Raw genomic sequence first — 44128 nt, 5'->3', positions numbered from 1 at the left:
CACCAGCAGCAGAAGTCACACAACAACTAACGATCAACTACTGGCGCAGGACACTAGCACGGCCACGCGGCGCGGCCCAGGGCACCGGAAGGCGCGTGGGCACCGCCCCCGGCCGGCGCGCTGGTGCCCGAAGTCCCGGTGAATCGTTGGTCGAATGGGTTGGCCAGAGCCGGGCCACTGCCTACCATCGATCATCGCAAGACTTTGTGCACCGTCGCACAATCTCCTCGGGAGGTCTCCTTGCACCGCCGCCACCGCCGCCGTCGCACCGCGCTCCTCCTCTCCGCCGCCATCGCCGCGGCGCCCCTCCTCACCGCCTGCGGAAACGATGCGCATCCCGGCGCGGCGGCCGTCGTCGGCGATCAGCGGATCACCGTCTCCCAGCTGGAGAACAGGGTGGACGAGGTGCGCGCGGCACAGCGCGCGGTCGTGCAGGACGAGGCGCAGTACGCCCAGGCCGTCGCCCGGACCGGCAGCCTCACCCGTGACACCCTGCACGGCATGGTCCTGGACCGGGTGCTGCACCAGGCCGCCCAGGACGCGGGCGTCACCGTCAGCCGCAAGGAGATCCAGCAGATGCGCGGCGGCCTGGAACAGCAGGCGGGCGGTGCCAAGGCGCTGGAGACGGCCTGGCTCCAGGAGTACGGCGTGGCCCCGCAGCGACTGGAGGAGAACCTCCGCCTCCAGCTGGAGGCCCAGAAGCTCGCCGCCAAGCTCGGCACCGACACCACCCGGCCGGAGTTCTGGCAGGCCCTTTCCGAGGCCTCCGAGAAGCTCGGCGTCGACCTCAACCCGCGCTACGGCAGCTGGGACGTCGAGAAGAGCAGCCGGGTGGACGCCAAGACGCCGTGGGTGCGTGAGGTGACGGCGGCGGGGTCGCAGCAGCAGACGACATAGCGGTTACCGGTCACGACCTGCAGTCATACGATCACACCCCGCGCCCCGCCTGTGGATAACTTGATCGGGTCCGTCCCCGCCGTGCGTTAGCTTCGAACCGTGAACACCACCAGCCCCGAAGCCACCCCCGCCGCCCCCGGCCGCATCGTCCTGCTCACCACCAGCCACCGCGTCGCCCCCGGCCTGCTGTCCTGGCCGGCCTGGCAGGCGCTGCACTCCGCCGACAGTGTGCTGTGCGCGGACGGTGCCCACCCGCAGCTGCCCTATCTGCGCGAGGCAGGGATACGGGTGACCGAGGCGGCACCCACCGCCGAGGAGCTGGTCGACGCCTGCGCCGGCGGCCGCACCGTCGTGGTCGTGGCGACCGGCGAGGGCGAACCGGCGCTCACCGACGGCCTCGCCCGCCTCGCCGGCTCCGGCCGGGTGAGCATGCCGGAGCTGGAACTGCTGCCCGCCTCCTACGACCTGCCGGGCGCCCGCCTGCTCGACCTCGTCCAGGTGATGGACCGCATTCGCGCCGAGTGCCCCTGGTCGTCCCAGCAGACCCACAAGGGGCTCGCCAAGTACGGCATCGAGGAGGCCTATGAACTCGTCGAGGCCATCGAGGAGGGGGACCGGGACGAACTGCGGGAGGAACTGGGCGACGTCCTCCTCCAGGTCGTCTTCCACGCCCGCATCGCCGAGGAGGACCCCGAGGCGCCGTTCTCCATCGATGACGTCGCCGGCACCATCGTCGCCAAGCTGATCCACCGGCACCCGCATGTCTTCGGGGACGAGACGGCCACCACCCCCGAGGAGGTCAAGGAGCACTGGCTGCGGACCAAGGCGATAGAGAAGCGCAGGGAGTCCGTCACCGACGGCGTCCCCCTCGGCCAGCCCGGCCTCGCCCTCGCGGCGAAGCTGGCGTCCCGCGTCAGAACGGCCGGGCTGGAGGTCCCCCTGCCGAAGACCGACGGCATCGGCTACGAGCTCCTCGCCCTCGCGGTGCGCGCCGAGGCGGAGGGCGTGGATCCGGAGGCGGCGCTGCGAGCGGCGGGGCGGGCGTACCGGGACGCGGTGCGGGCTGCCGAAGGGCTTGAAGGTTAGTACGGTTACCACCAGGGCTGGCTCTGGGGCACGGGGGCTTGTATGTCAGGCGTGTTGGACGAACTGGCGGCTGCGGCGGCCGGGGTTCTGGTGTCGTCGATGAGTTCCGACGACTGGGAGGAGCGGGCCAAGCCGACGTTCGTCCATATCTACGGCATGGCCATGAAGGAGGACGTGGGCCCGACCCTGGACAGCTTCCGGCGCGATCTGCGCAGCGGGACATTGTCCGCCCGGGAAGCTTCACAGATTTGGAAGAGCAAGATCCGTGAGGCGTTCAAGAAGGGGGTCATCGCCAACGAAGTCCACCAGTTCATAGAGGACTTCAGGCCTGTTGCCTTTGCCTGCCCGTTTTGCGAGGCCCGTATGGAAGGCGGCGACACCTTCTGCGGGGCGTGCGGCCACGACCTCGGCGCTCCGGCCCCCGCGCCGGTGAGCGTCCGCCTCTCCGTCCCTCAGGACCACGTCGTCCCCGAAGATCAGTTCACCTCCCCCCGCTTCCTCCCGCAGGACCACGTCGACTTCCGAGAGGCCAACTTCAACGCCCCCGTCATCGGCGTACAGAACAACCACTACGCCGCCGCGGCCCCCGCCTCCGCCGACGGCTGGCCCCGGTTCACCGAGTTACGGCGGCCCACCCTGGGCGTACGGCCCGTCAGTTCCTTCGGGGACGAACCCGCCCTGCCGCCGTACATCCCCCGCGACCGGGACGCGGACCTCGACCGGCTGGTCGACCAGGGTCTGCGCGAGGGCGCTCTGGTCGTGGTCACCGGGGAGCCGCTGGCCGGCAAGACGGCGACCGCCTGGGCCGCGCTGAACCGCAACGCCGACCACCACACCCGTCTCTTCAGCGCCCACCCCGGGACCGATCTGCGTGAGCTGCCCGCCGCCCTGCGTGGCCGCGATCCCTCCGGTACGTATGTCGTGTGGCTCGACGACCTGGAGGGCCATCTCGACGAACGGGGCCTGGTGGCGGGGCCGTTGACCCAGCTCACGCATGAGGGTGTGCTGGTGCTCGCCACGATGCGGGACGCGGCGTACGAGGCGCACCGCTTCGGCGACCATCCGACGGCCCGTGTCCTGCGCGGCGCCCGCACCGTCGACCTGACCTGCGACTGGAGCGAGGCGGAGCTCGCGCGGCTGGCGCAGGCGGGCGATCCACGGCTCGGGGGCGCCGCGCAGTGGCGGGGAGAGCTGGGTGTCACGCAGTTCCTGTCGGTCGGCCCGGAGTTGTGGGAGGAGTGGCGCAGGGCGAGCCGCCCGGGCGGCCGGTCGAACGGGCATCTGCTGGTGAGCGCCGCAATCGACGCGGCCCGCTGCGGAGTCACCAGCGCCCTGTCGCCCGAGACCTGGGAGTACTTGATCAACGTACGCACGCTGTACGGAACGGAGCGGGTCCTGGACGGGCCCGTCTCGAAGGAGGATCTGCAGTGGGCGACCCGGCCCCGGCTGGGAGTCTGCGGGCTGCTCGTCCCCGGTGCGCAGGAGGGCACGTGGCGGGCGAGCGGGACGCTGGTCGCGGACGCGAGCCGCTCGCCCGACCTGCCACCCCTCAGCGCCCATCTGTGGGGGTCCGTGGCGCAGTTGGCGGCGGAGCGCGACCTGCCCGAGCGCAACGAGGTGATGGGGGCGGCCCGTGCGGCCGTGCGGACCAGAGCCGAGGCCGACCATCCCGGTGCCAAGCTGATCCTCGCCATCCTGTCGACCTGGGCCCTGGACGACCCCGAGGCACGGCGTTGGTGGCGCAAGGTCGAGGAGGAGGACCCGAGCCTCGCCTTCTTCTTCGGGCGGTATCTCTTCCTCGAACAGGACGAGCTGGCGGAGGCCGTCCCTCATATGGAGACGGCGATCGGGGCGGGATACGCCGATCTGGAGGAGGAGCTCGGATTCCTTCTCCTCACGCGCGCCATGCTCTGGCTGGGCAAGGCGGCGGCCGTGAACGGCAGCCCTGCCGCGGCCGAGGTCGTCCCCGCGATCCAGGCGGCCCTGCGGGACGATCGTTTCGAAGCCGTCCTGACGCAGCACTACCCTCCGCCCCAGGAGCAGCCCCCGCTTCCCGGCCCCCCGCTCTCGCCCCAGCGCACGATCCGCCTCGCGGTCGACATCATGCTCGGCCGGCGCCCCGCCCGGGCACTCGAAGAGAACCCCGAGACGCCGCCGGATACCGTCAAGGAGTGACCGACCACCCTGCCCCCGCACCCACCCCCGCCCCCGACCTCTTCACCTGGGAGTTCGCCGCCGACCCCTACCCCGCCTACGCCTGGCTGCGCGAGCACGCCCCCGTGCACCGCACGACGCTGCCGAGCGGTGTGGAGGCCTGGCTGGTCACCCGTTACGCCGACGCCAAGCAGGCCCTGGCCGACCAGCGGCTCAGCAAGAACCCCGCGCATCATGACGAGCCCGCCCATGCCAAGGGGAAGACCGGTATCCCCGGTGAGCGCAAGGCGGAGCTGATGACGCATCTGCTCAATATCGACCCGCCGGACCACACCCGGCTGCGACGGCTCGTCAGCAAGGCCTTCACGCCCCGCCGGGTCGCCGAGTCCGCGCCGCGCGTGCGGGAGCTCACCGGCCAGCTCATCGACCAGTTCGCCGCGAAGGGCAGCGCCGACCTCATCCACGAGTTCGCCTTCCCGCTGCCCATCTACGCCATCTGCGAGCTGCTCGGCGTCCCCCGCGAGGACCAGGACGACTTCCGGGACTGGGCGGGCATGATGATCCGCCATCAGGGCGGCCCGAGAGGCGGAGTCGCGCGGTCCGTGAAGAAGATGCGCGGCTATCTCGCCGACCTCATCCACCGCAAGCGCGAGGCGCTGCCCGCCGAGCCCGCGCCCGGTGAGGACCTGATCTCCGGTCTGATCCGCGCCTCCGACCACGGCGAGCACCTCACCGAGAACGAGGCCGCCGCCATGGCCTTCATCCTTCTTTTCGCGGGCTTCGAGACCACGGTCAATTTGATCGGTAACGGCACATATGCTCTGCTGACCCACCCCGACCAGCGGACCCGCCTCCAGGACTCCCTCGCCGCGGGAGAAACGGGCCTCCTCGAAACCGGCGTGGAGGAACTCCTCCGCTACGACGGCCCTGTGGAGCTCGCCACCTGGCGCTTCGCCACGCAGCGCCTCGCCATCGGCGGCCAGGACATCGCCCCCGGCGACCCCGTCCTCGTCGTCCTCGCCGCCGCCGACCGGGACCCGGAGCGGTTCGCCGACCCCGACGCGCTCGACCTCTCCCGCCGCGACAACCAGCACCTCGGCTACGGCCACGGCATCCACTACTGTCTGGGCGCCCCACTCGCCCGACTGGAGGGCCAGACCGCGCTGGCCACCCTCCTCACCCGCCTCCCGGATCTCCGACTCGCGGTGGAACCGGATGATTTGCGCTGGCGTGGGGGTCTCATCATGCGCGGACTGCGCACTCTTCCGGTCGAGTTCACCCCGAGCGGCTGAGCCCCATCGCTCGACGGACCGTCAGGTCATACGTGACAGACCCTCAAGTCTGTGATCTTCACGTGATCTACGCGGCATTAACTTGTGACAAGTGATCGACTGCCGATACGTTCACTCGTCAGCGCGGCGCCTCGTGTCACCGGCACCGCGCGGTCCCTGCTGTCTTCGAAAGGCCCCCGCATGCTCTCCGGGAACGGTCGTCACCGTCGCCCCCGCCAGGCCCCGGCCCTCATCGTCGCGGCCGGAGTGACCGGCTCCGCCATCGCCATCCCGCTGCTGGGCGCCTCGGGCGCGAGCGCCGCCGAGGGCAACACCTGGGACCGGGTCGCGGAGTGCGAGAGCGGTGGCTCCTGGAGTGAGGACAGCGGCAACGGCTATTACGGCGGTCTTCAGGTCACCCAGGAGAACTGGGAGCGGTACGGCGGTACGACGTACGCCGCCACCGCGGACCAGGCCAGCCGCTCCCAGCAGATAGCCGTCGCCGAGCGCATCCTCGCCGACCAGGGTCTCGCCGCCTGGCCGACCTGTGGCCCGCTCTCCGGCCTTGACGCCGAGTCGGGTTCGGTCGACATCGACACGGGTGTCGCGGGCGAAGGGTCCGCTTCGTCCGACTCATCTGATTCGTCCGGCCTGCTGGACTCCATCGACGGCAACTCCTCCGACGGCGACTCCTCGGGCTCTCCCTCATCGCCCGAGGTGGCGGACAACTCGAACAAGTCGGACAACTCCTCCAATTCGCCAGAGGCCACGAAGTCGGCCGAACCCTCGAATTCCCCCGAGAGTGCCCCCTCTCAGGAAGTCGACAGCGAAGCCACGGCCGCCCCTCGACAGGACAACTCGGACAACTCGGGTCAGACCGAAGGTGATTCCGCCCTCACCGACACCGGCTCCAGTGGCGCCGGCCGCCACCGCGGCGAGCCCGCCGACGAGGGTGCCGCCGACGGCTCGTACGTCGTCCGTTCCGGCGACAGCCTCGTCGGCATCGCCGACTCCCTTGACCTGAGCGGCGGATGGCGTGGGCTCTACGCCGACAACAAGGAGACCGTCGGCGCCGACCCTGACCTCATCCTCCCCGGTCAGACCCTGGAAGTAGGGGTCGAACCGGTCGAAAACCAGCGGTAGTTCACGTCACGCTTCGCGCCGAATGTCCGTTTTGGCGAAAGTGTGGGATGAGTCTCAGAAGCCCTGATCGTCTTTGAAATTCCGCGGATCGCGTGTCTACGGTCAGGACCGCTCGCCAACACGAGCCCCGGCTGCCGCAACGCCGAATCCTGCCAGCGGCCGTACGGGAACAGTCGTCGCGTCAAGCGCCGTAGGCAGGAGCGGGGGACCCAAGGTAAGCGCCGGGACCGGCAGTTGAGGCAGCTCAACGGACGGCACCGGCTTGGGGTGAAGCCGCGTAACGGGAGCCGAGAGGCGAACGTGCGCGGCCGGGCAACTCAACCGGCCCGAACCCGACAGCTCACCTCGCAGGCGTCGGTGAGGGGATCGATCCATGCTGTTTTCCGGCAAGGGCAAGCACCGTCGTCCGTCCAAGGCCACCCGCGCCATAGCCATCGCCGGTGTCACCGGCGCCGTCGTCGCCGCCCCGCTGATGGCGGCCGGCAACGCCTCCGCCGCCACCGCCTCCGAGTGGGACGCCGTCGCCCAGTGCGAGTCCGGCGGCAACTGGTCCATCAACACCGGCAACGGCTACTACGGCGGTCTGCAGTTCTCCGCCTCCACCTGGGCCGCGTACGGCGGCACGCAGTACGCCTCCACCGCCGACCAGGCCACCAAGGCGCAGCAGATCGAGATCGCCGAGAAGGTCCTCGCGGGCCAGGGCAAGGGCGCCTGGCCGGTCTGCGGCACCGGCCTGTCGAGCGCCGCGTACACCGGCGGCTCCAGCACCGGCTCCTCCACCGAGAGCAGCACCGAGGCCTCCACCCGTTCGACCGAGGAGCAGTCCGCCTCGCGTTCGACCGAGCGTCCGGCGCAGAAGACCGTCACCACCCCGACCGGCAAGAAGGTCGAGAAGGGCGACGGCGAGTACAAGGTCGTCAAGGGTGACACCCTCAGCACCATCGCCGAGGAGCACGACGTCAAGGGCGGCTGGGAGAAGCTCTTCAAGCTGAACAAGGACATCGTCGAGGACGCCGACCTGATCTACCCCGGTCAGCAGCTGCACCTCAAGTGATCCCTCAGTCAGGCCACAGGGCCCTCATACCGGCGTCCTCCATACTGGAGACCTCGTGAGGGTCACCCCCCGTCCCCACGGGCTCCCCGCCCCGGTGCGTGTTCCCCCGTACGCACCGGGGCGGGGTTTTCTTTGCCGGTAGTTCACCGATCCTTTGTTCCGTCGAGAAACAATGGGTACCGTCTGTCCTTGTCCACGGGGCGGTCGGTCGGTGGCCGATGTCCCTCAGGCGGTTAGGCTCTAGTCGCAAGGCTCACGTGCCCCGCACTTCCAGCGTCACATCCCATGAAGGAGATGCTCGTGCCGTCCATCGACGTCGTCGTAGCCCGGGAAATCCTGGACTCCCGAGGCAACCCCACGGTCGAGGTCGAGGTCGGCCTCGACGACGGCAGCACGGGTCGTGCCGCCGTTCCGTCCGGCGCTTCCACCGGTGCCTTCGAGGCCATCGAGCTCCGCGACGGTGACCCGAACCGCTACCAGGGCAAGGGTGTCGAGAAGGCCGTCCTCGCCGTCATCGAGCAGATCGGCCCGGAGCTGGTCGGCTACGACGCCACCGAGCAGCGCCTGATCGACCAGGCCATGTTCGACCTGGACGCCACCGACAACAAGGGCTCCCTCGGCGCCAACGCCATCCTCGGCGTCTCGCTCGCCGTCGCCCACGCCGCCTCCGAGGCCAGCGACCTCCCGCTCTTCCGTTACCTGGGCGGCCCGAACGCGCACCTGCTGCCGGTGCCGATGATGAACATCCTGAACGGCGGCTCGCACGCCGACTCCAACGTGGACATCCAGGAGTTCATGATCGCCCCGATCGGCGCGGAGTCCTTCTCCGAGGCGCTGCGCTGGGGCACCGAGGTCTACCACACCCTCAAGAAGGTGCTGAAGACCAAGGGCCTGTCCACCGGCCTCGGCGACGAGGGCGGCTTCGCCCCGAACCTCGGCTCCAACCGTGAGGCCCTCGACCTCATCCTCGAAGCCATCAAGGAAGCCGGTTACGCCCCCGGCGAGCAGATCGCCCTCGCGCTCGACGTCGCCGCCTCCGAGTTCTACAAGGACGGCAAGTACCTCTTCGAGGGCAAGGAGCGCTCCGCCGCCGAGATGACGGAGTACTACGAGGAGCTCGTGGCGGCCTACCCGCTCGTCTCCATCGAGGACCCGCTGTTCGAGGACGACTGGGCCGGCTGGAAGGTCATCACCGACAAGCTCGGCGACAAGGTCCAGCTCGTCGGCGACGACCTGTTCGTCACCAACCCAGAGCGCCTGGCCCGCGGCATCGAGGACGGCGCCGCCAACGCGCTGCTCGTGAAGGTGAACCAGATCGGTTCGCTCACCGAGACCCTGGACGCCGTGGAGCTCGCCCAGCGCAACGGCTTCAAGTGCATGATGTCCCACCGCTCCGGCGAGACCGAGGACGTCACCATCGCCGACCTGGCCGTCGCCACCAACTGCGGCCAGATCAAGACCGGCGCCCCGGCCCGCTCCGAGCGCGTCGCCAAGTACAACCAGCTGCTGCGCATCGAGGAGATCCTCGACGACGCCGCGGTGTACGCCGGCCGCAGCGCCTTCCCGCGCTTCAAGGGCTGACCAGCGCCCGCGTAGGCAGCGTCGTACGTACGTCCCCGTACTCGGTCCCGTACCGTGTGCGGGGACGTACGCGCGTGTGTGAACGGGAGTGTGAGATGGCCGTCAAGGACCGGGACCGTTTCTCCACCGCGACCAGGATCCGGTTGCTCGGGGAGCAGACGGCCGCCCGTGTCTACCGCTCCCAGACCAAACGGCAGGCCCGCCGCTCCCGGCTCACCGGCCGTGCGGCCCTGCTCGCCCTCGTCGTCTGCTCCCTGGTCGTCGCGCTCGCCTATCCGATAAGGCAGTACGTCGCCCAGCGCGCCGAGATCGCCGATCTGGAGCGGCAGAAGCAGCAGGCCGAGGAGCGGGTGGAGGATCTGCGCGATCTCAAGGCACGCTGGCAGGACGACGCGTACGCCGAGCAGCGGATCCGGGAGCGGCTGCACTATGTGATGCCGGGGGAGACCGGTTTCGTCGTGGTCGATCCGGACGCGGCGAAGCAGGCGCGGACCGACCTCGGGACTGCCGACCGGCCCTGGTATGCGAACGTCTGGGACGGGGTCGACAAGTCCGACGCCGCCGACCGATAGATAGAGACGAAAGACTGTTATGGAAACGCCCCCGCCTTCTACTCCGCGTACCGAGCCGACCGATGCGGATGTCGAGGCATTCAAGCAGCAGCTCGGCCGGCCGCCGCGTGGGTTGCGCGCTATCGCGCACCGTTGTCCCTGCGGGCAGCCGGACGTCGTGGAGACGGCGCCTCGGTTGCCGGACGGTACGCCCTTTCCGACGCTGTACTACCTGACGTGCCCCAAGGCTTCGTCCGCGATCGGCACGCTGGAGGCCGATGGCGTGATGAAGGAGATGACGGCTCGGCTGGAGAGTGATCCGGAGCTGGCGGCTTCGTACCGCGCGGCGCATGAGGACTACCTTCGGCGCCGGGACGAGATCGAGGAGCTGAAGGGGTTCCCGAGCGCGGGTGGTATGCCGGACCGGGTGAAGTGTCTGCATGTGCTGGTGGCGCACTCGCTGGCTGCGGGGCCTGGTGTGAATCCGCTGGGGGACGAGGCTCTTGCGATGCTGCCGGAGTGGTGGCGCAAGGGTGCGTGCGTGGTGCCGGCGGAGTGATCTCGCCCCCGCCGCCCCTACCCGTCCCAAAAATCACTCGCCCTCGATCGCAAGGAACCGACATGACCCGCGTCGCCGCCATCGACTGCGGTACCAACTCCATCCGGCTGCTCGTTGCCGACTGTGACCCCGCGACCGGTGAGCTCGTCGATCTGGACCGGCGTATGACCATCGTGCGGCTCGGACAGGGCGTCGATCGGACCGGGCGGCTTGCTCCTGAGGCGTTGGAGCGGACCTTCGCCGCCTGCCGTGAGTACGCGGCCGTCATCAAGGAACACGGTGCCGAGCGGGTGCGGTTCGTTGCCACCTCCGCCTCTCGGGACGCCGAGAATCGCGATGACTTCGTGCGGGGGGTCATCGAGATTCTGGGCGTTGAGCCCGAGGTGATCACCGGGGATCAGGAGGCCGAGTTCTCCTTCACCGGTGCCACCAAGGAGCTGGCCGAACACGATCACCTTCCCAAGCCCTATCTCGTCGTGGACATCGGCGGTGGATCCACCGAGTTCGTCGTCGGCGAGGATCATGTGCGGGCCGCGCGCTCCGTCGACGTCGGGTGTGTGCGGATGACCGAGCGGCATCTCGTGCGGGACGGCGTCGTCTCCGATCCGCCCACTGAGGAGCAGATCGCGGCCATGCGCGCCGACATCGAGGCCGCCCTCGATCTCGCCGAGCAGAGCGTGCCGTTGCGTCAGGCCCACACGCTGGTGGGGCTCGCCGGGTCCGTCACCACGGTTTCCGCCATCGCGCAGGAGCTGCCCGAGTACGACTCCGCCCGGATCCATCACTCCCGTGTCTCCCACGACCGCGTCCGCGAGATCACCGAGTGGCTGCTGCACTCCACCCACGCCGAGCGCGCGGCGATCCCCTCCATGCACCCGGGGCGCGTGGACGTCATCGCGGCGGGTGCCCTCGTACTGCTGGCGATCATGGAGCGGATCGGCGCCGAGGAGGTCGTCGTCAGTGAGCACGACATCCTCGACGGCATCGCCTGGTCGGTGGCGTAGGTCTCCTTTGTTACTGATCGGTAGCCTCGGCTGAGCAGGTCATGTAGCGTCTGAGCGCGTTCGAGGGGTCCTCGAGGGCCCCTCCGTGGCACCCCGTCGGAAAAGTTCGTGAAGTTCTTCACAAGGAATTCGGCCCGGTCAGGGCGCGGAAAGGGGCCGGTTGGCCCTTCCGGGGGCCCAACACCCGCTTGAACATGTTCAGAAGGGGTGTGCGAGGGTTCCGGGGTAGCGCGTCGCGGGGGACTGTTTCGGGGGGCTCACGGTGGCCTCGGGTGAGCAGAGAGGCAGCTCACGCGGCATTGACAACGGTCCGCACTACACGGTGGTTCCCCCTCTCCGCCATGACCTGGATCACGCGGGTCGCGGAGGATAGCACACCCCCCGCCGGAGCTTGTGAAGGGGCGCACGAGCTACCCCCCTGAGGCGGGTGGATACTCGATGGCATGAGCACCACGGAGCGTCCCAGGATCCTCGTAGTAGGCGGTGGGTACGTAGGCCTGTACGCAGCTCGGCGCATTCTCAAGAAGATGCGCTACGGCGAGGCGACCGTCACGGTCGTCGACCCCCGGTCGTACATGACCTACCAGCCCTTCCTCCCCGAAACCGCCGCCGGCAGCATCTCCCCGCGCCACGTCGTCGTCCCGCTGCGACGCGTGCTGCCCAAGGCGGAGGTCCTCACCGGCCGGGTCACCACCATCGACCAGGACCGCAAGGTCGCCACGATCGCACCGCTGGTGGGCGAGGCGTACGAGCTGCCGTTCGACTACCTGGTCATCGCGATGGGCGCGGTCTCGCGCACCTTCCCGATCCCCGGCCTCGCCGAGCAGGGCATCGGTATGAAGGGCATCGAGGAGGCCATCGGCCTGCGCAACCACGTGCTGGAGCAGCTGGACAAGGCCGACTCCACCACCGACGAGGAGATCCGCCGCAAGGCGCTCACCTTCGTCTTCATCGGCGGTGGCTTCGCGGGCGCGGAGACCATCGGCGAGGTCGAGGACATGGCGCGCGACGCGGCCAAGTACTACACCAGCGTCTCCCGCGAGGACATGCGGTTCGTCCTCGTCGACGCCGCCGACAAGATCCTTCCCGAGGTCGGCCCCAAGCTCGGCCAGTACGGCAAGGAGCACCTGGAGGCCCGTGGGGTCGAGGTCTACCTCTCCACCTCCATGGAGTCCTGCGTCGACGGGCACGTGGTCCTGAAGAACGGCCTTGAGGTCGACTCCAACACGATCGTGTGGACCGCCGGTGTGAAGCCGAACCCGGTCCTCGCCCGCTTCGGTCTGCCGCTCGGCCCCCGCGGTCACGTCGACTGCCAGCCGACGCTCCAGGTCACGGGCACCGACTACATCTGGGCCGCGGGCGACAACGCCCAGGTTCCGGACCTGGTCGGCCGCAAGGCCGGCAACCCGAACGCCTGGTGCCCGCCGAACGCGCAGCACGCGCTGCGGCAGGCCAGGGTCCTCGGCGACAACGTGGTCTCCGGTATGCGGGGCTTCCCGCAGAAGGACTACAGCCACGCCAACAAGGGTGCTGTGGCGGGTCTCGGCCTCCACAAGGGCGTCGCGATGATCGTCATGGGCAAGATGAAGATCAAGCTCAAGGGCCGGCTCGCGTGGTACATGCACCGCGGCTACCACGGCCTGGCGATGCCGACGTGGAACCGCAAGATCCGCGTCTTCGCCGACTGGACGCTCGGCATGTTCCTGAAGCGCGAGGTCGTGGCGCTCGGTGCGCTGGAGACCCCGCGCGAGGAGTTCTACGAGGCCGCCAAGCCGGCCCCCGCTCCCGTGGCCGCCGCGCCGAAGGCCGAGGAGAAGGCCAAGGCCTCCTGACCTCCGGTCACTGATCCATCCGAAGGGTCTCCCGCCATCCGTGGTGCGGGAGGCCCTTTTCGGCGTTCCAGGAGGCGTACACAAGCTCTTAACGCAGATGGGGGACTGCGCCGCCACCCCATTGGTGTTTACGTGGGTACTGGACATACAGGGATCTCCGTCATGGAGGTGTGCGCCATGGCAGACGCCGCGCTGCGGCTCAAGTGCCTCGTCGAACAGTTGTTGGGAGCACCGCTCCCGATGGGCATCCGCGCCTGGGACGGATCACAGACGGGACCGCCGGGCGCACCGGTGCTGGTCGTCCGTAACCGCCGTGCCGTCCGCCGACTGCTGTGGCGGCCGGGCGAACTCGGTCTCGCCCGCGCCTGGGTGGCGGGCGATCTGGACATCGAGGGGGATCTGTACACCGCCCTCGATCTGCTCTCCGGTCTGGTGTGGGAGCGCGGCGAGGACGCCCGCTCGCTCGCCGAGGCGCTGCGCGATCCGGAGGCGCGCGCGGCGATCAGAGGCTTCGTCCGACTGGCCGGGCCGCTCCCTCCGCCCGCTCCCCCCGAGGAGGAGGTCCGCAGACGCCGCGGCCACCTCCACACCAAGCGCAGCGACCGGCGCGCCATCAGCCACCACTACGACGTCGGCAACGACTTCTACGAGATCGTCCTCGGCCCCTCGATGGTGTACTCCTGCGCCTACTGGGAAGCCCCGGACAGCACCCTGGAAGCCGCCCAGCACGACAAGCTCGACCTGGTCTGCCGCAAGCTCGGCCTTCGGCCCGGTATGCGGCTCCTGGACGTCGGCTGCGGCTGGGGTTCGATGGCGATCCACGCCGCCCGGGAGTACGGCGTGAGCGTCGTCGGCATCACGCTGTCCCAGGAGCAGGCGGCGTACGCCCGTAAGCGCGCCGCCGACGAGGGGCTGACCGACCGGATCGAGATCCGTGTCCAGGACTACCGCGAGGTGGCGGACGGGCCGTACGACGCGATCTCCTCCATCGGGATGGCCGAACACGTCGGCGCCGCGCGGTATCTGGAGTACGCCTCCGACCTCTTCAGTCTGCTGAAGCCCGGCGGCCGGCTGCTCAACCACCAGATCGCCCGACGCCCGCAGTACGACGAATCCACGTACAGCGTCGACGAGTTCATCGACGCCTACGTCTTCCCCGACGGCGAGCTCCAGCCCGTCGGCGTCACCGTCGACCGGCTGGAGCGCGCCGGGTTCGAAGTGCGGGACGTCGAGTCGATCCGGGAGCACTACGCCCTGACCCTGCGTCGGTGGGTCGCCCGTCTGGAGGCCGACTGGGAGCGGGCGGTACGGCTCACCAGTCCCGGCCGGGCGCGCGTGTGGCGTCTGTACATGGCGGCCTCGGCGCTCGCCTTCGAGCGCAACCGCATCGGCGTCAACCAGGTCCTGGCGGTCCGCACCCCTGACTCGGGCGCGTCCGGGATGCCGTTGAGATCCCGTACCTGGAACTGACGAAGGGGCCCCGCTTCCTGGTGGAAGCGGGGCCCCTTCTCCTCGCCGCAAATCCGAAGCCGCTACTCCGACTTGATCGCCGTCAGCAAGGGGGGTCTGGGGGGTCACCCCCCAGTAAGAGGGGCCAGCCGCGCCGCCCGCCGGGCCGGCCACAGCGCCGCCAGCACGCCCACGGTCGCCGCCAGCAGCAGGAAGACGCCCATCCGGGCCCAGGGCAGGACCAGTTCGTACGTCGCCATCCTCGACGCCAGCAGTTCACCGGCCGCCCAGCCGAAGAACACGCCCAGGCCGATGCCCAGCACCCCGCCGAACAGCGAGATCACCAGGGACTCCAGACGGACCATCCGCTTGATGCCCTTGCGGTCCAGGCCGATCGCGCGGAGCATGCCGATCTCCTGCGAGCGCTCGAACACCGACATCGCGAGGGTGTTGATGACGCCGAGCACCGCCACGATCACCGCCATGGCGAGCAGGCCGTAGACCATGTTCAGGATCAGCGTGAACATCTGCGCGATCTCGTTGGAGAGGTCCTTCTTGTCCTGGACCTTGATCGCCGGGTTGGAGCCCAGCGCCTTCTCCAGCGCGTCCTTCGTCGCCTCCGAGGTGCCGTCGGCCGTCTTCACCATGACCCGCATGTCGGTCGGGTCGGTGAGGTGCGGGGTGAGGGTGCCGTTGTCGAGCATGATCCCCTGGATCATCTCATTGCCCTCGTACACCCCGGCGACCGTCAGCCGCTGCGCCTTGCCGTCCTCGTAGTGCGCAGTGAAGCTCGAACCGGCCCGCCATCCGTGCGACTTGGCGGTGTCGTCGTCGACGACCACCTGTGTGCCGCCGACCCTGAACGCGCCCCCGTCCAGGGGCAGGTCGGTCAGCTCGCCGATCACGGAGCCGTTGACGCCGGTCAGGTACTCGGTCTCGCCGTCGATCCGGGACGGCGCGTTGCGCAGCGGGCTGCTGGCCGTGACGTCGTCCAGCGCGCGCAGCTTCCTGTCGACGTCGGGCGAGAGCTCGTTGCCGTTCGCCATGGAGACCACGTAGTCCGCGCGCAGCGCCGAGCTCGCCATCTTGTCGATGCCCTGCTGGAGGCTGTCCGCCATCACCGTCATCCCGGTGATCAGGGTGAGCCCGATCATCAGCGCGGAGGCGGTGGCGGCCGTACGGCGCGGATTGCGCACCGAGTTCTGCCGGGCGAGCTTGCCCGAGACCCCGAAGATCCGCAGCACCGGCGAGGCCGCCGCGATCAGCGGGCGGGACAGCAGCGGCGTCAGGATGAAGACGCCGATGATCAGCAGGACCGCGCCGAGACCCATGGGGGCCTGCCCGGACGAGCCGTCCATCGTCGTCGCCGCCAGGACGACCGCGACGCCCGCGCCGGAGAACAGCGCGCCGAGCGTGTTGCGCAGCACCAGCGACTTGGCCGTGGCCTGCGCGTGCAGGCTGCTCATCGCCGCCACCGGCGGGATCTTCGCCGCCCGGCGGCCCGGCAGCCAGGCCGCCGGCATGGTGATGAGGATGCCGACCGCGAGGGCGGTGAGCACCGTGCCCGGGGTGATCACCAGCGGCCCGGCGGGGATCGTCGCGTCGAACGTGCCCATCAGCTCCCGCAGTCCGGCCCCGATGCCGATGCCCGCGACCAGACCGGCCACCGCGGCCACCGTACCGACCACGAACGCCTCGATCAGCACCGACCGCGTCACCTGCCGGCGCGAGGCGCCGACCGCGCGCAGCAGCGCCAGCTCCTTGGTGCGCTGGGCGACCAGCATGGTGAAGGTGTTGGCGATGATGAACGTGCCGACGAACAGCGCGATGCCCGCGAACACCAGCAGACCCTGGCGCAGCCCGCTCAACTGCGAGGAGATCATCTCCGCCTGGTCGTCGGCGAGTTGCTCGCCGGTGGTCGTCTCGATGAGGTCCTTCGGCAGGGCGTCGTCCAGCGCGCTCTTCAGCGCGGCCTGACTGGTACCGGCCGCCGCCTTCACATCGATCTGGTCGTACGTGCCCGTCTTGCCGAACAGCTTCTGTGCCGTCGCCGTGTCGAACAGGGCGAGGCTGCCGCCGGCTGCGACATTGCCGTCGTCGGTGGTGAAGATGCCGACGACCGTGGGCTTGAGGACCGGACCGTCGATGGACAGCCGTACGGTGTCGCCGACTTCGTACCCGGCGCGCTCGGCGGTCTCGGAGTCGATGGCGACCTGGTTCGCGCCGCGCGGCGCGCTGCCCTCCGCCAGCGGGTACCGGGGGTCCTTGTCGCCCCAGTAGTTCCCGCCCTGCGACTGGAAGCCGCCGCCGATGAGCTTGCCGTCCTTGTCGGCGATGGCGGTGAAGCCGTCGACGACGCCGATGGCGGAAGCGGCCCCGGGCACCTCGGCGCTCTTGTCGAGGAGGGCCTGTGTGAGCTCGGGGGTCTTGCCGACCGTGTTGCCCTTGTCCTCCTGGCTCTCGGGTGTGACGGCGACGTCGACCTGGTCGAAGCCCTTGGCCGAGCTGTTCTGGAAGGCGTTGGAGATGGTGTTGGTGAAGACGAGGGTGCCCGAGACGAAGGCGACGCCGAGCATGACGGCGAGCACGGTCATCAGGAGCCGGGCCTTGTGCGCGAGGACGTTGCGCAGGGCGGTGCGGAACATCAGCTGGTGCGGCCCTTCGCGTCGAACTCGGGGGTCTGGGGCCGCGCGGCGGAGCCGCCGATGTCAACGCCCCCGGAAAAGCGCAGCAGGAAGTCGAGGACCGCGTCGGCCGTCGGACGGTACATCTCGTCCACGACCCGGCCGTCGGCGAGGAAGACCACCCGGTCCGCGTAGGCCGCGGCCACCGGGTCATGGGTCACCATCACCACGGTCTGCTCCAACTCCCGTACGGAGTTGCGCAGAAAGCCCAGCACCTCGGCGCCGGAGCGGGAGTCGAGGTTCCCGGTCGGCTCGTCGCCGAAGATGATGTCCGGCTTGGAGGCGAGCGCGCGGGCCACGGCGACGCGCTGCTGCTGGCCGCCGGAGAGCTGGGAGGGGCGGTGACCGAGGCGGTCGCGCAGGCCCACCATCTGGATGACCGAGTCCAGCCACTGCTGGTCCGCCCGGCGGCCCGCGATGTCCATCGGAAGGGTGATGTTCTCCAGTGCGGTCAGCGTCGGCAGCAGGTTGAACGCCTGGAAGATGAAGCCGATCTTGTCCCGGCGCAACTTGGTGAGCTGCTTGTCCTTCAGCGAGCCCAGCTCGGTGTCGCCGATGCGCACGGAGCCGGAGGAGAAGGTGTCGAGGCCCGCCACACAGTGCATCAGCGTGGACTTGCCGGAGCCGGACGGGCCCATGATCGCGGTGAACTCGGCCTGTCGGAACTCGACGGAGACCCGGTCCAGGGCGACCACCTGGGTCTCGCCCTGTCCGTAGATCTTCGACAGATCCGTGGCGCGCGCGGCCACGGCGGTGGCCCGGCCGGCTGGGGGCACCCCCGGACGGAGTCTGGGGGAGGATGCGGTGGTCACGAGAAGGCGCTCCTCGACAGAAGACGGAAGTGTTCGGGGGACGTCTTCCATCGTCATGGCCGCCGGTGTCCGTGTAGTCAGCCGCTGTTCCGGTTCCGAAGGCAGACTCGGGTCTGACCGGACGCGGCGGTGTCATACCAGGGGATGACGGTGACCCCTGAGAGCGATCGTGTCGAGAACAGGTGGAGCGTCCTTGTTCGGGCGGTGAAATTCCGTCATTCCACATGCGGGGCCGGGCGGCGCGCGCAAGGCTATTGGCAAGTGCGGATGGCCCGTACCGTGGGCTGATGCACCCTCAGACGTCAATAAAATAAGACAACATCGGGCCGTCCCGCCGCTGTTCGGGGGATGTATCCCGATAGGCTCGGAACCTCGACGCGGAGCCCATGGCCTGCCCGGATGGTGGAATGCAGACACGGCGAGCTTAAACCTCGCTGCCCCTCGCGGGCGTACCGGTTCAAGTCCGGTTCCGGGCACCTCCGACCCTCGCACGGCCGCCGGTTCGCGGCCCCTTTCCGTGCACCCTTCATCGAGAACTTCACCGCTCGGACCGTTGACAGCGGCCGGTTGCGGTCGGAGACTCACGTCAAGAAGCCAGTGAAACAAACTTCACCAGACGAACAACAGAAGGGGACGACCGATGCGCACCACCGTCGGCATCATCGGAGCCGGCCCCGCGGGCCTCCTCCTCGCCCGGCTCCTCAGCGACGCCGGCATCGACTCGGTCGTCCTGGAGAGCCGCGACCGCCCCTATGTGGAGCAGCGCCAGCGGGCCGGAATCCTGGAACAGGGCACCATCGACGTCCTGCGCGCGGCCGGGGCCGGCGAGCGCATGGACCGCGAGGGCCTGCGCCACGACGGCATAGAGCTCCGCTACGACCGCACCCGCCACCGCGTCGACTTCCCCGCCCTCACCGGCGGCCGGTCGGTGATGGTCTACGCCCAGACCGAGGTCTGCAAGGACCTCATAGCCCTCCAGCTGAAGGACGGCGCCCCGCTCCTCTTCGAGGCCGAGGCCCTGGCGGTGGAGGACGCCGACACCGACCGCCCGCGCGTCCGCTTCCGGCACGAGGGGCGTGAGGACGTCCTGGAGTGCGACTACGTGGTCGGCTGCGACGGCTTCTGGGGGGTCGCGAGGAAGGCGATCCCCGCCTCCGTCTCACGGACCTTCGAACGGACGTACCCCTTCGGCTGGCTCGGCATCCTCGCCGATGTCCCGCCCTCCCACGACGAGCTGGTCTACGCCCGCCACGACCGGGGCTTCGCCCTCCTCTCCATGCGCTCCCCGTCCGTCTCCCGCCTCTACCTCCAGGTGCCGGAAGGAACTGACGCGGAAGAGTGGTCCGACGACGAGATCTGGGCCGAGCTGGAGCGCCGCTTCGAGACGGACGACGACTGGCGGCTCGAACGCGGCCCGATCACCCAGAAGTCGGTCACCCCCATGCGCTCCTACGTCCACGAGCCCATGCGCCACGGCCGTCTCTTCCTCGCCGGTGACGCGGCGCACATCGTGCCGCCGACCGGGGCCAAGGGGCTGAACCTGGCCGTGGGGGACGTCGTGACCTTCGCGCGGGCGCTGACCGACCAGCGGGAGACCGGCTCCTCGGAGCTGCTCGACGCCTACTCGGCGACCTGTCTTCGGCGGGTGTGGCAGGCCGAGCGGTTCTCCTACGACATGACGACGCTGCTCCACCGCGCCCCCGACGCCACCCCGTTCGAGGACCGGCTCCAGCTCGCCCGGCTCGCGCGGATCGCGTCCTCGCGGGCCGCCGAGACCGAACTCGCCGAGGCGTACACGGGCTTCCCGGTCGACTGATCACCGATGAGTTCCGGCCATGTAGCGGGTTGGTCATGAATGGGGCCCTCCGGTGCCGGGAATCACGGACCCGCGTAGCGTGTTGCGCAGCACAGCAAGGGAAAGATCCTCCCCAAGCACTAGAGTCTTTCTTTTGCCTTTCCATTACTCTTGAGCCCAAGGCTGCGCAGGGTGGCCATGGAGGAGTGAAATGAGGAGCAGCAACCCGGTCTTCTCGCGACGGGGGTTCAGCCGCGACAACGGCCACGCGGGCTTCAACGCCCAGCCGCAGGCCGGGGGCGCCGCTGTGGGCACGCAGGGCAACCCGTATGCCCAGCCGCAGGGGGCCAACCCCTACGCCCAGAACCCGTACGCGCAGAACCCTTACGCCCAGCAGGACCTGCAGTACGGCGCGCCGCCGCAGGCCCCGGTCACCACCGGCCGGATGACGATGGACGACGTCGTCATGCGCACCGGCACGACCCTCGGCGTGCTCATCGTCACCGCCGCGCTCGCCTGGGCGCTGCTGCCGGTCGACGACGCCAACATCAGCCGGTCCTACGGCATCGCCATCGGCGCCGGCCTGATCGGCATGGTCCTGGCGCTGGTGCAGTCCTTCAAGCGCAAGGCCTCGCCCGCGCTGATCCTGTCGTACGCCGCGTTCGAGGGTGTGTTCCTCGGCGTGGTCTCCAGCGTCGTCGACAACCGCATCGCGGACGGCGCGGCCATGCAGGCCGTGCTCGGCACGATGGGTGTCTTCGTCAGCGTGCTGATCGCCTACAAGGCGGGCTGGATCCGCGTCAACCGCCGCTTCGTCGGCTTCGTGATGGCGGCCGCGCTCGGCTTCATCATGCTGATGGCGGTCAACCTGCTGTTCGCCGTCTTCGGCGGCGGTGACGGCCTCGGCTTCCGCAGCGGCCCGCTCGGCATCCTCATGGGCGTCATCGGCATCCTGCTCGGCGCCTGCTTCCTCGCCCTGGACTTCAAGCAGGTCGAGGACGGCATCGCCTACGGTGCCCCGCGCGAGGAGGCCTGGCTCGCCGCCTTCGGTCTCACGCTGACGCTGGTGTGGATCTACATGGAGTTCCTGAGGATCATCGCGATCCTCAACAGCAACGACTAGTCGCACCGCTTCGGAAGGGCCCCGGGTCTCAGACCCGGGGCCCTTCGTCGTCTGCGAAACAGTGCGCGTCTAGAGGAACTTGCGCGCGGCCCTCCTCAGGTCGTACTCGTGGACGATCGCCTTCGCGTGGCCGTACGCGAGGTCGTATTCGTGGCGAAGCCAGCTGACCTTTTCCTCGAAGCGGAAGAGAGCCGGGCCTTCTTCGACGGTGCGGAGCCAGTCGGAGACTTCACGACCGGTGCAATGGGGGATGCGGGCGAGCATGTTGCGGTGGGTCTCCTCGGAGAGGACGTGGGACATCGGCGCCTCCGGACGCAGGGGATGTAAGCCGGTCCTTCAAGTCACGGTGCCTGAGCGTTCGCGTGTTGGCAACACTCCCGGTGCTGCGCGTACGGTTGCGGCGTGGTGGATACGACGCGTCTGACCCGGGCTGTGGATCACTTCGCCGACCGGTTGCGAGCCGCTCCGCAGAGTCGGTTGCAACGAGGAGCGGCGACCGAGGCGCTTGGGCTGGCCAGGGAGCTGTCCCGCCGGGCACAGCTGCTCGAAGATCCCTCGGGAGAGCCTCGGGAGATGCCGGACGCGGGGATGTTCGCCGCGGCTGATCAAATCACCGTCGCCGTGCACGACTTGGGCCTCGTACTGACGGACGAGGCCCAAGTGGACGAGGCTGTGGAGTTGGTGGCCGAAGCGCAGAAGCGCGCCGGAGTGTGACTGCTACAGGCTCGCTATGACGCGGTCGGCCAGGATGTACACGTTCTCCTCGCCGCACGCGAACGTCAACGTGTACGCTCCCGAGATGCCCGAGCCACCCAGCAGGACCGGGGTCTCGCCCGCGCGCAGGGCCTCGGCCAGGCGTTCCGCCGTTTCGCGGTGGCCCGGGGTCATGCACAGGGTGGTGCCGTCGGCGAAGACGTAGACGTCGAGGGTGCCGAGCGGGCCCGGGCGGACGTCGGTCAGTTCGGTGGCGGAGGCGGCCAGCTCCTCAAGCGTGGCGACCGTACGCTCATGGTCGTTGACGACCGGTGACTGCACCGGCACGAAGTCCGGGTGCGAGGGGTGCCGACGGCGGGCGGCGGCCAGCTCCGCGGACTCCCCGGCGAACTCTTCGGCGTCCGCGGCCGGCTCTGCGACCGGCTCCAGGGGCTCAAGGCTCACGAAATCGGCCTGCCGGGGGAGGAACGGCTCGCTGTCGCCCAGGCCCAGCAGCGTCGGGCCGTCGGAGGCGTCACGGGCCTCCTGGGCCGCCCAGAACGCGCGCGCCTCGGCGAGCTCCCGCTCACGCTCCTCCGCCAGGGCCTCGGCCACGGCTGCGCGTATCTCGTCGGTGTCCGCGGCCGGGCGGGCGGCGGGCACCAGACCCCGGGCCGCGGCCGCGTTGTTCGCGGCGAGCTCGGTGTGCAGGGCCGCGACCTGTCGGCGCAGCACCATGAGGGTGCGCAGGACGGCGACGCCCACGGCGCCGGTGGCTGCCGTGGTGAGCAGCAGGGCGATCGGCATGGCGCTCACTGACGTACTCCCGGTTCAAAGTCGACCCCCGACTTCCTACATCAGCTTGAGGGGTGGACTAACCAGCTGTCAGTGCGTAACGTCACGAACCGGACAGGGCTTTGGGCCTGGCGGGTGTGGGTGAAACGCCTCTGACCTGCGGAAATCCCTCAACGGAGGGAGATAGGTCACATCCTGGGGGAGATTGGATCACAAATAGGCCCAGAACCTGGTCGGTTACCGGGTTCCGGGCCTATGGGTCACTCAGGGTCGCGCACCGACCACGGTCAGCTCAGACGCTCGATGACCATCGCCATGCCCTGGCCGCCGCCGACGCACATCGTCTCCAGACCGAACTGCTTGTCGTGGAACTGGAGGGAGTTGATCAGCGTGCCGGTGATCCGGGCGCCGGTCATGCCGAAGGGGTGGCCGACGGCGATGGCACCGCCGTTGACGTTCAGCTTCTCCAGCGGGATGCCCAGGTCGCGGTAGGAGGGGATCACCTGCGCGGCGAACGCCTCGTTGATCTCGACCAGGTCGATGTCGTCGATGGTCAGGCCCGCGCGGCGCAGCGCCTGCTGCGAGGCCTCGACCGGGCCGAGGCCCATGATCTCGGGGGACAGGCCCGAGACACCGGTCGACACGATGCGGGCGAGCGGGGTGAGACCGAGCTCGCGGGCCTTGGTGTCGCTCATGATGACGACCGCGGCGGCGCCGTCGTTCAGCGGGCAGCAGTTGCCGGCGGTGACCATGCCGTCGGGGCGGAAGACGGGCTTCAGGCCCTGGACGCCCTCCAGGGTGACGCCGGCGCGCGGGCCGTCGTCCTTGGAGACGACGGTGCCGTCGGGGAGGGTCACCGGGGTGATCTCGCGCTCCCAGAAGCCGTTCTTGATGGCTTCCTCGGCGAGGTTCTGCGAGCGGACGCCGAACTCGTCCATGTCCTGGCGGGTGACGCCCTTCCAGCGGGCGAGGTTCTCGGCGGTCTGGCCCATCGCGATGTAGGCGTCCGGGACGAGGCCGTCCTCGCGCGGGTCGTGCCAGGTGGTGCCCTCCTGCTGGGCGACGGCCTCGGTGCGGGCCTCGGCCTCGGCGAAGAACGGGTTGTGCGTGTCGGGCAGCGAGTCGGAGTTGCCCTTGGTGAAGCGGGAGACCATCTCGACACCGGCCGAGATGAAGACGTCGCCCTCGCCGGCCTTGATGGCGTGCAGGGCCATGCGGGAGGTCTGCAGCGAGGAGGAGCAGTACCGGGTGACGGTGCAGCCGGGCAGGTGGTCCATCCCCATCTGCACGGCCACGATCCGGCCGAGGTTGTTGCCCTGCTCGCCGCCGGGCAGACCGCAGCCCAGCATCAGGTCGTCGATGTCCTTGGGGTCCAGCTCCGGGACCTTGGCGAGGGCGGCCTGGATGATCGTGGCGGTGAGGTCGTCCGGGCGCAGGTCCTTCAGGGAGCCCTTGAAAGCGCGGCCGATGGGGGAGCGGGCGGTCGAGACGATCACGGCTTCGGGCATCACGGCTCCAGACGACGACGGAAGAGGGGGTGTACGGGGCAAGTTACCTGTACGTAAGGCTTCGGTCACCGCCATCCGGGTGTGATGCGGAACTCTTTTCCAAGCGCTTGCTTAGGGGGCTAGGGGCGTCGGCCGCGCCCGGTGCGGCGGGCGGGGCGAACAGCCAGTCCACCGGCGGCTTGGTCAGTGGCTGGACCAGGCGGCGTACCCAGGGCGAACCGAGCACCGCCGCGAGCAGCACCCCGCACACCATCAGCGCGAGCAGCTCCACATGGGTGTCGGCCCGGGCGATGTGGCCCCGCTCCCGGAACGGCAGGATGACCAGCGGATGCAGCAGGTAGATGGTGAAGCCGCCCGAGCCGAGCGCGGAGACGAACGGCAGCCGCCGCCTCGGTATCAGCCGGAGCAGACACAGCACCAGCGCCGCGGCCGAGGCCAGGACCAGCAGCCGGATCACCCAGGCGCCCTCCATGCCCAGCCGGGTGTCGGCCCGGTACGCGTGCCGCATCGAGAGCCAGGTGCCGTCGACCTTCGCGTGCCACAGCCAGCCCACGGTGAACGAGGCGAGCACCCCCGCCACGGCGACCGGCAGGCTCGACCGGCTGCGGAACCAGTCCTGGAGCCACCCCTGGCCCAGTCGCCAGCCGAGGTAGAACAGCGGCATGTACACCAGCGTCCGGCTGGCCGAGAACTGCATGCCGAACTCGTCCACGTAGCCGACCGCGAGCGAGACGACCGTGGTGACCAGCAGCGGATGACGCAGCTGGACCACCAGGGGCAGCAGCAGCCGCCAGAAGAACAGCGACATCAAGAACCACAGCGTCCACGGCAGCTGGGTGATGTGCAGCGTGAAACGGCCGCCGAGCGCGTACACCTCCAGCGAGTACAGCAGGCTGAAGATCAGCGCCGGCAGGGCGATGCTGTGCAGCAGGGTGCGCAGATGGCGCGGACCGAGCGGCCCGCCGCTGCTGAAGACCCCGGCCAGGATGACGAAGAGCGGCACCCGGAAGGCCCAGGTCCCGATGTGGTACGCCCCCAGTGCGTCGTAGCGGCTCATCAGGCTGCCCACGGTGTGCAGGACCACGATCAGCGCGGCGGACACGAACCGGGCGTTGTCCCACCAGGGGTCACGGGTGCGGCTCGGGCCGGTGGGTCTCGGAAGCGGTTTTTCCATCGCGGGGGCGTGCTCCTGACAGCAGCGTGACAGCGGAAGCACACCCTCGCCAAAGCCGGGGGTGATCCGGTTACGCCGCCCCGCTCGGACGGTGAACTGTGCGTGTACGGAACGCGGCTGGTGAGGAAGGTCGCGTTCCGCTTCACACGCCGGACGCGCTGGTGGGAGACGGTTCCGTCTCCCCGACCCGCCGCCGGCGCCTGCGCTTGAGCAGCGCCCACGGGCCCCGGGGCCCGGTCGGCATCGCCGCCGTGACCTCCGTGCCCGCCTCGGAAGCCGCCTCCGCCGCGGCCCGGGCGACCGGCAGGAAGCCCTCGCGACGGGAGACGTCGGGACGCTCTTCTTCCGCGGGCCACAGGCCGAGAGCCGCGCAGACGGTGGGCAGGACCGCCATCGCCGCCGTGGCGTAGCCCTCCGCAGAGGGGTGGTAGCTGTCCGGGCCGAACAGCTCGCGCGGGTTCGCCGCGAACTCCGGGCCCAGCAGATCGCCCAGCGACACCGTACGGCCACCCTGCTCGACGACGCCGATCGTCTGGGCGGCCGCGAGCTGACGGGAAGCACGCCTGGCCAGCCAGCGCAGGGGCTGCTGGACCGGCTCGATGGTGCCGAGGTCGGGGCAGGTGCCGACGATCACCTCGGCGCCGGCTGTGCGCAGCCGCCGTACCGCCGTCGCCAGATAACGCACCGAGCGGGTCGGTGGCATGCGGTTTGTGACGTCGTTGGCGCCGATCATGATCACGCAGACGTCGGGCACCCCGTCGGAATCCGCCAGGGCGAGCGCAACCTGGCGTTCCAGGTCGTCGGAGCGGGCACCGGGGAGGGCGACATTGCGCAGCTCCACCGGGCGCTCCGCCACCGCCGCCAGTCCCGACGCCAGCAGCGCGCCCGGCGTCTGCCCGGCCCGCCGTACGCCCTGGCCCGCGGCCGTGGAGTCACCCAGCAGCAACAGCCGCAGCGGAGGTACACCGGCGGCGGTATAGCCGTTGCCGTACAGGCCCTCCGCGCTCGGCGCGTGCGGGGCCGTGCCGTTGCTCACGGCACGCTTGGCCAGCTGGACCTCCGCCAGCACCAGACCCACGACGGCCGCGCCGGCCAGACCGATCCCACCGCCGCCGTATGCGGCGCCGGCCGCGATCCGCCGGGCCACCCTCGCCCTCGACATGCTCGTCATGCCTCGCCGTCACCTCCTCGAACCCGTACATCCACTCCTTGCCCCGCACGCACCGTGGCCCAATCCCAACAGGGAGTGAACGACCGTCATGGGGGGCGGGGAAGCCATAGGCTGGCGGCACCACTGACGACATCTTTTGCAGCATCCGGAGACAACGGTGCAATTCCACGACTCGATGATCAGCCTCGTCGGCAACACCCCGCTGGTGAGGCTCAACAGCGTGACCAAGGGCATCAAGGCGACTGTCCTGGCCAAGGTGGAGTACTTCAACCCGGGCGGTTCGGTGAAGGACCGGATCGCTCTGCGCATGATCGAGGCCGCGGAGGAGAGCGGCGCGCTCAAGCCCGGCGGCACCATCGTCGAGCCGACCAGTGGGAACACCGGGGTCGGGCTTGCCATCGTGGCCCAGCAGAAGGGCTACAAGTGCATCTTCGTGTGCCCCGACAAGGTGAGCACCGACAAGATCAATGTGCTGCGGGCCTACGGGGCGGAGGTCGTCGTCTGCCCGACCGCCGTCGACCCCGAGCACCCCGACTCCTACTACAACGTCTCCGACCGTCTGGTCCGTGAGACGCCGGGCGCGTGGAAGCCCGACCAGTACTCCAACCCCAACAACCCCCTCTCCCACTACCACTCCACCGGCCCCGAGCTGTGGGAGCAGACGGAGGGGCGGATCACCCACTTCGTCGCGGGCGTCGGCACCGGCGGCACCATCTCCGGCACCGGCCGCTATCTGAAGGACGTCAGCGACGGCAAGGTCAAGGTCATCGGCGCCGACCCCGAGGGCTCGGTCTACTCCGGCGGCTCCGGGCGGCCGTACCTCGTCGAGGGCGTCGGTGAGGACTTCTGGCCGACCGCCTACGACCGCACGGTCGCCGACGAGATCGTGGCGGTCTCCGACAAGGACTCCTTCCAGATGACCCGCCGCCTCGCCAAGGAGGAGGGCCTGCTGGTCGGCGGCTCCTGCGGTATGGCCGTGGTCGCCGCGCTGCGCGTCGCCGAGCGTCTTGAGGAGGACGACGTGGTCGTCGTACTGCTGCCGGACAGCGGCCGCGGCTACCTCAGCAAGATCTTCAACGACGAGTGGATGGCCGACTACGGCTTCCTGGAGGACGAGGGCCCGAGCGCCCGCGTCGCCGACGTCCTGAGCGACAAGGAGCACGGCGCCATGCCGTCCCTCGTCCACATGCACCCCGACGAAACCGTCGGCCAGGCCATCGAGGTGCTGCGCGAGTACGGCGTCTCGCAGATGCCGATCGTCAAGCCGGGCGCGGGTCACCCGGACGTGATGGCCGCCGAGGTCGTCGGTTCCGTCGTCGAACGGGAGCTGCTCGACGCCCTGTTCACCAAGACGGCCTCCCTGGAGGACCCGCTGGAGAAGCACATGTCGGCCCCGCTGCCGCAGGTCGGCTCCGGCGAGCCCGTCGGCGACCTGATGTCCGTGCTCGGTTCGGCGGACGCGGCGATCGTCCTGGTCGAGGGCAAGCCCACCGGTGTGATCAGCCGTCAGGACCTGCTGGCCTTCCTCGCCAAGGGCGGGAAGTAGCGGCGAACGTACGGTGAACGGCCCGTGTCGGCGGCGAACTTGCGGTGATCGGCAGCCTTCATGGCTTCGCGGAAGTGGTACGAGCGCGTCACGTCCGCGCAGCACCCGCTTAACACGGGTCCGGCACATTAGTGGGTGTCGGCAGGGCGGGAGCGGCTCCCCGCCCCAGCCGGCGCCGAACGTCCAAGGACCTCCGGAGCGGCTCCCGGACCTCCATGGACGCCGGACGTGAGACCCGGCCCTGACCCGGTCAACGTCCCTCGCGGGGACCGCCGTCGTCCCGCCCCCCGGCAACGGGGGTGCGGCGGTCCCCGCGCATATCTTTTGGATCAGCGGGCTGTACTGGCCCAACTCCCCAGCAGCGCCAGCCTCTCCGCCGTCTCCGAGTCCGGCTCCGGGGCGTAGAACACCACCGTCTGGTCCGGCGCCGCCGGGACCGTGAAGGTCTCGTACGGGAGGACCAGCAGACCCGCGACCGGGTGCTGGACGTGTTTGACCCCGCACACACAGGGCTTGACCACGTGGTCGGCCCAGAGCCGGCGGAAGTCCTCGCTGCGGGCGGAGAGTTCGCCGACGAGGGCGGCCAGCTCACGGTCGTCGGGGTGATGGCCCGCGCTGAGCCGGAGGTGGGCGACCGTCTGGGCGGCGATCGCGGGCCAGTCCGGGTACAGGGCGTGGGCAGCTGGGTCGAGGAACGCCCGGCGCGGGAGGCTGAGCCCGGCAGGATCCGACTCGCTGAAGCCGAGCACCGCGTCGGCGAGGGAGTTCCAGGCGAGCACGTCCATCCGGTGGTCCAGGACGTACGCGGGGTTGCGGTCCATGCCGTCCAGCAGCAGCTGGACGCTCCGGCTCACCCGGGGCGACACAGGGGCGGTTCCGCCTCGCCTGCGGGGCCGGGCGATCGTGTGCAGGTAGTCGTGCTCCGCCGCGTCCAGCCGCAGCACCCGCGCGATGGCGTCCAGGACGGCGTCCGAGACGCTCGGCCCCCGCCCCTGTTCGAGCCGGACGTAGTAGTCGACGCTCACCCCGGCCAACTGCGCCACCTCCTCGCGGCGAAGACCGGGGACGCGGCGGCGCCCGTAGGCGGGCAGCCCCACGTCCTGAGGCTGGATGCGGGCGCGGCGCGTGCGCAGGAAGTCTCCGAGTTCCCCGTCCATGCCCTCGATCGTAGGTGCCCGCGCGGTCGTGAACCTGGTTCTGTCAGACCCAGGAAAAGCTCATCCCTGGGTACGGCCGCGACCGGCGCGCAGGGTGGTCGGTGCGCCGGGGAGACGCCCCGGCCGCGACCGAGGGAGCACTCGATGTCCTACGAGAATCTGGCCGGCCGTACCGCCGTCGTCACCGGGGCCGCCAGTGGGATCGGCGAGGCCGTCGCCGTACTGCTGGCCCGGCACGGGGCGCGGGTGGCGCTGCTGGCCCGGCGCGGGGAGCGGCTCGACGCGCTCGCCGGGAAGATCCGGGCCGACGGAGGTGAGGCGCTGGCCGTGGTCGCGGACGTCACCGACGAGGCGTCCGTGGCGGCGGCCGCGGGTCGCGTCCATGAGGTGTACGGGCCCGCCGACTTGGTGGTCAACTCCGCCGGGGTCATGTTCCCGAGCCCGATCGAGGCCGGGGACACCGCGGCCTGGCAGCGGATGATCGACACCAATGTGAGCGGCGTGCTGAGCGTGACCCGCGCTTTCACGGCGGACCTGGTGTCCGCGGCCGCCGACGGCCGTACGACGGACCTGGTGAACATCTCCTCCATCGCCGCGCATCTGACCTTCCCGAACTACGCGGTGTACGGCGCCACCAAGGCCGCGCTGACCCATCTCTCGCAGTCCCTGCGCACCGAGCTCGGGCCGAAGGACGTACGGATCACCAATGTGGAGCCGGGGTTCACCGAGAGCGAGCTGCGCGACCATGTCACCGACCCGGAGAGGGCCGGTGAGCTGGACGCCATGGTGTCGGCGGTGGGCACCTTGACCTCCGAGGAGGTCGCGGACCTGGTGGCGTACACCGTGAGCCGGCCGCGCCATGTGAATCTGCGCCAGGTGATGGTGCTGCCCACCCGGCAGGCCTGACTCAGTCCTCCCAGTCGCTGTCCTTCTGGGACTTGCGCCGGCGCCGGAACAGGTCCGGGTGGGTGCGGGCCGCCTGGACCACGTTCACGCCGACGATGCCCGCCCAGGCGACCAGCAGGCCGGGCAGGTGGGCCACCCCGCCGCCGATGCCGGACAGCGGGATCGCCAGCACCAGCGAGACGATGCCGAAGCCGAAGCGCTCGCCCCACGAGTCCGTCGGCTTCGGTGACCGGGCCCCCCGGGCCACCACCATCTGCTGCTCGGCGAGCTGCCGGCGCACCCGGCGCTCGACCGCCCCGTCGATACGCTGGTCGACCTTCTCCAGGAACGAGTCGACCAGCGCGGACTCGTACTCGTCGCCCAGGTCCCTGCGCGCGTGCAGGGTGGCGTTGAGTTCCTTCTTCAGCTCGGTGTCCTGAGCGCCATTTCCGGTCATGTGCTCCACGGTAGGGAGCGCGGCCGGTCGTCGCACTGGGGATATCCCCCCTGTCGGAGCTGGGGGTGGCGCGCCTGCTACTTCGCCAGACCGTGCTGCTTCGCGTACGCGTTCGCCACGTCCTCGGGGTCCTTCTTGTCCTTGTCCACCTGGCGGTTGAGCTCGGTGAGCTGGGCCGTGGTGAGGACGTTGCCGAGTTCGGCGAGGGCCTTGCGGACCGTGGAGTCGGCCTTGCGGTCGGCGATCAGGGGGACGATGTGCTGGCCGGGGATCAGGTTCTTCGGGTCCGACAGCACCACCCAGTCGTTCGCGACGATGTCCGTGTCCGTGGTGAAGAGGTTCGCCACGTCCACGTCGCCCTTCTTCAGGGCGCCCTTGACCAGCGGGCCCGAGGAGTCGAGCGACTTGAACTCCTTGAACTCGACGCCGTAGACCTCCTTCAGGCCCACCGCGCCGACCTCGCGCTTCTTGACCTCGGGGGCCGCGCCGATGACCAGCTTGCCGTTCTGCTTCTGCAGGTCGGCCAGTGAGGTGAGGCCGTACTTCCTCGCGGTCTCCTGCGTGACCACGAAGGCGTCGGAGTCCTCGGCCATGCCGTACGGCAGCACCTGGAGTCCGGCGGGCAGGGCCATGGCGAGGGCGTTCTGCATCTCGCCCTCCTCGGTCGCCGTCGCCTTCGGGGCGACGTAGTGCAGAAGGGCGCCCTGGTACTCGGGGAGCAGATCGATGTCGCCGCCCCTGATGGCGGGGATGAGGATCTCCCTGGTGCCGAGGTTGGGGCGGACGTTCACCTTCACGCCGGCCGCCTCCAGTACGGCCGCGTACAGGTACCCCAGCACCTGGTTCTCGGTGAAGTTGGCGGTGCCGATGGTGATGCCGTCCTTGCTGGAGCCGCCGCCACCGGAGGTGGTGCCCTCGTTGTCGAGGGAGGTGATGCCGCTCGCGCAGGCGGACAGGGCGGGGACGGAGGCGGCCGCGAGGAGGCCGCCGAGGAGAGTGCGTCGGTTCATCGGAATGGTCCCTAGGCAGTGCGGTGGCGGAAGAGGAAGCGCTGGAGTGCGGAGAGGGACAGGTCCAGGGCTACGGCGATCACGGCCACCAGCACCGCGCCGCCCAGCACCTGCACCAGGTCGCGCTGGGCCAGGCCGTCGAAGACATAGCGGCCCAGGCCGCCGAAGGAGACGTACGCGGCGATCGTGGCCGTGGCGACGACCTGGATGAGCGCGAGGCGCAGGCCCGTCATGATCAGGGGGAGGGCCAGCGGCAGTTCCACCTGGAAGAGGACCTGGTGGCCGCGCATGCCCTGGCCCTTCGCCGCGTCCTTCACCTCCGGGTCGACGGCCGTCATGCCCGCGTAGGTGTTGGTGACGATCGCCGGGACCGCGAGGGCGACCAGGGCGACATACACCGGCGTCATGGACAGGCCGCTGGCCAGGAAGACCAGCACGACCAGGCCGACGGTGGGCAGGGCGCGGCCGAAGGACGCCAGGTTGATCGCGAGGAACGCGCCTTTGCCGGTGTGCCCGATCAGCAGACCGAGCGGGAGGCCGATCGCGGCCGCGATGAGGGTGGCGAGGAGCGAGTACTGGAGGTGCTCGGTGAGGCGGTGGGCGATGCCGTCGGGGCCGGTCCACTGCTCGCCGCTGCTCAGCCAGTCGCCGAGGTTCTTGAGGAGTTCGTACATGTCAGGCTCGCCTCCTGCGCCAGGGGGTCAGCACGTACTGGAGGGCGACCAGGGCCGCGTCCGCGACCACGGCCAGAAGCAGGGTGAGGACCACTCCGGCGATCACCGGGGTCGGGAAGTTGCGCTGGAAGCCGTCGGTGAAGAGCTGGCCGAGGCCACCGTCGCCGATGTAGGTCGCGACCGAGACGAGCGAGATCGACATCACCGTCGCGATCCGGACGCCCGCCATGATCACGGGGAGCGCCAGCGGGAACTCGACGGTGAGCAGCGTGCGCAGCGGGCGGGTCCCCATCGCCTTCGCCGCCTCCTTGGTCTTCGCGGGCACCGAGTCCAGGCCCTCGACCGTGTTCCGGAGCAGGACGACCAGGGTGTAGATCGTCAGACCGATGACGGTGGTGGTCCGGGTCAGCCCGCTGACCGGGAGCAGAAGCACGAAGACCGCGATCGAGGGGATCGTGAAGAGCACGTTCGACAGGCCGAGCAGGAAGCCGCGCAGGGGGCGGACCCGGTGCGCCACGACCGCCAGCGGGAGCGAGATCAGCAGGCCCAGCGCGACCGCGCTCAGGGCGGCCTGGAGGTGGGAGATCGTGAGCGTGGTGAGGTCGTCGGTGTGGCCGGATATCCACGACCAGTCGATGGTCATGCGGCCACCCGCGCTTCGGTGTGGGCCCGGCCGGCGTGCTCGTGGATGTCCTCGCGCGAGGAGACGCCGGTGAGAACACCGTCGGCGTCGACGCGGGCGATCAGTCCGGCGGGGGAGGCGAGCGACTCGTTGAGCGCCGACAGCAGGGAGTCGGTGTCCTTCAGCGGTCGTACGGGGAGTTCGGCGTCCTTCGACGCCCAGTGGAGGGGCTTGCGTGCCGCGTCCAGTACGAGGGTCCAGTCGCCCTGGGGTGCGGGGCCCTGGGGGACCTCGGCGAGGGTCTTCAGCGAGAGCAGCTTCAGTCCGCGCTCGGCGCCGAGGAAGTCGGCCACGAAGTCGTCGGCCGGGCGGGCGAGCAGTTCCGTCGGAGTGGCGCACTGCACCAGATGGCCGCCGGCGCGGAAGACGGCGATGCGGTCGCCGAGCCGTACGGCCTCGTCGATGTCGTGCGTGACGAAGACGATGGTCTTGCTCAACTCCTTCTGGAGCCGCAGCAGTTCGTCCTGAAGCTGGGTGCGCACGACCGGGTCGACCGCGCCGAACGGCTCGTCCATGAGCAGCACCGGCGGGTCGGCGGCGAGGGCGCGGGCGACGCCCACGCGCTGCTGCTGGCCGCCGGAGAGCTGGTGCGGGTAGCGCTTTCCGGCCTCGGCGGACAGGCCGACGGTCTCCAGGAGCTCGGCCGCCCGGGACCGTGCCCTGCGGCGGCCGTGGCCGAGCAGCAGCGGCACGGTGGCGATGTTGTCCAGCACCGTGCGGTGCGGGAAGAGGCCGGCCTGCTGGATGACGTAACCGATGGAGCGCCGCAGCTCCGCGGCGTCCTGCTCGGTGACGTCCTTGCCGCCGACCCGGACGGTGCCGGAGGTCGGCTCGACCATCCGGTTGACCATCCGCAGGGTGGTCGTCTTGCCGCAACCGGAGGATCCGACGAGGACGGTGACGCCGCCTTCCGGCAGGTCGAGGGTGAGATCGTGAACTGCTGTCGTGCCGTTGGGGAAGCGCTTGTGGACCGCGTCGAACTGGATCATGAGTTGTCCCTTGCCCGGCTGTATAACGTCATGCAGAGTTCTCTGTAGCTGAATAGGTTGTCAACGGGTTGGTGTAAATCCGAAGTAACGGATGACCGGTGGACAAGATCAGGTGTCCGGATTGAGGGGAGTTTGGGCTTGATGTCGTCTCGGATCGTGGACGGGCCGTCGGTCATGGACACCGGGTCGGTGCTCCTCGACGGCCGTGAAGTCTCTGTCGCGGACGTCGTACGCCTCGCTGACGGGGCCGCGCGGCCGGTGCCGGAGGACGAGGCGATGAAGCGGGCCACCCGCTCCTGGGACGCCGCCCGACAGATCGCCGCGACGGGGCGCGTCTACGGCCGCTCGACCGGCGTCGGCGCCAACCGGAACGAGGATGTGCCCACCGAGGCCGCCGCCGGACACGGCCTGCGTCTGCTGCGCAGCCACGCCGGCGGCATCGGTGAGGAGCTCCCCGCCCGGCAGGTCCGCGCCATGCTCGCCGTCCGCGCCAACCAGCTCCTCGCAGGCGGGGCAGGGCTCAGGCCCACCGTCGTCACCGCCCTGTGCGAGGCGCTGGAGAGCGGGGCGCATCCGGTGGTGAACGAGTTCGGCTCGGTGGGAACGGGCGACTTGGCGGCGCTCGCCCAGGTCGGTCTCGCGCTCGCCGGGGAACACCCCTGGCGCGGAGCCGGCGCCCCCGAGCCGCAGCCGCTGGACAACAACGACGCCCTTGCCCTGATAAGCAGCAACGCCCTCACCCTCGGTCAGGCCGCGCTCGCCCTGCACGAACTGCGCGGACTCATCGCCGCCACCCAGGTCGTCGCCGCGCTCTCGCTGCTCGCCGTCGACGGCTCCCACGAGCCCTACGCCGCCCCCGTCCACGAGGCCCGACCGCACCGCGGCTCCACCGAAGTCGCCCGCCGCATGCGCGAGTTGATCGGCGCCGCGGACCGGCCCACGCCCCCGCTCGGCCGGATCCAGGACCCGTACGGCTTCCGCTGTCTGCCCCAGATCCACGGCCCCGCTCACGACGCGGCGGACGCCCTGGAGGCGGTGCTCGCGGTGGAGATCAACGCCGCCGCCGAGAACCCCCTCATCGCCGTCGAGGACCTGGCCGCCTACCACCACGGTGGCTTCTACCAGGCCGGGCTCGCCCTCGCCCTGGACCACTTCAGGCTGGCCGTCACCCAGGTGGCCAGGCTGTCCACCTCCCGCCTGTCCACCCTCAACGAGCCCGCCTACACCCGCCTCAGGCCCTTCCTCGCCGACCACGAGCCCGCCTCGTCCGGCGTGATGATCCTGGAGTACTCCGCCGCGGCCGCCCTCGGTGATCTGCGCGCCTTCTCGGCGCCCGCCTCCCTCGGCCACGCTGTACTCTCCCGGGGCGTCGAGGAACAGGCCAGTTTCGCCTCGCTCGCCGCCCGGCAGACACTGCGCGCGTGCGGCGCGTACCGTCTCGTCGTCGGCTGCGAACTCGTCGCCGCCGTACGGGCGCTGCGCCAGCGGGACCTCAGGCCCGAGCCGGGACTTCCGGCGGGCCGCGCGCTGGAGCTCGCCGAAGCGGTGCTCGACGAGGACCAGGCCGACCGGCCGCTCACGGACGACGTGACGGCGGCGGCCCGGCTGCTCGACCGGTTCACGGAGATCTGGAGGGGGAACGGCGCATGAGCGCGGAGAGCAACACCAGGGCCGCGGACACCCCTGCGGCACGGCTGCAGGCGCTCTTCGAGGGGCACCGGCTGACCCCGACCCAGCGGCGCATCGCGCACAGCATGGTGCGCCGGGCCGCCGACGTGCCCTTCCTCTCCAGCGTGGAGCTGGCCGAACTGGCCGGGGTCAGCCAGCCGTCCGTGACCCGCTTCGCCGTCGCCCTCGGCTTCGACGGCTACCCGGCCCTGCGCAAGCATCTGCGCGAGGTTGCGCCCGCCGAACCGGCGACCGCCCCGGGCGCGTTCAACGAGTACCAGCAGGCCGTCGAGGCCGAGATCGAGAACCTGCGCCATCTCGCGGAACTGCTCGCCGACCCGCGCCCGGTGCAGAAGGCGGGCCGGCTGCTGGCCGCCTCCCGTCCGCTGCCGGTGCTGGGACTGCGCGCGGCGGCCTCCCAGGCGTACGGCTTCGCCTACTTCGCCGCCAAGGTCCACCCGGACGTCCGGCTGCTGCACGAGGGCGGCACGATGGTCCACGACCGGATCGACGCCTGCGTCCGGGCGGGCGCCTCGGCGCTGCTCTGCTTCGCGCTGCCCCGGCATCCGCGCGAGGTCCTGGACACCCTCGGCTACGCCAAGGAGGCCGGTCTGACCGTGGTCACGGTCGCCGACTCCGCCTTCGCGCCGGTCGCCAAGGTCTCCGACCTGCTGCTGCCCGCCGCCGTCGGCACCGGGCTCGCCTTCGACACCGCGTGCGCCCCGATGCTGCTCGGCCGGGTCCTGCTGGAGGCCATGTGCGACGACCTGCCGGACGCGCAGGCGCGGCTCGAGGAGTTCGACGCGCGGGCGGCGGCACGCGGGCTGTTCGTGGAGTAGGCGGGTTTCTCAGACTGGTCTCACACAGGTTCGCTACTCTCCCGGCCACTCGGAATTCGAGGCGACTTTCGACGCGACTGTCGACGCGACGAGGAGGCGGAACGTGGCACGCGGAGGTCAGGGGCTCGCTCGGGTGGCCGTCGTCGTACGGGCCGGAGCGGCACCGATGTGGTGGCTCGGGGTGTTCGCGGCCGGGATCGGCGTACTGGTGCCGGGCGTGACCGGACGCCGGATCGGGGTGATGGCGGGCGCGGTGCTGTTCATCGTCACGGCGGCGGTCGTGGCGTACCGACGGCGCAGGCGGTACGGCGCCCTGATGCGCGGGGCCGCCCGCGCGGGCAAGCACGATGTGCTCCAGGACCGCGCGGTGACCGTACGGAACTGGCGCCGGGGCCATCGCTGGTGGCTGGTGCTTGCCTTCGCGGCCGCCCTCGGCAGCGCGTTCGCGGTGCCGACGGCGGGCGGCATGCTGCTCGCCGGAGCGGGCGTCGGCCTGTGGCTGAAGTCCGCCTGGATCGGCCGCCGGGAAAGGGCCGAGGACGCGCTGCTGTGGGTGCGCGTGGACTGGCTCACGGCGCGCGGCGGACGTCCGGCCGGAAAGGCCGTCAAGGCCTACCGCGGCACCGGCATCGCGGCGGGCGACGCGGCCCCGGGCGGGGCGCGCCGCCGCGCCGACGCGATGGCGTAGTCACGGCCACTGCCGCAGCTGCCTCAACGGTGGCCCGGTACCGGGAGGGTGGTGAGGGCAGACGCGTGCGCCCCTCCGGATTCGGCCACGATCGCGTCGAGGCTCTGCGGCTCCCGCACCGTCGCGAAGGCGACACCCCCGGACCCGTCCGGCGCGAAGCCGTAAACACCGGGCCGGGCCAGGGAGTTGTACGCGTAGTGGTGTGCGAAGTAGTACGCGCCCGTGTCCAGCGCCGCCACCAGATCCCCCTGCTCCAGCGGCGGCAACGCCCGCGCCTCGGCCAGCAGATCCCCCGCGAAGCAGGCAGGACCGGCCACGTCCTGGACCACCTCGGCCCCCGTCTTCGGCCGCCCCTTCGCGTTGTACGCGGCGATGCGCAGCGGCCAGGCCCCCGGCGCGTACACCGTACGCGTCGCCACCTGCACGCCCGCGTGCGTCACCGCGACCGGCCGCCCGCCCGCGCTCTTGGTGTACTCCACCCGCGCCAGTACCGTCCCGTGCTTGGCCAGCAGCGACCGCCCGAACTCGGTGACCAGCCCGTACCGCCCGTCGAACAGCCCCGGCACCGCCTCGCTCAGCAGTCGCGCGTACTGCGCGTACGTCGGGGTCGTGGCGTCCGAGGTGAAGTTCACCGGCAGACCGCCGCCGATGTCGATCGTGTCGATCTGCCGCCGCCCGATCCGGTGGTTGATCTCCTCGGCCAGCTCGTACGTCTCCGCCACGCCCCGCGCCATCAGCGACAGCGGCACGCCCTGGGACCCGGTGTGCGCGTGCAGTCGCGTCAGCCACGGCCGTTCCAGATACGCCCGCACCGCCCACTCCCGCGCCCCCTCGTCGCGCAGCGCCACCCCGAACTTGGAGGTCGTCGTCGCCGTCGACAGCGCCTCGATGGCGCCCGCGCCCACCTGCGGATTGACCCGGATGCCGAGCGGGGAGCGGCTCGGCGCCGACCTCATCAGGGCATCGAGCCGGTCCAGCTCCTGCGGGTTGTCGGCGTTGACGGCGATCCCGAGCGCCAGCGCCTGCCTGAGCTCGGTCGGCGTCTTCGCGGGCGAGTCCAGGACCGTCCGGTCCGGCGGCAGTCCCGCCGCCCGCGCCAGCGCCAGCTCGCCCGGGCTCGCCACCTCGGCGCCGATCCCCGTCTCGTGCAGCAGCCGCAGCACCGGCACCAACGGGGTCGCCTTGACCGCGAAGGCGTGCAGCACCGGGGTGCCGGGCGCGGTGACCGCGTCGAACGCCGCCCGCAGCTCCGCCGCCGACTCCCGGATGCCGGTGACGTCGAGCAGCCCCACGATGGGGGAGTCCGGCCCCAGCAGCCCCTGCTCCACGGTCGCCCGCACCGCTTCGTCCCGGCGCGCCGCCCGCTCGTCGTCGCCCGTCCGCCCGTCCTTGACGCCGTCCACCGCATCCCCCGTCGTGTCGTTCCCCGTGACCACGTATCCAGACAAACATCCGTGACGCGGCCGCGCTGGCGCACGAACGTATTGACTAGTTCTATTCAGGGAGTCAGGATGTGAATATCGACAGCAACAATCCGGCAGCACCATCCGCTAGGAGGCAGACCATGTCAGGACCCCGCCCCGTACGAGCGCCACGCGGTACGGAACTGAGCGCCCTGGGATGGCAGCAGGAAGCCGCCCTGCGGATGCTCCAGAACAACCTCGACCCCGAGGTCGCCGAGCACCCCGACAAGCTCGTCGTCTACGGCGGCACCGGCAAGGCCGCCCGCGACTGGCGCTCCTTCGACGCGATGGTGCGCACGCTGAAGACCCTGAAGCAGGACGAGACCATGCTCGTCCAGTCCGGCCGCCCGGTCGGTGTGATGCAGACCCACGAGTGGGCCCCGCGCGTCCTCATCGCCAACTCCAACCTGGTCGGCGACTGGGCCAACTGGGAGGAGTTCCGCCGCCTGGAGCAGCTCGGCCTGACCATGTACGGCCAGATGACCGCCGGCTCCTGGATCTACATCGGCACCCAGGGCATCCTTCAGGGCACCTACGAGACCTTCGCCGCCGTCGCCGCGAAGAAGTTCGGCGGGTCGCTGGCGGGCACGATCACCCTCACCGCAGGGCTCGGCGGCATGGGCGGCGCCCAGCCGCTCGCCGTCACCATGAACGACGGTGTCGCCATCTGCATCGACTGCGACCCGCGCGCCATCGAGCGCCGTATCGAGCACCGCTACCTCGACGTCCGCGCCGACTCCCTGGAGCACGCCCTCCAGCTCGCCGTCGAGGCCCGTGACGCCCGCCGCCCGCTCTCCATCGGCCTGCTCGGCAACGCGGCGGAGCTGCTGCCGCGCATGCTCGCCGAGGGCGCCCCCATCGACATCGTCACCGACCAGACCTCGGCGCACGACCCCCTTGCCTACCTGCCCGTCGGCGTCGACTTCGACGACATGGCCTCCTACGCCGCGAAGGACCCGGCCGGCTTCACCACCCGCGCGCGGGAGTCCATGGCACGGCACGTCGAGGCGATGGTCGGCTTCATGGACGCCGGCGCGGAGGTCTTCGACTACGGCAACTCCATCCGCGGCGAGGCCCAGCTCGCCGGGTACGACCGGGCGTTCGCCTTCCCCGGCTTCGTCCCCGCCTACATCCGCCCGCTGTTCTGCGAGGGCAAGGGCCCCTTCCGCTGGGCCGCGCTCTCCGGTGACCCGGCCGACATCGCCAAGACCGACAAGGCGATCCTGGACCTCTTCCCCGAGAACGAGTCCCTCGCCCGGTGGATCAAGATGGCCGGCGAACGGGTCCACTTCCAGGGCCTGCCCGCGCGGATCTGCTGGCTCGGCTACGGCGAGCGGGACAAGGCCGGTGAGTGGTTCAACGACATGGTCGCGAGCGGTGAGCTGGTCGCGCCGCTGGCGATCGGGCGGGATCACCTCGACGCCGGGTCGGTCGCGTCTCCGTACCGGGAGACCGAGGCCATGCTGGACGGCTCCGACGCGATCGCCGACTGGCCGCTGCTCAACGCGATGGTGAATGTGGCTTCGGGCGCTTCCTGGGTCTCCATCCACCACGGCGGCGGCGTCGGCATGGGGCGGTCCATCCACGCCGGACAGGTGACGGTGGCGGACGGCACGAAGCTCGGCGGCGAGAAGGTCCGACGGGTCCTGACGAACGACCCGGGCATGGGCGTCATCCGGCATGTGGACGCGGGGTACGACATCGCGGAGTCGGTCGCCGACGAGCGCGGTGTCCGAGTCCCGATGCGCGAAGGTGACGACGCGTGACCTTCCACAGCATGTGGGCGGAGCTGCTGCCGATCGGCCGCAGCTCCGCCTCCGGCGGCTACCGCCGCTACGCCTGGACCGGTGCCGATTCCGAGTGCCGGGAGTGGTTCAAGGAGCAGGCGGAGGCCCGGGGACTGGTCTACGAGGTCGACCGGAACGGGAATCAGTGGGCCTGGCTCGGGGATACCGCTGCCGGGGATGCCGTCGTCACCGGGTCGCATCTGGACTCCGTGCCCGACGGTGGGGCCTTTGACGGGCCCCTCGGTGTCGTGTCCTCCTTCGCCGCGCTCGATGAACTCCGCCGCCGCGACGCGCACTTCACCAAGCCCCTCGCCATCGTGAACTTCGGGGATGAGGAGGGCGCCCGGTTCGGGCTGGCCTGTGTCGGGTCGAGGCTCGCCTCCGGGCAGCTCGGCATCGAACAGGCGCACCTGCTCACGGACGGGGACGGCGTCACCCTTCCCCGCGCCATGGAGGCCGCCGGATACGACCCCGACGCCATCGGGCCGGACCCGGAGCGGCTCGCTCGCATCGGGGCCTTCGTCGAGCTGCATGTCGAGCAGGGGCGGGCGCTGGACCTGTCCGGGGACCGGGTCGGCGTCGCCAGTGCCATCTGGCCGCACGGGCGGTGGCGGTTCGACTTCCGGGGCGAGGCCAACCACGCCGGCACCACCCGGCTCGTGGACCGGCGCGACCCCATGCTGTCGTACGCCGAGACCGTGCTCGCCGCCCGCCGGGAGGCCGAACTCGCCGGTGCCGTCGCCACCTTCGGCAAGATCTCCGTCGAGCCGAACGGCGTCAACGCCATCCCGTCCCTCGTGCGCGGCTGGCTCGACTCCCGTGCCGAGGACCAGGCCACCCTCGACGCCGTCGTCGGCGGCATCGAGAAGGCCGCGCGCGAGTACGCCGACGCCCACGACATCGCCCTCGACGTGGTCCGTGAGTCCTTCACGCCCGTCGTCGAGTTCGACCACGCCCTGCGCGACGAACTCACCCGCATCCTGGGCAAGGACACCGATCTCAAGGTGCCCGTCCTCGGCACCGGCGCCGGACACGACGCCGGAATCCTCTCCGGGCACATCCCGACCGCCATGCTGTTCGTGCGCAACCCCACCGGCGTCTCGCACTCCCCGGCCGAGTTCGCGGCCGAGGACGACTGTCTGGCCGGAGGGCTCGCACTCGCCGACGTACTGGAAGGACTGGCCTGCACGTGACACGGACGTACTGGCTGGAGCACGCCTGGCTCGGCACCCGCGTCGAGCCGGGCGTCGCCCTCGACGTTGTGGACGGCCGCATCACCGCCGTCCGCACCGGCACCGAAACCCCGCCCCCCGGCGCCGAGATCCTCCGCGGACTCACCCTCCCAGGGCTGGCGAACGCCCACTCGCACGCCTTCCACCGCGCCCTGCGCGGCACCGTCCAGGTCGGTTCCGGGACCTTCTGGACCTGGCGCGAGGTCATGTACGCGACGGCCGACCGGCTCACCCCGGACAGCTATCACGCCCTCGCCCGGGCCGTGTACGCCGAGATGGCGCTCGCCGGCATCACCGCCGTCGGCGAGTTCCACTACCTGCACCACGCCCCCGGCGGCACCCCCTACGCCGACCCCAACGCCATGGGCGAGGCCCTCATCGCGGCCGCCGCCGACGCCGGTGTCCGTATCACCCTCCTCGACACCGCCTACCTCTCCTCCGGCTTCGGGCAGCCGCCCACCACCCATCAGCTCCGCTTCTCCGACGGCAGCGCGGACGCCTGGGCCGAACGCTGTTCAGTTCTCAAGGAACGGGATCACGCGCGGATCGGTGCCGCCATCCACTCCGTACGGGCCGTGCCCGCCGACCAGTTGGCGATCGTGGCCCGCTGGGCCGAGGAGCGGCGGGCCCCGCTGCATGTGCACCTGTCCGAGCAGACCGCCGAGAACGAGGCGTGCCTGGAAGTCCACGGCTGCACCCCGACACAGCTCCTCGCCCTCCACGGCGTCCTCGGACCGCGCACCACCGGCGTCCACAACACCCACCTCACCCCCGAGGACATCTCCCTGATCGGCGGCAGCGGCACCGGCACCTGTATGTGTCCGACGACCGAGCGGGACCTCGCCGACGGCATCGGGCCGGCCGTCGCCCTGCAGAACGAAGGCTCCCCGCTCAGTCTCGGCTCCGACAGCCACGCCGTGATCGACCTGCTGGAAGAGGCGCGCGCCATGGAGCTGAACGAGCGCCTGCGCACCCGGACGCGAGGTCACTGGACGGCGGCGGCCCTTCTGCGGGCGGCCTCGGCCGACGGCCACGCGGCCCTCGGCTGGGACGGCGTGGGCACCCTGGAGACGGGCGCACGCGCCGACTTCACGACGATCGCGCTCGACTCGGTCAGGACGGCAGGGCCGCTGCCGCGGCTCGGCGCCGAGACGGCCGTATTCGCGGCGACCGCGGCGGACGTACGGCACACGGTCGTCGCGGGCCGGCATGTCGTACGCGACGGGGCGCACACGCTCGTACCCGATGTGCCGCAAGCCCTGTCGAGGGCCGTCGAAGCCCTCCGCGCCTGACGACCACCCACGAGGACGCCATGAGCAGCACTGTCATCACCAACATCGCCACGCTGGTCACCAACGACCCCTCCCTCGGTGACAACTCCCCCCTCGGACTGATCCAGGACGCGGCCGTCGTCATCGACGGCGACCGCGTCGCGTGGACCGGTGAATCAAGCAAAGCACCCGCCACTGACAATCGGCTCGACGCCGAGGGCCGGGCGGTCCTTCCGGGCTTCGTGGACTCCCACTCCCACCTCGTCTTCGCGGGCGACCGGACCCAGGAGTTCAACGCCCGGATGTCGGGGCGGGCCTACAGGGCCGGGGGCATTCGTACGACGGTCGCGGCGACCCGGGCGGCGACGGACGCCGCACTCGAAGCCAACCTCACCCGCTACCTCGCCGAGGCCCTCCGCCAGGGCACGACCACCTTCGAGACCAAGTCGGGCTACGGCCTGACCACCGCCGACGAGTCCCGCTCCCTGCGCATCGCCGCCGCCCACACCGACGAGGTCACCTACCTCGGCGCCCACATCGTCTCCCCCGACTACGCCGACGACCCGGCGGGCTATGTCGCCCTCGTCACCGGCGAGATGCTCGACGCCTGTGCGCCGTACGCCCGTTGGATCGACGTCTTCTGCGAGAAGGGTGCCTTCGACGGCGACCAGGCCCGCGCCATCCTCACCGCGGGCAAGGCCAAGGGCCTGCACCCCCGCGTCCACGCCAACCAGCTCTCCTACGGCCCCGGCGTCCAGCTCGCGGTGGAGCTCGACGCCGCGAGCGCCGACCACTGCACCCACCTCACCGACACGGACGTGGACGCGCTGGCCAGTGGGAACACCGTCGCCACCCTGCTCCCCGGCGCCGAGTTCTCCACCCGAGCCGAGTGGCCGAACGCCCGCCGCCTCCTCGACGCGGGCGTCACGGTCGCCCTGTCCACCGACTGCAACCCGGGCTCGTCGTTCACGTCCTCCGTGCCCTTCTGCATCGCGCTCGCGGTGCGGGACATGGGGATGACGCCGGACGAGGCGGTCTGGTCGGCCACGGCGGGCGGCGCCGCGGCCCTGCGCCGCACGGACGTCGGCCGTATCGCCCCGGGCGCCCGCGCCGACCTCACCCTCCTCGACGCCCCGAGCCATGTGCACCTTGCCTACCGGCCGGGCGTACCCCTGGTCACCGGCGTCTGGCGCAAGGGCGTACGCGAGCTCTGATCACCAGGCCCGGTCACCCCGCCCGCCACCGCTGCCCCGAACCCCCGCTCTCCTCGACCAGCGCCACCGCCCCGCCCCCGACCGGTGTCACCGCGTGGCCGGGGGCGATGCCTGGGCGGATGACACCGCGCGCGTCGACCGCGAACCGCAGGTTCTGGCCATTGCTCCCGTAGACCGAGTCGCACGTCCAGATACCGACGCCCCGCTCCACGGACCCCCGGCTGTCCAGG

Annotated in this window: 38 protein-coding genes, 1 tRNA gene, 1 pseudogene and 1 riboswitch; of the genes and pseudogenes, 25 read left to right on the top strand and 15 right to left on the bottom strand. The window is 70.5% G+C overall.

What is annotated here, in order from left to right:
- The first annotated feature begins 240 nt into the window (after positions 1–240).
- The 12 genes from H4N64_RS37410 (at position 241) to H4N64_RS37355 (ending at position 14602) form a co-directional block, all read left to right on the top strand.
- Entirely contained in the window at positions 241–897 is a 657-nt protein-coding gene (locus H4N64_RS37410; protein ID WP_186287051.1) for a SurA N-terminal domain-containing protein, read from the top strand.
- 99 nt (positions 898–996) lie between these two features.
- Positions 997–1983 carry a nucleoside triphosphate pyrophosphohydrolase gene (locus H4N64_RS37405; protein ID WP_186287050.1) on the top strand — a complete coding sequence of 329 codons (987 nt, stop codon included), beginning with the start codon at positions 997–999 and terminating at the stop codon, positions 1981–1983.
- A 42-nt stretch (positions 1984–2025) separates the two neighbouring features.
- Positions 2026–4158: a hypothetical protein gene (locus tag H4N64_RS37400; RefSeq protein ID WP_186287058.1), complete on the top strand. Its 2133-nt coding sequence runs from the start codon at positions 2026–2028 to the stop codon at positions 4156–4158.
- Entirely contained in the window at positions 4155–5429 is a 1275-nt protein-coding gene (locus H4N64_RS37395) for a cytochrome P450 (RefSeq protein WP_186287049.1), read from the top strand. The genes H4N64_RS37400 and H4N64_RS37395 overlap by 4 nt, the downstream gene beginning before the upstream one ends.
- Before the next feature lie 180 nt (positions 5430–5609).
- Positions 5610–6551, top strand: coding sequence for a LysM peptidoglycan-binding domain-containing protein (locus tag H4N64_RS37390; protein ID WP_186287048.1), 942 nt, complete (start codon positions 5610–5612; stop codon positions 6549–6551).
- 176 nt (positions 6552–6727) lie between these two features.
- A riboswitch (cyclic di-AMP (ydaO/yuaA leader) is annotated at positions 6728–6920 on the top strand.
- A 4-nt stretch (positions 6921–6924) separates the two neighbouring features.
- Complete coding sequence (locus H4N64_RS37385; protein ID WP_186287047.1) at positions 6925–7605, top strand: LysM peptidoglycan-binding domain-containing protein; 681 nt, start codon at positions 6925–6927, stop codon at positions 7603–7605.
- Positions 7606–7899: 294 nt separating this feature from the next.
- Complete coding sequence (gene eno / locus H4N64_RS37380; RefSeq protein ID WP_186287057.1) at positions 7900–9186, top strand: phosphopyruvate hydratase; 1287 nt, start codon at positions 7900–7902, stop codon at positions 9184–9186.
- A gap of 95 nt (positions 9187–9281) precedes the next feature.
- The gene (locus H4N64_RS37375; RefSeq protein WP_186287046.1) at positions 9282–9758 is read left to right on the top strand and encodes an FtsB family cell division protein; all 477 of its coding nucleotides are present in this window, start codon (positions 9282–9284) and stop codon (positions 9756–9758) included.
- Positions 9759–9777: 19 nt separating this feature from the next.
- Positions 9778–10296, top strand: a complete 519-nt coding sequence (locus H4N64_RS37370; RefSeq protein WP_186287045.1) for a DUF501 domain-containing protein — start codon at positions 9778–9780, stop codon at positions 10294–10296.
- Between the two features lie 62 nt (positions 10297–10358).
- Positions 10359–11300 (top strand): Ppx/GppA phosphatase family protein, encoded by a 942-nt coding sequence (locus H4N64_RS37365; protein WP_186287044.1) that lies wholly within the window; start codon positions 10359–10361, stop codon positions 11298–11300.
- Positions 11301–11743: 443 nt separating this feature from the next.
- Positions 11744–13132: an NAD(P)/FAD-dependent oxidoreductase gene (locus H4N64_RS37360; protein ID WP_186287043.1), complete on the top strand. Its 1389-nt coding sequence runs from the start codon at positions 11744–11746 to the stop codon at positions 13130–13132.
- A gap of 177 nt (positions 13133–13309) precedes the next feature.
- Positions 13310–14602, top strand: a complete 1293-nt coding sequence (locus H4N64_RS37355) for an SAM-dependent methyltransferase (RefSeq protein ID WP_186287042.1) — start codon at positions 13310–13312, stop codon at positions 14600–14602.
- Positions 14603–14706: 104 nt separating this feature from the next.
- Here the strand turns inward: H4N64_RS37355 and H4N64_RS37350 are convergent, their stop codons facing one another.
- Together H4N64_RS37350 and H4N64_RS37345 are read right to left on the bottom strand one after the other, a co-directional pair.
- A complete protein-coding gene (locus H4N64_RS37350) occupies positions 14707–17226 on the bottom strand; it encodes an ABC transporter permease (RefSeq protein ID WP_186287041.1) in 2520 nt (839 codons plus the stop codon).
- Complete coding sequence (locus H4N64_RS37345) at positions 17226–18077, bottom strand: ABC transporter ATP-binding protein (RefSeq protein WP_418896326.1); 852 nt, start codon at positions 18075–18077, stop codon at positions 17226–17228. The genes H4N64_RS37350 and H4N64_RS37345 overlap by 1 nt, the downstream gene beginning before the upstream one ends.
- A 393-nt stretch (positions 18078–18470) precedes the next feature.
- Here H4N64_RS37345 and H4N64_RS37340 point away from each other — a divergent pair.
- From H4N64_RS37340 to H4N64_RS37330, 3 genes are all read left to right on the top strand, one after another.
- Positions 18471–18553: transfer RNA gene (locus H4N64_RS37340), tRNA-Leu, on the top strand.
- Positions 18554–18717: 164 nt separating this feature from the next.
- On the top strand, positions 18718–19893 hold the full coding sequence (locus tag H4N64_RS37335; protein ID WP_186287040.1) for a 4-hydroxybenzoate 3-monooxygenase: 1176 nt from the start codon (positions 18718–18720) through the stop codon (positions 19891–19893).
- Positions 19894–20083: 190 nt separating this feature from the next.
- A complete protein-coding gene (locus H4N64_RS37330) occupies positions 20084–20995 on the top strand; it encodes a Bax inhibitor-1/YccA family protein (protein ID WP_186287039.1) in 912 nt (303 codons plus the stop codon).
- A gap of 69 nt (positions 20996–21064) precedes the next feature.
- On the opposite strand, the gene H4N64_RS37325 is transcribed toward H4N64_RS37330, so the two are convergent.
- Entirely contained in the window at positions 21065–21295 is a 231-nt protein-coding gene (locus H4N64_RS37325) for a DUF4287 domain-containing protein (protein WP_095753563.1), read from the bottom strand.
- A gap of 102 nt (positions 21296–21397) precedes the next feature.
- Between H4N64_RS37325 and H4N64_RS37320 the strand changes: the two genes are divergently transcribed.
- The gene (locus H4N64_RS37320; protein ID WP_186287038.1) at positions 21398–21709 is read left to right on the top strand and encodes a hypothetical protein; all 312 of its coding nucleotides are present in this window, start codon (positions 21398–21400) and stop codon (positions 21707–21709) included.
- Positions 21710–21712: 3 nt separating this feature from the next.
- Here the strand turns inward: H4N64_RS37320 and H4N64_RS37315 are convergent, their stop codons facing one another.
- The 4 genes from H4N64_RS37315 to H4N64_RS37300 all read right to left on the bottom strand — a co-directional run bounded on the left by H4N64_RS37315 (position 21713) and on the right by H4N64_RS37300 (position 26336).
- Positions 21713–22495, bottom strand: a complete 783-nt coding sequence (locus H4N64_RS37315) for a hypothetical protein (protein ID WP_186287055.1) — start codon at positions 22493–22495, stop codon at positions 21713–21715.
- 275 nt (positions 22496–22770) lie between these two features.
- Positions 22771–23991, bottom strand: coding sequence for an acetyl-CoA C-acetyltransferase (locus H4N64_RS37310; protein ID WP_186287037.1), 1221 nt, complete (start codon positions 23989–23991; stop codon positions 22771–22773).
- A gap of 43 nt (positions 23992–24034) precedes the next feature.
- On the bottom strand, positions 24035–25165 hold the full coding sequence (locus H4N64_RS37305) for an acyltransferase family protein (protein ID WP_186287036.1): 1131 nt from the start codon (positions 25163–25165) through the stop codon (positions 24035–24037).
- A 142-nt stretch (positions 25166–25307) separates the two neighbouring features.
- On the bottom strand, positions 25308–26336 hold the full coding sequence (locus H4N64_RS37300) for an SGNH/GDSL hydrolase family protein (RefSeq protein ID WP_186287035.1): 1029 nt from the start codon (positions 26334–26336) through the stop codon (positions 25308–25310).
- Between the two features lie 157 nt (positions 26337–26493).
- Between H4N64_RS37300 and H4N64_RS37295 the strand changes: the two genes are divergently transcribed.
- A complete protein-coding gene (locus H4N64_RS37295; protein ID WP_186287034.1) occupies positions 26494–27882 on the top strand; it encodes a cystathionine beta-synthase in 1389 nt (462 codons plus the stop codon).
- 329 nt (positions 27883–28211) lie between these two features.
- Here the strand turns inward: H4N64_RS37295 and H4N64_RS37290 are convergent, their stop codons facing one another.
- On the bottom strand, positions 28212–29039 hold the full coding sequence (locus H4N64_RS37290) for a helix-turn-helix transcriptional regulator (RefSeq protein WP_186287033.1): 828 nt from the start codon (positions 29037–29039) through the stop codon (positions 28212–28214).
- Positions 29040–29183: 144 nt separating this feature from the next.
- On the opposite strand from H4N64_RS37290, the gene H4N64_RS37285 reads away from it, so the two are divergent.
- Positions 29184–29945 carry an SDR family oxidoreductase gene (locus tag H4N64_RS37285; RefSeq protein WP_186287032.1) on the top strand — a complete coding sequence of 254 codons (762 nt, stop codon included), beginning with the start codon at positions 29184–29186 and terminating at the stop codon, positions 29943–29945.
- Between the two features lies 1 nt (position 29946).
- On the opposite strand, the gene H4N64_RS37280 is transcribed toward H4N64_RS37285, so the two are convergent.
- The 5 genes from H4N64_RS37280 to H4N64_RS37260 all read right to left on the bottom strand — a co-directional run bounded on the left by H4N64_RS37280 (position 29947) and on the right by H4N64_RS37260 (position 33736).
- Positions 29947–30381, bottom strand: coding sequence for a hypothetical protein (locus H4N64_RS37280; protein WP_186287031.1), 435 nt, complete (start codon positions 30379–30381; stop codon positions 29947–29949).
- 77 nt (positions 30382–30458) lie between these two features.
- Positions 30459–31391: an ABC transporter substrate-binding protein gene (locus tag H4N64_RS37275; RefSeq protein ID WP_186287030.1), complete on the bottom strand. Its 933-nt coding sequence runs from the start codon at positions 31389–31391 to the stop codon at positions 30459–30461.
- An 11-nt stretch (positions 31392–31402) separates the two neighbouring features.
- Positions 31403–32065, bottom strand: a complete 663-nt coding sequence (locus tag H4N64_RS37270; protein ID WP_186287029.1) for an ABC transporter permease — start codon at positions 32063–32065, stop codon at positions 31403–31405.
- Between the two features lies 1 nt (position 32066).
- Positions 32067–32708 (bottom strand): ABC transporter permease, encoded by a 642-nt coding sequence (locus H4N64_RS37265; RefSeq protein WP_186287028.1) that lies wholly within the window; start codon positions 32706–32708, stop codon positions 32067–32069.
- Complete coding sequence (locus tag H4N64_RS37260) at positions 32705–33736, bottom strand: ABC transporter ATP-binding protein (protein ID WP_186287027.1); 1032 nt, start codon at positions 33734–33736, stop codon at positions 32705–32707. Before H4N64_RS37260 ends, H4N64_RS37265 begins: the two co-directional genes overlap by 4 nt.
- 141 nt (positions 33737–33877) lie before the next feature.
- On the opposite strand from H4N64_RS37260, the gene H4N64_RS37255 reads away from it, so the two are divergent.
- The 3 genes from H4N64_RS37255 (at position 33878) to H4N64_RS37245 (ending at position 36931) form a co-directional block, all read left to right on the top strand.
- Positions 33878–35386, top strand: a complete 1509-nt coding sequence (locus H4N64_RS37255) for an aromatic amino acid ammonia-lyase (protein ID WP_186287026.1) — start codon at positions 33878–33880, stop codon at positions 35384–35386.
- On the top strand, positions 35383–36243 hold the full coding sequence (locus H4N64_RS37250) for a MurR/RpiR family transcriptional regulator (protein ID WP_186287025.1): 861 nt from the start codon (positions 35383–35385) through the stop codon (positions 36241–36243). Before H4N64_RS37255 ends, H4N64_RS37250 begins: the two co-directional genes overlap by 4 nt.
- A 103-nt stretch (positions 36244–36346) precedes the next feature.
- Positions 36347–36931, top strand: a complete 585-nt coding sequence (locus tag H4N64_RS37245; RefSeq protein ID WP_186287024.1) for a hypothetical protein — start codon at positions 36347–36349, stop codon at positions 36929–36931.
- Positions 36932–36954: 23 nt separating this feature from the next.
- Here the strand turns inward: H4N64_RS37245 and H4N64_RS37240 are convergent, their stop codons facing one another.
- Complete coding sequence (locus H4N64_RS37240; RefSeq protein ID WP_186287054.1) at positions 36955–38334, bottom strand: type III PLP-dependent enzyme domain-containing protein; 1380 nt, start codon at positions 38332–38334, stop codon at positions 36955–36957.
- Positions 38335–38495: 161 nt separating this feature from the next.
- Here H4N64_RS37240 and hutU point away from each other — a divergent pair, with 161 nt between their 5' ends.
- The 4 genes from hutU to hutI are packed head-to-tail and all read left to right on the top strand — an operon-like array spanning position 38496 to position 43898.
- Complete coding sequence (gene hutU, locus H4N64_RS37235; protein ID WP_186287023.1) at positions 38496–40160, top strand: urocanate hydratase; 1665 nt, start codon at positions 38496–38498, stop codon at positions 40158–40160.
- The gene (locus H4N64_RS37230; RefSeq protein ID WP_336246914.1) at positions 40157–41374 is read left to right on the top strand and encodes an allantoate amidohydrolase; all 1218 of its coding nucleotides are present in this window, start codon (positions 40157–40159) and stop codon (positions 41372–41374) included. The genes hutU and H4N64_RS37230 overlap by 4 nt, the downstream gene beginning before the upstream one ends.
- Positions 41365–42705 (top strand): formimidoylglutamate deiminase, encoded by a 1341-nt coding sequence (locus H4N64_RS37225; protein WP_186287052.1) that lies wholly within the window; start codon positions 41365–41367, stop codon positions 42703–42705. Before H4N64_RS37230 ends, H4N64_RS37225 begins: the two co-directional genes overlap by 10 nt.
- A gap of 20 nt (positions 42706–42725) precedes the next feature.
- Positions 42726–43898, top strand: coding sequence for an imidazolonepropionase (hutI, locus tag H4N64_RS37220; protein ID WP_186287022.1), 1173 nt, complete (start codon positions 42726–42728; stop codon positions 43896–43898).
- 13 nt (positions 43899–43911) lie between these two features.
- Here the strand turns inward: hutI and H4N64_RS37215 are convergent.
- A pseudogene (locus tag H4N64_RS37215) lies at positions 43912–44128 on the bottom strand (ricin-type beta-trefoil lectin domain protein); the annotation flags it as partial.

The sequence above is a fragment of the Streptomyces cupreus genome (genome assembly GCF_014257025.1).
Taxonomy (GTDB): Bacteria; Actinomycetota; Actinomycetes; order Streptomycetales; family Streptomycetaceae; genus Streptomyces; species Streptomyces cupreus.
The sequence above is the reverse complement of the archived record's forward strand: the minus strand, read 5'-3'. Positions and strand labels throughout refer to the sequence as shown.

Excerpts from the sequence above, each read along its gene's own strand:
- H4N64_RS37400 (WP_186287058.1), top strand. The coding sequence starts at position 2,026 with ATGTCAGGCGTGTTGGACGAACTGGCGGCTGCGGCGGCCGGGGTTCTG.
- H4N64_RS37390 (WP_186287048.1), top strand. The coding sequence starts at position 5,610 with ATGCTCTCCGGGAACGGTCGTCACCGTCGCCCCCGCCAGGCCCCGGCC.
- H4N64_RS37385 (WP_186287047.1), top strand. The coding sequence starts at position 6,925 with ATGCTGTTTTCCGGCAAGGGCAAGCACCGTCGTCCGTCCAAGGCCACC.
- eno (WP_186287057.1), top strand. The coding sequence starts at position 7,900 with ATGCTCGTGCCGTCCATCGACGTCGTCGTAGCCCGGGAAATCCTGGAC.
- H4N64_RS37375 (WP_186287046.1), top strand. The coding sequence starts at position 9,282 with ATGGCCGTCAAGGACCGGGACCGTTTCTCCACCGCGACCAGGATCCGG.
- H4N64_RS37370 (WP_186287045.1), top strand. The coding sequence starts at position 9,778 with ATGGAAACGCCCCCGCCTTCTACTCCGCGTACCGAGCCGACCGATGCG.
- H4N64_RS37365 (WP_186287044.1), top strand. The coding sequence starts at position 10,359 with ATGACCCGCGTCGCCGCCATCGACTGCGGTACCAACTCCATCCGGCTG.
- H4N64_RS37360 (WP_186287043.1), top strand. The coding sequence starts at position 11,744 with ATGAGCACCACGGAGCGTCCCAGGATCCTCGTAGTAGGCGGTGGGTAC.
- H4N64_RS37355 (WP_186287042.1), top strand. The coding sequence starts at position 13,310 with ATGGCAGACGCCGCGCTGCGGCTCAAGTGCCTCGTCGAACAGTTGTTG.
- H4N64_RS37350 (WP_186287041.1), bottom strand. The coding sequence starts at position 17,226 with ATGTTCCGCACCGCCCTGCGCAACGTCCTCGCGCACAAGGCCCGGCTC.
- H4N64_RS37335 (WP_186287040.1), top strand. The coding sequence starts at position 18,718 with ATGCGCACCACCGTCGGCATCATCGGAGCCGGCCCCGCGGGCCTCCTC.
- H4N64_RS37330 (WP_186287039.1), top strand. The coding sequence starts at position 20,084 with ATGAGGAGCAGCAACCCGGTCTTCTCGCGACGGGGGTTCAGCCGCGAC.
- H4N64_RS37325 (WP_095753563.1), bottom strand. The coding sequence starts at position 21,295 with ATGTCCCACGTCCTCTCCGAGGAGACCCACCGCAACATGCTCGCCCGC.
- H4N64_RS37315 (WP_186287055.1), bottom strand. The coding sequence starts at position 22,495 with ATGCCGATCGCCCTGCTGCTCACCACGGCAGCCACCGGCGCCGTGGGC.
- H4N64_RS37310 (WP_186287037.1), bottom strand. The coding sequence starts at position 23,991 with ATGCCCGAAGCCGTGATCGTCTCGACCGCCCGCTCCCCCATCGGCCGC.
- H4N64_RS37305 (WP_186287036.1), bottom strand. The coding sequence starts at position 25,165 with ATGGAAAAACCGCTTCCGAGACCCACCGGCCCGAGCCGCACCCGTGAC.
- H4N64_RS37300 (WP_186287035.1), bottom strand. The coding sequence starts at position 26,336 with ATGACGAGCATGTCGAGGGCGAGGGTGGCCCGGCGGATCGCGGCCGGC.
- H4N64_RS37290 (WP_186287033.1), bottom strand. The coding sequence starts at position 29,039 with ATGGACGGGGAACTCGGAGACTTCCTGCGCACGCGCCGCGCCCGCATC.
- H4N64_RS37285 (WP_186287032.1), top strand. The coding sequence starts at position 29,184 with ATGTCCTACGAGAATCTGGCCGGCCGTACCGCCGTCGTCACCGGGGCC.
- H4N64_RS37280 (WP_186287031.1), bottom strand. The coding sequence starts at position 30,381 with ATGACCGGAAATGGCGCTCAGGACACCGAGCTGAAGAAGGAACTCAAC.
- H4N64_RS37275 (WP_186287030.1), bottom strand. The coding sequence starts at position 31,391 with ATGAACCGACGCACTCTCCTCGGCGGCCTCCTCGCGGCCGCCTCCGTC.
- H4N64_RS37270 (WP_186287029.1), bottom strand. The coding sequence starts at position 32,065 with ATGTACGAACTCCTCAAGAACCTCGGCGACTGGCTGAGCAGCGGCGAG.
- H4N64_RS37265 (WP_186287028.1), bottom strand. The coding sequence starts at position 32,708 with ATGACCATCGACTGGTCGTGGATATCCGGCCACACCGACGACCTCACC.
- H4N64_RS37260 (WP_186287027.1), bottom strand. The coding sequence starts at position 33,736 with ATGATCCAGTTCGACGCGGTCCACAAGCGCTTCCCCAACGGCACGACA.
- H4N64_RS37255 (WP_186287026.1), top strand. The coding sequence starts at position 33,878 with ATGTCGTCTCGGATCGTGGACGGGCCGTCGGTCATGGACACCGGGTCG.
- H4N64_RS37250 (WP_186287025.1), top strand. The coding sequence starts at position 35,383 with ATGAGCGCGGAGAGCAACACCAGGGCCGCGGACACCCCTGCGGCACGG.
- hutU (WP_186287023.1), top strand. The coding sequence starts at position 38,496 with ATGTCAGGACCCCGCCCCGTACGAGCGCCACGCGGTACGGAACTGAGC.
- hutI (WP_186287022.1), top strand. The coding sequence starts at position 42,726 with ATGAGCAGCACTGTCATCACCAACATCGCCACGCTGGTCACCAACGAC.